This is a genomic window from Streptomyces asoensis (genome assembly GCF_013085465.1).
GTDB classification, from domain to species: domain Bacteria; phylum Actinomycetota; class Actinomycetes; order Streptomycetales; family Streptomycetaceae; genus Streptomyces; species Streptomyces cacaoi_A.
Window position 1 is genome coordinate 8,755,007 of the sequence record NZ_CP049838.1, and the last position, 56,499, is coordinate 8,811,505.

Consider the following 56,499-nt stretch of genomic DNA (forward strand, 5'->3'; position numbering starts at 1 on the left):
GCGAAGTTGCGGGCGAGATTGCGGCCCATGACCGCGAGTCCCGTGACGCCGATCTGAGCTGAAGTGCTCATACGGTTGGCTCCTCCAGGGGTGTGCCCGTGCATTCGGTCAGTGTCGTCCTGAGTCCATCTTGACGGGTTCCGTGTCCGGATTCCCGTCCGGGGCGTCCGGCGGTCGCCCGCGCGTCGGAGCGGCCGGTTGTCGCCTTGTCATGGCCTGTTCGCCGCCCTTACTTTTGCCCCTCCTGACGCATGTCGAGGGGGATCTCCCATGGCCGTACGCGGCCGGCACCGCCGGTATCAGCCGAACAGGATCAACCGGGCATCGCTCACCGTCACGGCGGGTGGTGCCGGTATGGCACTGCCGCTGATCGGCACCGGTGCAGCCCAAGCGGCCGACGTGGACACCTGGAACAAGGTCGCCGCGTGCGAGTCGACCAACGACTGGAGCATCAACACCGGCAACGGCTACTACGGCGGACTCCAGTTCACCCAGTCCACCTGGGAGGCGTACGGCGGTACGCGGTACGCGCCCCGTGCGGATCTGGCCACCGAGGACCAGCAGATCGCCGTGGCCGAGAAGGTGCTGGACGGGCAGGGGCCGGGCGCCTGGCCCGTGTGCTCGGTGCGGGCCGGACTGAGCCGGGGCGGCGACGCCCCCGACATCCACCCGAACGGCACCTCGGCGAAGTCCGCCAAGCCGTCAACGTCGTCCAAGCCGGCCACGAAGACGTCCCTGGACGACGTACGGCCGCAGAGCACACCTCAGTCCCGCGCGGGCACCGCGGAGATGTACACCGTGGTCCGCGGCGACACCCTCTCCGGCATCGCGGACACCGAGGAGGTCAAGGGCGGCTGGCAAGGGCTCTACGCCGCCAACCGGACGACCATCGGCGGCGACCCCGACCTGATCCTGCCGGGCCAGCGGCTCAGCCTGGACGGCAGGGCGAGCGCCGCGACCAAGGCCCCGAGCGCCACCAAGCCCCGGACGGAGAAGCCGAAGACCTCCTCGGGCGCCAAGGAGAGCAAGCCGGCCAAGAGCACCAAGACCAAGGACGCCGGCGGCAAGACGACGACCGGCCATTCCCTCGTGTCGCCCGTCAGCGCCTCCACCGGAACGCCGTACCACGCGACGGGTTCGTCCTGGTCGAAGGGCTACCACACCGGCGTCGACTTCCCCGTGCCCACCGGCACCTCCGTGCAGGCGGTCAAGGCGGGCGAGGTGGTGAGCGCGGGCTATGCCGGCTCCTTCGGCTACCAGGTGGTCATCCGGCACGCCGACGGCCGCTACTCGCAGTACGCCCACCTGTCGGCGATCTCCGTACGGGACGGGCAGTCGGTCAGCGGCGGACAGCGCATCGGCCGGTCCGGCTCCACCGGCAACAGCACGGGCCCGCATCTGCACTTCGAGGTGCGGACCGGGCCCGGTTTCGGAACGGACGTCGACCCGGTGGCGTATCTCCGGGCCGGCGGCGTCAGGATTTGACGCGCTCCCGATGCCGGTCCACGACCGGCATCGGGACGTACAGACCTCCGTACAGCGGGGTGTAGAACGACGGAGGCACGTCCCCGCCGGGCGGGTCCTCCTCGTAGCGGTCCTCGCCGTCGACCGTGGTCGGCGCCAGGACGAGCCGTTCCTCACGTACCTCGGCCTCCAGCGCCGCCCCGGCGAGCCGCAGGTCCTCCAGTGCCGCTTCCGCCGACCGCACGTCCTCCGGCAGCGGCGCGCCCGGCTGTTCGGGCAACCGGATCCCGCCCGTCGCGCCGCCGCTCTCCTCGACCGCCGGGGCTGTGGCCGACACCTCCGACGACACCTCCGCCGTACCGGTGTCCGTCCGGGTCCGCGCCGCCGGGAGACCGGCCGCCGCCGTCTCCGGCCGGGTGCCCTGGAGGCGCTCCGTCGTGAGCAGGATGAGGCCGCCCGCCGCCACCACACCGCAGCCCAGGGCGAGCACGGTGCCCGTGGTGCCGTAGCGGAAGGTCTCGCCGAACATCGTGATGCCGACCGCGGCCGCCACCACGGGGTTGACCACGGTCAGCGTGGCCAGCGGGGCCGCGAGGCCCGCGCCCCGGTAGGAGGCCTGCGACAGCAGCATGCCGGCCGTGGCCAGCACGCCGATCACGGCCAGGGACGGGACGTCGGCCGTCGAGACGCCGCCGGTCCAGTCGACCGCGACGGTCTTGGTGAACACCGACGACATGCCGAACGCTATGCCCGACGCGGTCGCCAGCAGCATGCTGCGGACCGCCGGGTGCCGGTGGGCGGCCCGCCCGGCCACCATCAGAGCCACGACCGCGGCCGCGGTGACCACGGCCACGCTGACCCGCTGCGGGGTGCTCAGCGACTGCGCGTCGGCCGCCCCCACCAGGGACAGCAGACCGGCGAGACCGACCGTCGCCATGATCGCGCCCCGCCAGGCCGTCGCCCCGGCCCTGCGGCCGACGAACAGCGCGGCCATGGGCAACGCGAACACGATGGTCAGCGCGCCCAGCGGCTGAACCAGACTGAGGGGACCGTAGGCGAGCGCCACCACGTGGAGGAGTCCGCCGAGACCGTTCAACGCCACTGCGGCCCACCAGCCCGGACGGCGCAGCGGGGCGTACTCCTCGTCGGGGGAGGACAGCGCGACCTGCTCCTGCACGATCGCCCCGGCCGCGTACGCGACAGCGGAGACGAGCGACAGGACCACGGACAACGCGAGGGCGCTCATGGGCTGCTCCTCTGCGTGAGGCGGGGGCACGGGGCCCGGCGCGGCGAACGGTCGGCTCTCATAACCAACACGATGCCTTGTCGATCTGTTCCCGTCGTCGTACCTAAGCACGCAATAAGTCCTACTACCGATGGAGTACTGAAGGCCCGCTGTCCTCCCTCAGGCGGGTGACGGACCAGGGATCCCCCTGAGCACGACCCCTACCACCCTTGGTACTACTGCACTTCGTGGACCTCGACCCCGATCTCGCCGCGCTCCGCCCGCTCGGCCCCTTCTTCGTCCTGCGCACCCCACCAGGCAGCCCAGGAGAGCCGGCCGCGGCGCTGCCGACCCTCGCCCGGGCCTACCGGGAGACCCCCGGGAGCGCGGCACCGGACCTGCACGGCGATCCGCTGGCCTTCCGTGTCCGAAAGGTGACCAGGGCGCTGCGCGCCCCGGAGGACCGGATCGGGGCCTCGGTGGCGCAGCAGGGCCTCGCGGCCCGGCTCTGGTCGGTGACGCTGGGCTGCGCCGTCCTGTACGGGAGCGTCCCCGACCTCGCGCCGGGGCTGCTGTGCTGGGACCCGGACGCGGCCGCCCCGGACGACCTGTGGCTGACCGAGGTGCGGGCGCGGCCGGGGGACGCGGCGACCGTGGCCGCGACGGTCCTCGACGGCCACCTCGAGCCCCTCTCCGCCGCGCTGCGCGCCCGCCATCCGGTCGCGCCCGGCCTGCTGCGGGGCAACTCCGGATCCGCGCTGGCCGGAGCCGCCGGCCGACTGGACCTGTGGGCCCGTACGCACGGTCGTCCCGACGTCGCCGCACGCGCGCGTGCTCTCACCGTGGAACTGTTCACCCACCCCCTCCTCGCGGACACCGGGACACTGACCGGCACCGCCTTCCGCCGCCGCAGCTGCTGCCTGTACTACCGGGTGCCCGGCGGGGGCGTCTGCGGCGACTGTTGCTTCACACGACCCCCGCGCTCTTCCCCACGCGCCCCGTCTGGGTGACCATGAAGGGAGCCGATCGCTGAGAGTGGGGGTTCCGGGGTGCGAGTGGGACTGCTGACCCGGGAGTATCCCCCGGACGTGTACGGCGGTGCGGGCGTCCATGTGGAGTTCCTGGCCCGTGAGTTGCGGCGGCTGGTCGACCTCGACGTGCACTGCTGGGGCGAGGGCCGCACCGAGGGGGTCCAGCGGCATCGCCCCTGGTCCGCGCTGGACGGCGCCAACGACGCGCTGCGCACCTTCTCCGTGGACCTCGCCATGGCGGCCGCCCTCGAAGGCCGCGAGCTCGTCCACTCCCACACCTGGTACGCCAACCTCGCCGGTCACCTCGCCAAGGAGCTGTACGGCGTCCCGCACGTGGTGACCGCGCACTCGCTGGAACCCCTGCGGCCCTGGAAGGCCGAGCAACTCGGCGGCGGCTACGCCCTGTCGAGCTGGGCCGAGCGGACCGCGGTGGAGGCGGCCGACGCGGTGATCGCCGTCTCCGGAGCGATGCGCGAGGACATCCTCGCCTGCTACCCGACGCTCGCCCCGGACCGGGTCCACGTCGTCCACAACGGCATCGACACCGCCCTCTACCGTCCCGACCACGGCACTGACGCCCTCACCCGGATCGGCCTGGACCCGGACCGCCCGTTCGTGCTGTTCGTCGGCCGAATCACCCGGCAGAAGGGCGTGCCCCATCTGCTGCGGGCCGTCCGGGACATCGATCCGGCGGCGCAGGTCGTGCTGTGCGCGGGAGCGCCCGACACCCCGGAGATCGACCAGGAGTTCCGCGACCTCTTCGCCGGGCTGAGCCGGGCCCGTGACGGCGTGCACTGGATCCCGAGGATGCTGCCGCGCCCCGAGGTGATCCAACTCCTCACGCACGCCGCCGTGTTCGTCTGCCCCTCGGTGTACGAACCGCTCGGCATCGTCAATCTGGAGGCGATGGCCTGCGGCACTCCCGTCGTGGCCTCCCGGGTCGGCGGCATCCCGGAGGTCGTCGAGGACGGGGTGACCGGGACGCTCGTAGCGGTGGACGACGACTTCGAGGCGGGCCTCGCGCGGGCGCTGGACGCGGTTCTCGGTGATCCGGCGGCCGGGCGCCGGATGGGCGAGGCCGGAAGGGCGCGCGCGGTGGGGGAGTTCGGCTGGGACGCGGTGGCCCGGCGGACGGTCGGGCTGTACGAGGAGATCGTCAAACAGGCTTAGTTCCCCCGGCCGGGGGCAACCATGGTTTCAACCAGGGTGAGGGGAGCGGCCATGCGTCGTGGTGGGCCTTCGGTGCTCGGAATCGTGCTGGCGGGTGGTGAGGGCAAACGCCTGATGCCTCTCACGGCCGACCGCGCTAAACCAGCGGTCACGTTCGGCGGCACGTACCGGCTCGTCGACTTCGTGCTGTCCAACCTCGTCAACGCTGACATCCTGCGCATCTGCGTGCTGACGCAGTACAAGTCGCACTCCCTGGACCGGCACATCACCACCACCTGGCGGATGTCGAGCCTGCTCGGCAACTACATCACCCCGGTCCCGGCCCAGCAGCGGCTCGGCCCGCGCTGGTACCTCGGCAGCGCCGACGCCATCCTCCAGTCGCTGAACCTCATCTACGACGAACGGCCCGAGTACGTGGCCGTGTTCGGCGCCGACCACGTCTACCGCATGGATCCGCGCCAGATGCTCACCCAGCACATCGACAGCGGCGCGGGCGTGACCGTGGCCGGGATCCGGGTCCCGCGCGGCGAGTCCTCCTCCTTCGGGGTGATCACCCCGGGCTCGGACGGGCTGACGGTCGAGCGCTTCCTGGAGAAGCCGGTCGACCCGCCGGGGCTCGCCGACGACCCGGAGTACGTGTTCGCGTCGATGGGCAACTACATCTTCACCACCAAGGCGCTCATCGAGGCGCTCCAGCGGGACGCCGAGGACGAGAGCTCCGTCCACGACATGGGCGGCTCGATCCTGCCCCAGCTGACCCAGCGCGGCGAGGCCCAGCTGTACGACTTCCACGACAACCACGTGCCCGGCGAGACCACCCGCGACCAGGGCTACTGGCGGGACGTCGGCACGCTCGACGCGTACTACGACGCACATATGGACCTGATCGCCGAGCGCCCCGCCTTCAACCTGTACAACCGCAGCTGGCCCATGTACACCCACTCGGGCCAGCTCTCCCCGGCGCGTTTCAACGCGGGCGGCATCGCCAGTGAGTCGATCATCAGTTCGGGGTGCCTGATCCGCGGACAGGTCACCCGCTCGGTGCTGTCGCCGGGTGTGGTGGTCGACCCGGGAGCGGTCGTGCAGGGCTCGATCCTGCACGACAACGTGCACATCGGACGGGGTGCGGTCGTGCGCGGGGCGGTGCTCGACAAGAACGTGGAAGTCCCTCCGGGTGCGACCATCGGCGTGAACCCGGAGCGGGACGCGGAGCTGTACACGGTGTCGAAGGGCGGCGTGATAGCCCTGGGAAAGGGCCAGCAGGTGTCCTGAACTTAATGCGCTGTTAACTGTGTGTAGCTTGATCGTACTTGACCGTAATCGCCCGGGCGCGCTTGACTGATTGCCTCCACTCTTAGCCGACGCGAGGCAAGCCCTTGACTGCTGATGATCTGCTGGCCCCCCTCGACCTGGCGTTCTGGAACCTCGAGTCGGCCGAGCACCCCATGCACCTGGGAGCGCTCGGCGTCTTCACGGCGCAGTCGTCCACCGCGGGCGCCCACGCCGCCGACCTGCTCGCGGCCCGCGCCGCCGGCGTTCCCGGACTGCGCATGCGGATCCGGGACGTGTGGCGGCCGTTCGACCGCTCCGAACCGTTCGACCTGCGCCGGTCGCTCGCCTTCGGCGGCGCGACCCGGGAGGCGGACCCCGACTTCGATCCCCTGCACCACGTCACGCTGCACGCGCCCGCCGCCGACTTCCAGGCCGAGGCCGGGCGGCTCATGGAACGCCCCCTGGAGCGCGGCCGCCCGCCCTGGGAGGCCCACGTCCTGCCCCACGAGGACGGCGCCCGCTTCGCCGTGCTCTTCAAGTTCCACCACGCCCTCGCCGACGGACTGCGCGCCCTGACCCTGGCCGCGGCCGTCCTCGACCCCATGGATCTGCCCGCCCCCCGGCCCCGCCCCGCCGAACCGGCCCGCGGGCTCCTCCCCGACGTGCGCAGCCTGCCCGGCCTGCTGCGCGGAGCCGTCTCCGACGTGGGCCGCGCCCTCGACATCGGCGCCTCCGTCGCCGTGCACACCCTGGGCATGCGCCCCACCCCCGCCCTCACCGCCGCGCCCACCGGCACCCGCCGCACCGCCGGCGTCGTCATCGACCTCGACGACGTGCACCGGATCCGCAAGGTCGCCGGCGGCACCGTCAACGACGTGCTGATCGCGGTCGTCGCCGGGGCCCTGCGCCGCTGGCTCGACGAACGCGGCGACGGCAGCGAGGGCGTCGTGCCGCGCGCGCTCATCCCCGTCTCCAAGCGCCGCCCGCGCACCGCCCACCCCCAGGGCAACCGGCTCTCCGGGTACCTGATGCGGCTTCCGGTCGACGACCCGGACCCGCTGCGCCGCCTCGACACGGTCCGCGCCGCCATGGACCGCAACAAGGACGCGGGCCCCGGCCGGGGCGCCGGCGCCGTCGCCCTGCTCGCCGACCACGTCCCGGCCCTCGGCCACCGCCTCGGCGGCCCGCTGGTCGGCCAGGCCGCCCGGCTCTGGTTCGACATCCTCGTCACCAGCGTGCCGCTGCCCAGCCTCGGCCTGAAGCTCGGCGGGAACCCGGTGACCGAGGTCTTCCCGTACGCCCCGCTCGCCCGCGGCCAGGCCCTCGCGGTCGCCGTCTCCACCTACCGCGGCCAGATCCACTACGGGCTCGTCGCCGACGCCGAGGCGGTCCCCGACCTCGACCGGTTCGCGCGCGCCCTGACCGCCGAGGTGGAGACGCTCATCACTGCCTGCGGCTCTTGACGGGAACGGGTTTGGAGGAGCGGCCGGGCGCTCCGTAAAATTCGTCCTTCGAGGGCGGACTCGGTCGGAGCGCCGCACGGGTGATCAGGGAAGCGGCAGCGCGATGACGGTGACAGAGGACGGCTCGACGGCGGTCACGGAGGAGGTCGTGGACGAGGTCGTGTACGGGCCCGGCATCGACCCGGAGCGGCTCGCCGTCTGCCTCGCCGTGCTGGACGAGCTCGACAGGCTGGACGTCGACCACCCCGACGCGATCGCCGTGCGCCGGGCCACCGCCGGCGTCTACCGCACCGTGAAGCAGCGCCGCCGCCAGGACCGCCGGGCCGCCAAGACCGCCCACGACAAGGCGGTCACCGAGGCCACCGCGACCGGCTCCGCCCAGCGCATCGACGACGAGACCGAGGGCATCCTGCCGTCCTCGGTCACCGAGGAGGGCCGGATCGCCGGGATACTCCAGCGCCCGCGCTCCTGCTACACCTGCAAGACCCGGTACGTCGAGGTCGACTACTTCTACCACCAGCTCTGTCCCGAGTGCGCCCGCCTGAACCGCGACAAGCGCGACGTGCGCGCCGACCTCACCGGCAAGCGTGCCCTGCTCACCGGCGGCCGCGCCAAGATCGGCATGTACATCGCGCTGCGGCTGCTGCGGGACGGCGCGCACACGACGATCACGACCCGCTTCCCCAAGGACGCCATCCGCCGCTTCAAGGCCATGGACGACTCGGGCGACTGGATGCACCGCCTGGAGGTCGTCGGCATCGACCTGCGCGACCCGGCGCAGGCCGTGGCCCTCGCCGACCAGGTCGCCGAGGCGGGCCCCCTCGACATCCTCGTCAACAACGCGACGCAGACCGTACGGCGACTGCCCTCCGCCTACGCCGCCCTGGTCGACGGAGAGAGCGCGCCGCTGCCGGCCGGCGAGCTGCCCGCCCACCATGTCATCGGCGCCTTCGGCTCCGGCGCGGTCGACGGGCTGGCCACCCTGCCCGCCGGAATCTCCGGGATCGACGCCCAGCAGGTCGCCGACCTCGCCCTGGTCGCGGGCAACGCCAGCATCGCCCGGCACCTCGACGGCACCGCCATCGACGCGGGCGGTCTGGTCCCCGACGTCGTCGACACCAACACCTGGGTGCAGACGATCGAGCAGATCTCCCCGGTGGAGCTCCTCGAGACCCAGCTGTGCAACTACACGGCGCCGTTCATCCTGATCAGCAAGCTCCGTCCGGCCATGGCCGACGCAGCCGGGAAGGCGACCAGCGGCCGCGCGTACGTCGTCAACGTCTCGGCGATGGAGGGCGTCTTCGGCCGTGGCTACAAGGGCGCCGGCCACCCCAACACCAACGCCGCCAAGGCCGCGATGAACATGGTGACGCGCACCAGCGGCCAGGAGATGTTCCAGGCCGACGGCATCCTCATGACCTCGGTCGACACCGGCTGGATCACCGACGAGCGCCCGCACTACGACAAGCTGCGCCTCGCCGAGGAGGGCTTCCACGCCCCGCTCGACCTGGTCGACGGCGCGGCCCGCGTCTACGACCCGATCGTGCGCGGCGAGCAGGGTGAGGATCTGTACGGGGTGTTCCTGAAGGACTACGCCCCCGGTAAGTGGTAGGGCCGTTCTACGCCGGTGGTCGGGTGGGGGTCGTGGGGGCCGGTCGCGCGGTTCCCCGCGCCCCCTGGGGGGCGATGCGTGCCCGGCGCACACTCGTGCCGCCGTCCACCAGCAGGTCCGCCCCTGTGATCCACTTCGCCTCTTCGGAGCACAGCCAGACCACCGCTCGTGCCACGTCCTCCGGTTCCCCGATCCGGCCCAGCGGCAGGGCCGCCGCTATCTCCCCCTCTCCCGGCTCCCATACGAAGCGGGCCATCTCGGTCCGTACCAGGCCGGGGGAGACGGAGTTCACCCGCACTCCCGGGCCCAGTTCGCCCGCGAGCTGCCGGGTGAGGTGGAGGAGGGCCGCCTTGCTGGTGCCGTAGGCGCCGACGTCGGGGCCTACGTGTCCCGCGCCCTCCGTGCAGATGTTGACGACCACCCCGCCGTGCTCACGCATCCAGCCCCGCCACGCGCACTGCACCAGCCGCAGCGGTGCCTCGACGTTCACCGTGAACGCCTCCCGCCAGGCGCCGGGATCGGCGTCCATGAGCGGTCCGTAGGGCTGGTTGGTCGCCGCGTTGTTGACCAGCACGTCCAGCCGGCCGAACGCGTCCAGGCACAGCTCCGTCAGCTTCCGGGGATGCCCGGGGTCCCCGACGTCGCCGGCCAGTCCGACGCCGTCCAGCTCCCCGGCCGCGCGGCGTACCCGGTCCGGATCCCGCGCGCTGACGCACACCCGCGCCCCGGCGTCGGCGAGCGCCCGTGCCACCGCCCAGCCGATCCCGCGCGTGGCCCCCGTGACGACGGCGGCCCTGCCCCGCAACCCGTACGACGACGTCATCGGCGTACGGTCTCATGACGGGGCGTCAGTCGACAGCCCCGAGGCGCGAGTTCCGTGCCGCCACCAGTTCCAGCACCGTGCGCCAGTCCTCCAGCACGCCCGCGTCGAACCCGGCCACCCGGCCGTCCTCGTCGGCCTGGCGCAGGCTGAGCAGATCGTCGTCGGCGGTGGGCTCGTGCCAGGGGTGCAGTTGGACGAGACGGGAGACGCGGGGGCCGAGCAGGGGGCGTACGGCGTCGGCGGCCCGTTCCGGCCGGCCGGTGGCGTCGCCGGGGCACAGCAGATGACCGATGGGGTGGACGAGCCCGGTGAGCTGGAGCTCCTTGTCGGCGGGGCGACCGCGGCGCAGCAGTGCCGCCGTCTGGAGCGCGTGATCGTGCAGGTCGACGCCGGGCACACCGCGGTCCGGGGCGTCCCGCACGCCCCGGCAGGCGTACAGCAGGTCCATCAGCTCCTCGACGCTGCGCAGCTCCATGCGTCAGTCCTTCCGCGAGACCGCCGTTGCCGGTCGCAAGCAGACCATGGCCTGCTTGCGACCGGACGAACGGCACTTGAACTGCGCGACGAACTCACGGGCGAATGCGCGGCCTCCCTGGTCCGCCACGCCCAGCAATATCCCCCGGACGGGTGAATTAAAAAGGTGCATCAGGGTGGAAAAAGGTTCAATTCACCTGCGGTGACATACGGGTGACTTGCCATGGTTACCCCAAATTTTCAGCCCTATCGAGCGGCCACCCGCTCATTTGGTTAATGTGTAGCGGACGGACAGCAGTACGGAGTGCCACCCACACCCACGGTCCGTCATGGGACAGGCCGCTTCACAACGGCTCGCCCTCCAAGAAGTTGCCGGCGCCACCGCGTCCTCGACCGACTTGAGCCAGCCCCGAGGGAGCGTCAGGCGCCGGACCGCAGACTGGCCGGCACGCCCCGAGGGTGACCCGACACATAAGGAGTGCGCGGTGACACCGGAGAAGACGAATCGCGAGCAACGTCCCAAGGAACGCCCGGAGCGGGCCGGCCGCCGGCCCGGCGAGATCGGCAGCCTCGACGTGTGGGCCCGCTCCGCCCCCATCCGCCTGGCGGGCTACGAGGAGGACCTCGCCGAGCCCCACATCCTGCCCAGCGTGGACTGACCGCTCGCGGTCGCCCGGCCTGGGTGTGCGCCAGGCACGCCCACGCCGGGCCCGCTCTTTTGCTCAGTCGAGCGGAGCCGTCCGACTCCACGGACGCAGGCTCTCCAACTGCTCGGCCAGCCGGAGCAGTTCGCCCTCCCGCCCCGGCAGGCCCACCAGCTGTACCGCGGTGGGAGCACCGGACGGCAGGGTGCCGAAGGGAACCGCCATGGCGGGCCAGCCGGTCAGGTTCCACGGCGGCGTCAGCGGCGAGTAGTTCGTGTTCACCAGGACGTTGCGCAGCCAGCCCCGCTCGTGCCACGGCACCGACTTCGGTGAGCGTCGCGCCAGCGCCGGAGTGAGCAGCACGTCGTACTCCGCGAAGAACGGCTCGAGACGTCGGCGCAGCGCGTCCCGCGCCGAGCCGCCCCGCACCCCGGACAGGAAGCGCCGGCCGACGGCCGCGTGCACCCGGGTGCGCCGGGTCAGCAGCCGCGGGTCGAGGCTCGCCGCGTCCACCGCCGTGCCCGCCGTCCAGTGCGCGAGCGACGTGACGCCCAGCGACAGCGGATACGGCGGTTCGGCCCGTTCCACATGGTGCCCCGCCCGGACCAGCACCCCGGCCGCGTCCCGCGCGGCGCCCGTGTACGGCTTGCTCACCGTGACTCCGGCCAGCGGGCTGCGCACGGAGACGGCGATCTTCAGCGCACCGGGCTCCCCGGCCGCCACGACGTCGGTGTCCGCGAGGACCGACAGCATCAGCCGCGCGTCCTCCACCGTCGTCGCCAGCGGACCGTTCTCCGACATCCCGAACCAGTCACCCTCGCCGATCCCGGCCGGCACCACCCCGTGCCCCGGCTTGATGGTCACCAGGCCGCAGTTGGCCGCCGGGATGCGCAGCGAGCCCATGCCGTCGTTGCCGAGGGCGATCGGCACCAGCCCCGCGGCGACCGCGGCCGCGCTGCCGCCCGACGAGCCGCCCGCCGTGCGGGAGGTGTCCCAGGGGTTGCGGGCGGTGCCGTGCACGCCCTCCGTGGTGCCGAAGACACACAGCTCCGGCACGTTGGTCAGGCCCACGACCACCGCACCGGCCGCCCGCAGCCGGGCCACCGTGACATGGTCGGCGTCGGCCGGGGTGTCCGGGGTCGCGGCCGAGCCGACCCGGGTCGACTCGCCCCGCACGCCGAGGTTGTCCTTGACCGCCACCGGCACCCCGGCCAGTGGCAGTGCGGCCAGGTCGCCCCGGGCGGCCAGCGCGTCGGCCTCGGCCAGGGCCGCTCGGGCCCGCACCGTGCGGAACGCTCCGATCCGGCCGTCCAGCCGCTCGATCCGCGCGAGATGCTCGGCCACCACCTCACAGGGCGTGACCTCCTTCGCGCGTACGGCGGCGGCGATCTCGACGGCGGTCCGGCCGACCCAGCTGGTCACAGGCAGCTCCCTCGGTGTGCATGCACTACTGGCGAGTACGTAGGAGAACTCTGCCCCGCCGGAAGTCCCGCGTCGAGAGGCGGCGGTGACTCAGGGCCCCACCTGCCCCCTGAGCCACTCCTCCACCTCGCCGACGTGCGCGGCCGCCGCCGCCCGGGCGGCCTCCGGGTCACGGGCGGCCAGCGCGCGATGGATCGCGGCGTGTTCGCGGCGGGTCCGGGCGAAGGCGCCCTCCTCCTGGTAGCCGCGCCAGACGCGGGCCCGGAAGGTGCGTGAGGAGAGGCCCTCCAGGATCGCCGCCATCGTCTCGTTGCCGGCCGCCTCCGCGATCACCCGGTGGAACTCGAGGTCGTGCGCGAGGATCTCCTCCGGGTCGTCCGTCGCGTTCATCGCCGCCAGGTGACCCTCCACGACGGCCAGCTGCTCCGGGGTGATGCGGGCCGCGGCCAGTGCGGTGGCCGTCGACTCCAGGATCCGGCGCACCTGGAGCAGTTCGACCAGACGCGGCCCCCGCGACAGATCGGCCACCACTCCGAACGTCTCCAGCAGATCCCCCGCCTTCAGCGCGGTGACGTAGATCCCGGAACCGTGCCGCGCCTCCAGCACCCCCAGCACCGTGAGCGCCCGGATCGCCTCGCGCATCGAGCTGCGGGAGATGCCCAGCTCGACCGCGAGATCGCGCTCGGTCGGCAGCCGCTGGCCGGGCTCCAGCGACCCGTCGGTGATCATCGCCTTGATCCGCTCGATGGCGCGCTGTGTCACCGTGCCCTTCGGGACGGCGGTCCCGCTGCTCGGGGTGTCTTCCACGTGGCCTCTCCTGTCGCCGGCGCCGCGATCCCCACCGATGTGGTCGGACCACTTGGGCCCGCAACTCGCCAAAAAGCTACCCGGGGGGTGTTGTGGAGCGGAAGTGGTCTGATAAATATGCGGCACGTATCCCGCCGGCGACTTCCGGGCCGCCGACCTCGCGATCCGGAAGGAGAAGGCGGCGTGAGCGACTTCGAAGGGCTGACTGCCCTGGTGACGGGGGGTGGCTCCGGCATCGGCCGGGCGACCGCGCAGCTCCTGGCCGAGCGCGGCGCCCGGGTCGCCGTCCTCGACCTGGACCCGTCGGGCGTGGACAAGCCCCTGCTCGGATATCTCGCCGACGTCACCGACGACGCCTCCGTGCGGGCGGCGGTCGCTGCCGCCGTCGCCGACCTCGGGGGGCTGGACATCCTGGTCAACAACGCGGGTGTCGGCGCCCAGGGCACCGTCGAGGACAACGAGGACGCCGAATGGCACCGGGTCCTCGACGTCAACGTCGTCGGCATGGTCCGCACGGCCCGCGCCGTGCTGCCCCACCTCAGGCGTTCCTCGCACGCGGCGATCGTCAACACGTGCTCCATCGCCGCCACCGCCGGCCTGCCGCAGCGCGCGCTCTACAGCGCGACCAAGGGCGCGGTGTACTCGCTGACCCTCGCCATGGCCGCCGACCACGTACGCGAGGGCATCCGCGTCAACTGCGTCAATCCCGGCACCGCGGACACCCCGTGGGTCGGCCGGCTGCTCGACGCGGCCGACGACCCGGCCGCCGAGCGCGCCGCCCTGGAGGCCCGCCAGCCCACCGGCCGGCTGGTCGGCGCCGACGAGGTCGCGGGCGCCATCGCCTATCTGGCGAGCCCCCTGTCCGGCGCCACCACCGGCACCTCCCTCGCCGTCGACGGCGGGATGCAGGGCCTGCGGCTGCGGCCGGTGGGCCGGTGAACACGCTCGGGCGCAGCGGCGTCCCGGTCAGTCCGCTCGCCTTCGGCGCCGCCGTCATCGGCAACCTCTTCACCGAGGTCGGCGAGGAGCAGGCGCACGAGGCGGTGGCCGCCGCCTGGCAGCAGGGCATCCGCTACTTCGACACCGCGCCGCACTACGGCCTCGGCCTGTCCGAACGCCGCCTCGGCGCGGCCCTGCGCGAGCACCCCCGCTCGCAGTACACGGTCTCGACCAAGGTGGGCCGCCGTCTCGAAGCCACGGACCGGGGCGGCGACGACCTGGCCGACGGCTTCGCCGTGCCCGCCACGCACCGCCGCGTATGGGACTTCAGCGCCGACGGCGTACGCCGCACCCTGGAGGCCAGCCTGGAACGGCTCGGCCTCGACCGCGTGGACGTCGTCTACCTCCACGACCCCGACGACCACGCCGAACAGGCCTTCCACGAGGGCTACCCGGCGCTGGAGAAGCTGCGCTCGGAGGGCGTCGTCGGGGCGATCGGCGCCGGAATGAACCAGGCGGAGATGCTCACGCGCTTCGTCCGTGACACGGACGTCGACGTGGTGCTGTGCGCGGGCCGGTACACGCTGCTCGACCAGCGGGCCCGGGCCGAGCTGCTGCCCGCCGCCGTCGAGCGGGGTGTGTCGGTGGTCGTCGGGGGCGCCTTCAACTCCGGTCTGCTGGCCGACCCCCGGCCCGGCGCCACGTTCGACTACGCGCAGGCGCCGGCCGGGTTGCTGGACCGGGCCCAGCGCATGAAGGAGATCGCCGACCGGCACGGCATCACCCTGCGCGCCGCCGCCCTGGCGTTCTGTGCCGCCCACCCGGCCGTGGCGAGCGTCCTGGTCGGCACCCGCTCGGCGGCCGAGGTGCGGGACTGCGCCGAACAGTTCGCGACCCCCGTCCCCACCGCCTTCTGGCAGGAGCTGCGGGACGCGGGTCTGCTTCCCCCCGAGGAGCCGTCATGAGGGTCGCCCTGCACACCAGGGTCCGCGCCGACCGCGTCGCCGCGTACGAGGCCGCGCACCGGGAGGTGCCGAAGGAACTGACGGACGCCATCCGCGCCGCCGGCGCCACCTCCTGGACGATCTGGCGCAGCGGGACCGATCTGTTCCATGTCCTGGAGTGCGAGGACTACCCGCGGCTCCTCGCCGAGCTGGAGAAGCTTCCGGTCAACGTCGTGTGGCAGGCACGGATGGCCGAGCTGCTCGACGTGGTGCACGACTACTCCGACGAGGGCGCCGCCGCCGGCCTGCCCGTCGTCTGGGAGCTGCCGTGACCGTCGACGCGCACCACCACGTCTGGGACCTGTCGGTACGGGACCAGGACTGGATCGCCGAAGGCAGCCCGCTCCGGCGGGACTTCACCGTCGACGACCTGGCACCGGAGGCCCGCGCGGCCGGAGTCGACCGTACGGTCCTCGTCCAGACGGTCACCGTGGCCGAGGAGACCCCCGAGTTCCTCGCCCTCGCGGCCGCGAACGACCTGATCGCGGGTGTCGTCGGCTGGACCGACCTCACCCGCGCGGACATCGCCGACGAACTGGCCCGGCTGCGGGAGCTGCCCGGCGGCCGGTACCTCAAGGGCATCCGCCACCAGGTCCAGGGCGAGCCGGACCCGCGGTGGCTGCTGCGGGCGGACGTGCACCGCGGGCTCACCGCCCTCGCCGCCGCCGGCCTCGTCCACGACCTGGTGGTGCTGCCCCACCAGCTCCCGGCCTGTGTCGAGGCGGCCGCCGCCCTGCCCGGACTCACCTTCGTCCTCGATCACCTGGGCAAGCCGCCGATCGCCTCCGCCGCGCTGGAACCCTGGGCGTCCCACGTCCGGGCCCTCGCGGCGCTGCCCAACACGGTCTGCAAGCTCTCCGGCATGGTCACCGAGGCCGACCCCGCGTCCTGGACCGCCGACGACCTGCGGCCGTACGCGGACACGGTGCTCGAGGCCTTCGGGCCGGCCCGGCTGATGTTCGGCTCGGACTGGCCGGTGTGCACGCCCACCGCCTCCTATCGTGAAGTCCTGGACGTCGCACGGCAGTTGACCGACCCGGGGGCGCACGCCGAGATCTTCGAGACCACCGCCGTCCGGGTCTACGACCTCTGAGCCGACCCCGCCAGCCGCGTCGGCGGCAGATACTCCCGCACGTACGTCCGATGCCAGTACGCGCCCGTCTCCCTCAGCTCCCGCCAGGTGGTGCAGCGGTAGCGGAAGAGGCGGGCGCGGATGTGGCGCGGGGGCTCGTCGGGCGGGAACGGGGAGCGGCGCAGCAGCTTCAGCGTGTCGCGGTCGTTCTCCAGCAGCCGTTCCACCAGGGCGGCGAACCACGCCCCGGCATAGGCGGGGGAGAGCGCCGCGAACCACATCATCCAGTCCAGGCGCAGATGGTACGGGGCGAACTGGCGCGGCCAGTGCCGGGGATCGCCGGGCTTGCCCTTGAACTCGTACTCCCGCCAGTCGGAGCCCTCGCGCGGCACGTCGTCGAGCGTGCCCTCGATCACCACCTCGTAGCGGATCCGGCTCACGCTGCCGAACGCGCCGTAGGTGTTGACCAGGTGCAGCGGATCGAAGGAGCGGTTCATCACCTGGCGGCGGGAGAGCATGTTGACCACCGGGCGGTAGCTGAGGAACAGCAGCAGCGCGGCCGCGGCGAGGACCACGATCTCGTACCAGAGCGGGGTCGCGGGGGCCGACCGGTGGCCGGCGGGCAGTTCGAGCGCGGATACGGCCAGGACGACGGTGATCCAGTTCAGCCAGGCGAAGTTGCCCGACAGCACCAGCCACAGCTGGGTCAGGATCATCAGGCACGCGGCCGCCGTCGCGATCGGCTGCGGGGCGAACAGCAGGAACGGCACGACGAGTTGGGTGAAGTGGTTGGCCGCCGCCTCCACCCGGTGCAGCGGTTTCGGCAGATGGTGGAAGAACCAGCTCAGCGGGCCGGGCATCGGCTGGGTCTCGTGGTGGTGGTAGAGACACGTCAGCTTCCGCCAGCAGGCGTCGCCCCGCATCTTGATCAGGCCCGCGCCGAACTCGACCCGGAACAGGATCCAGCGCATCAGGAAGAGCACAAGGACCGGCGGGGCCACCTCGTCGTTGCCGAGGAACACGGCGAGGAAGCCCGTCTCCAGCAGCAGGGACTCCCAGCCGAACCCGTACCAGGTCTGGCCCACGTTGACGATGGACAGATACAGCGCCCACGGCACCAGCCACAGTGACATCGCCGCCCCCAGGGGCAGCAGGCCGTCCAGACCGGCGAGCAGCGCCGCCGACACCGCGCAGCCCGTCCAGGCGCAGCCCGCGAACAGGCGGTCGGAGTAGCGCAGGTGGAACAGGCTCGGCGCCCGCCGGAAGGGCACCCGCTCGACGAAGCGGGGCACCGGCAGCATCCCCCGTTCGCCGAGCAGCGCCCGGAACTGGAGGGCGGCCGTCAGGAACGCGACCAGGTAGACACCGGCCAGGGCACGCTGGAAGACCAGGCGGCTCAGCCAGTACTCGGGTGCGGTGAACCAGTCCACGGCCGTGCGCTCCTTCTCTCCGGTCGGGTCATGTCACTGTGCGTGGTCCCGTGCTCCGGTTGCGTGACCCTGGCGGGTGAAGCAGACAATAGTGGTCGAATCACCTCCTGGTGAGGGACCGAGACGATGCGGGAGAACGTGGTGCGACTACCCACTGCCACTCTCCTCACCGCCTGCGCGCTCTCGGCGGCGCTCCTCGTCGCCGGACGCGGTGGTGCGGGGGAGAAGATCACGATGCCGGGCGCGGAGACCGTCGTCCCGGCGGCCGAGGGACGCGTCGTCTCCGGCGACCCCTTCACCGACCCCTCGGCGGCCGACCCGGACTCCGGTCCGTCCTTCGCCGACGCCGACGCGGCACTCGGCTCCGGTTCCGACGAGGGCCTCGGTCCCGACGAAGACCTCGGCTCCGACGAGGGCCTCGGATCCGACCTCGACCGCGGTCTCGACCCCGGTGAGATCGGCCCCGAGACCGTCCCGGAAGTGCCCGACCTGCCCGACGGCGGCGGGCTGATCCCCGACGGGCCCGACGAGTCCGGCGCGCAGGACCGGTCCGACAGCATTTTCGGCAGCCCCCTCGACGTCGTCATGGGCTGACCATGGTCCCGGGCGCCCGGTTCCCCGGTCGAAGAATCGGGCAAACCCTGGCAAGGTGGCTCCATGGTTGATCGGGGAGCGAGCGCCCTGTCCCTCCCGGACGACTGGCCCGCCCACCCGGATCCGATCCTGGCGCTGAACCGCATGGGCAGTTTCGACTGGGACCTGGACTCGGGGCAGTTCCACATGGACGCCCGGGCCCACGAGATCTTCGACCTGCGGCCCGACGAGTACGACGGCAACCCCGAGACCCTCGCCGTCCGGGTCCCGCCGGGCGAGGGCATCCGCCTGGACGAGCTGGTCGCCCAGGCCATCAAGGACGGCAGCGAGAACTACGGCGCCTACTTCCGCATGCGGCTGCGCGACGGCACCCTGCGCTGGACCCACACCCAGGGCTACATCCGGCGCGACGGGACCGGCCGGCCGCGCCGCATCGTGGGCATCGTGCGGGACGCGACCGACGAGCTCAGCGATCTCGCCGCCCGCCGCGACGAGGCCGCCCTCGACGACGCGCGCCGCGAGCAGACCAACGTCGTCCAGCTCACCACGGCGGCCCTGGCGCACGCCCGCACCGTGCGCGACGTCATCGACGTCCTCAAGGACACCCACGGCCTCACCCACCTCGGCGCGACCAGCCTCGTCATGGGGCTGGTCGAGGCAGGCCGGATCCGGCTGATCGCCGAGGGTCCTGAGGGCAGCTTCGTGCCCGGCACGCTGGTCACCCGCCTCGACGAGCCCTACCCGATGAGCGAGGTGGTGCGCACCCTCACCCCGCGCTTCATCGAGTCGCCGGAGGAGTTCGCCGGCGGCTACCCCGTGCTGTGGCCGCACCTCACCGACCTGAAGATCACCTCGGCGGCCTATCTGCCGCTCATCGTGCAGGCCCGCCCGATCGGCGCGATGGGCCTGCTCTACAGCGACCGGCGGGGCTTCACGCAGGAGGACCGCAACATACTCGTCGCGCTCGGCAGCAGCATCGCGCAGAGCATTCAGCGCGCGATGTTCTACGAGCAGGAGAAGGACATCGCGCAGGGTCTCCAGCAGGCCATGCTGCCGCGCACCATCCCCAGCGTGCCGGGCGCCGACGTCGCCGTCCGCTACCGCGCCGCCACCATCGGCGGCTCCCTGGGCCGGGACATCGGCGGCGACTGGTACGACCTGATCCCGTTGCCCGGAGGCCGGGTCGGCGCCGTCATCGGCGACGTCCAGGGCCACGACACGCACGCCGCCGCCGTCATGGGCCAGCTGCGCATCGTCCTGAAGGCCTACGCGGCCGAGGGCCACACCCCGGCCACCGTGATGGCCCGTGCCTCGGTCTTCCTGCACGAACTCGACACCGACCGCTTCGCCACCTGCCTGTACGCGGAGGTCGACCTCTCCACGGGGGTCGTCCAGGTGGTCCGCGCCGGGCACATCGACCCCCTGCTGCGCGGCCTCGACGGGTCCTGCCGGCGCGTGCCGGTGCCCGGGGGACTGCCGCTCGGTCTGTCCGCCGAGTTCGGCAGCCTCGAGTACCCGGTCGGCACCGTGGAGCTCGACCCCGGCCACACACTGCTGCTGTGCACCGACGGGCTGGTCGAGCAGCCCGGCACGGACCTCGACGACGGCATGCGGGCCCTCGCCGCCCTGATCGCCGCGGGCCCCGCGGACGTCCGGAAGCTGGCCGACCAGCTCATCGAGGTCGCCGAGGAGCGCGGCGGGGACGACGACGTGGCCCTGCTCCTGCTGCGCCGGCGCGGCCCCGACGGCCACCAGGCCGGGAGCCGGCTCCAGCAGCATGTGGCCCCCGGCGATCCGGAGGCGCTCAGCGAGGCCCGGCACATGATCCGCGCGGCCGTCCGCACCTGGGGCGCCCGAGACCGCTCCGACGAGATCGAACTGGTCGCCGACGAACTGATCACCAACGCGCTCATGCACACCGAGGGCGCGGCGATCGTCACCCTGCGGGTGCTCACCGGCACCGAACACCGGCTGCGCGTCGAGGTGGAGGACTCCTCCAGCGCCCTTCCGCGCCGCCGTGAGGCGGGCGAGTCGGGGGTCTCCGGGCGGGGCCTGCTGCTGGTGGAGCTGCTCACCGACGCATGGGGCGTGGAGGCGCGGGGCGGCGGCAAGTGCGTGTGGTGCGAGTTCGTGGTGCCGGAACGGACCTGAACGCTCCGGCACCTGATGGCACTCTGGACGTATGCCGGAACTCCCCGAGGTCGAAGCGCTCAAGGACTTCCTGGCCGAGCATCTCGTCGGCCACGAGATCGTCCGCGTGCTGCCCGTCGCGATCAGCGTGCTGAAGACGTACGACCCGCCCGTCACCGCCCTCGAGGGCCGGGAGGTCACCGCCGTGCACCGGCACGGCAAGTTCCTCGACCTGGTGACCGGCGACGGCCCGCACCTCGTCACGCACCTCGCCCGCGCGGGCTGGCTGCAATGGAAGGACAAGCTCCCGGACGGTCCGCCGCGCCCCGGCAAGGGACCCCTGGCCCTGCGGGTCGCCCTGGAGACGGGAGCGGGCTTCGACCTGACGGAGGCCGGCACCCAGAAGCGGCTCGCGGTGTACGTCGTCCAGGACCCGGGGCAGGTCCCCGGCGTCGCGCGTCTCGGCCCCGACCCGCTCGCCGCCGACTTCGACGAGGCCCGCCTCGCCGCGCTCCTCGCGGGTGAACGGCGCCGGTTGAAGGGCGCCTTGCGCGACCAGGGCCTGATCGCCGGCGTCGGCAACGCCTACAGCGACGAGATCCTGCACGTGGCGAGGATGTCCCCGTTCAAGCTGGCGGCCACCTTGACGCCGGAGGAGACCCGCACCCTCTACGCGGCCCTGCGCAGCACGCTCACGGAGGCGGTCGAGCGCTCACGGGGCCTGGCGGCGGGACGTCTGAAGGCCGAGAAGAAGAGCGGGCTGCGCGTCCACGGCCGCACCGGCGAACCCTGCCCGGTCTGCGGCGACACCATCAGGGAGGTCTCCTTCAGCGACTCCTCGCTCCAGTACTGCCCCACCTGCCAGACGGGCGGCAAGCCGCTGGCGGACCGGAGAATGTCGCGGCTGCTGAAGTAGCCCGCCGGCCGGACGGCACCGGCCCGAGCCGTCCCGTCCCGCCCCGCCGAGACCCGCGTCGACATCGAAGTGACCTGAACTCACTCCGTGTCGGCGTCACTGGGTCTCGAGCGTCACCAGGTGCTCCCCGGCGGACGTGCGCAGCTCGTAGCGGGCGATCTCGTCGGGGTGCCAGGCCGCGGCGCCCTGCATGGTGTTGGGGCGGGCGTCGTGCTTGGGGACGTTCCAGCTGGTGACCGTCTGCTCGGAGCCGTCGAGGCCGACGGCGATCAGCCGGCAGGAGCGGGGGCCCGCCCCGTCCTTGACCTCGAGCTCCACATGGCTGCCCCACGCCTCGTTCTCGGTGGTGACCTGTGCCCACACCCCGGACTTCTCGTCCGTCGCGGTGACCCGTACGGCGCTCTCGCCCTCGCCGCTGCCGCCGCCCGCCATCATCGCGATCACGGGGCCGGCCAGGGCGACCACCACCGAGGCGGCGACGGCGTACAGCACCCGCCGCCGTACGGCCCGGTGCCGGACCGCCACCTCGGCGAGCAGCCGGTCCAGCAGCTGCGGGCCAGGCCCGGCGAAGGGGTGCACGGCGCGCGGGGTGGCGCGCCGGTAGAGCATCATCTGCCGTGCGGTGGGACCGAACTCGGTGACCTGTGCCGCACACTGAGGACACTCCATGAGGTGGTCCTCGAAGCGGAAGGCTTCCGCTTCGTCCAGCACGCCGAGCGCGTACGCGCCGACGTCGCGATGCCTTTCCAGGGACCTCATGCCGAAACCTCGTGCCTTTGAGTGCCAGTGGGGTTACTCCTTGCTCCCACCGGTACGCACCCGGCCGACGAATCACTCAAGCCACGTACCGAATCGTGACCCAGATGTTCGGAGCGGCCCGGCCCGCGGATTGGTGCGAATCTAAAAAAGATGAATCGCCAGGTGGCCGAGGGGCAGCCCGAGCTGCCAGGCGGGTGTCCAGACCTTGGGTCCCTCGTCCTCGCCGACCACCGGCGCACCGCCGGGAACCGCGTTGAGATCGGGAGCGAGCAGCTCCGTCTCCTCCAGCCAGCGCCAGGCCGCGGCCGCCAGGTCGAGATCGGGAGCCGGTCCGTCCGACTTGGCGGCCTCGGCCTTCAGTTGAGACATACGTTCCTCGACCCAGTCCTGCCACGGCTGGTCGTACGCCGTGAGCGAAAGCCAGGTCTCCAACTGAGTCACCACCCGGATGCCGGGCAGTTCGCCGTCGGTGTCGGACAGGAAGATGGTGAGCGCCAGGGCGTCGCGCCCGGCGCGGAACTCGAAGGACGTCGGCGGCATCAGATCGCCGGTCCGCAGCAGTTCGTCGGCGATGTACTCGGCGTACAACCAGGCCATGGGGACGGTGAGTTCACCGCCGCCGGTGCCGTCCGTGCTCTGGTGACCTCTGTGCAGCATCCCTTCCTGCCTTCCTCCGGTGCTTGCGCTCGCCCGTTGCCGGGACGCTGGGGACCCGGTCACCGGGCCCCATCCGGAACACGGATAAGGACACCCGATTACTCAAAGGGGGTCCTCGGCAAGGCGCTTTACGGAGGCTTGACCCAGTCGTGGGTTTCAGCGCAGGTCGGCCGCGTATCCCGGAAGCACCCGGCGCAGGGCGCGCAGCGCGTAGTACGCGCGGGACTTCACGGTACCGGGCGGAATTCCGAGGGCTTCGGCGGCCTCCGCCACACTGGCCCCCTGGAAATACACCAGCACCAGGACTTCACGGTGCTCCGGAGTGAGTGTCTTCACAGCCTCGCGCACATCGAGGGTGGCGGCCGCCCGCTCGGCGTGGTCGGCGCAGACGGGCGACGCGTTCTCCAGCACCGCGTCCCCGACCTCCGCGGGTCGCGCCTGCCGGGCCCGCCGTGCGTCGATCGCGAGCCGTCGGCCGACGGTGAGCAGCCAGGGTCGTACGGAGTCGAAGGCGTCGGCGCGCAGGGCCTCGGGATGCTGCCAGGCCCGTACCAGGGTCTCCTGGACGAGGTCCTCGGCGCGCTGGCGGTCGCCGTCGCACAGCCTCAGCAGCAGCGCGAAGAGCGGTCGGCCGTGCTCGCGCTGGAGTGCGGCGAGCTCGTGCTCGGCGGTCGTCGTCCGGGCGGTGAGGGTGGTTCCGGCGGTCATGGGCGTATGGCACCGCAGTGCGCCGGTTCGGGACAGGGCACGCACACGGATCTGCGGCGGACGGTCGATCGCGTCGACGAACGGTTCGACGAACGGTCCGGGCTACGCCGATCGCGGGCATCGGCCCTGGACGAAGGGAGTGCCGGGGCGGACCGCCGCCTCTCATGGATTAGTACTGATCCATGCGTAAATATGACAATTCATGGGAAGCGGGGTGAACCGGTGATCGCCCGCAGACACCAGGTGGCCCTGGCCCTGACGGCCCTTCTCACCTCGGCCGCCGCCTGCCAGGCCCGGGACCACGGGCCGACCGAGCGGCCCGGCCGCCCGGCGCCGTCCGCCGCCCGCGGCTTCACGCTCGTCGCCTCCGGCGACATCCTCCCGCACACCACCGTCATCGACCGCGCCGGCTTCGACGCCGGGGGCACCGGCTACGACTTCCGCCCGATGCTCGCGGGCATCAAACCCGTCGTCTCCGGCGCCGATCTGGCGCTGTGTCACATGGAGACCGTGTACGGCGCGAACGGCGCCTACACCGGCTACCCGGACTTCAAGTCCCCGCCGGAGATCGCCGAAGCCCTCGCCGCCACCGGCTACGACGGCTGCTCCACCGCCTCCAACCACAGCCTCGACGACGGCGCCGCCGGCGTACAGCGCACCCTCGACGCGCTCGACGCCGCCGGCGTACGGCACGCGGGCACCGCCCGCACCGAGGCCGAGGGCAACTCGGTCACGCTGCTGCGCGCGGGCGCGGCGAAAGTCGCCCATCTCGCCTACACCTACGACACCAACGGTCACCCCGTCCCGCCGGGACAGCCCTGGACCGTCAACCTCCTCGACGAGAACCGGATCCTCGCCGACGCCAAAGCCGCCCGGAAGGCGGGCGCGGACGTGGTCGTCGTCTCCGTGCACTGGGGCACCGAATGGCAGGACGCGCCGGACGACCGCCAGCTCACGCTGGCCCGCACCCTCACCGCCTCCCGCACGGGCGGCCGCCCCGACATCGACCTGATCCTCGGGACGCACGCCCACGTCCCGCAGGCCTACGAGAAGGTCAACGGCACCTGGGTCGTCTACGGCATGGGCGACCAGATCGCGGGCGAGATGTTCAACCACCAGGGCGTCCAGGACGCGCGCGGCAACCAGTCCACCGTCGCCCGTTTCACCTTCGCCCCGCCCGCCCGGCCCGGCGGCCGCTGGGAGGTGCGCAAGGCCGAGTTCGTGCCGCAGCTGTTCGACATCGACGCCGGCCGGGTGGTCGACATCGACAAGGCCCTCGCCCAGGGCGCGGGCGTCGAGGGGGTGCGCGACCGGATCAGAGAGGTCGTCCTCGGCCGGGGTGCGGCGAAGGACGGGCTGGTGATGGGGAAGTGAGCCGGAAGTAGGCGCTCGCGGGGTGGCCGGGGGCTACGGCACCACCGTCACCGGCCACCGCCCCGCCTTCACCAGCCGCACCGCGACGGACCCCACGATCCGGTGGCCGGCCTGTTCGGAGGCGCCCACCACCACCGCGTCCGCCTTGAGCCGGTCCGCCGCCTTCACCAGGCCGCCGTAGGGGTCGCCACGGAAGGTGTGGAACTCCCAGCGCACGTCGAATATCCCCCGGGTGCGCTCGGTGGCCTCCCGGATCTGCGCGACCAGGTCCTCGGCGATCTCGTCGGTCGCCTCCGCGACCGGCACCCCGAGCGCCGCGCCCGCCGCCAGTACCGGCTGCACGTACACCACGGCGAGCAGCGCGTGCTGGCGACGGGCCAGGCCGCCGGCGTAGGCCGCGGCCCGTAGGGAGGAGTCGGAGCCGTCCACCCCGACGAGGATGACCTTGGGTCCGTCCGTGCCCCGCTCGAACTGGTGCGCGGGCTGCTGCGAGTGCTGTTCCGTCACGGCCAGAGGCTATCGGAAGCCGCAGGTCCGGCCGGTGTGCGGGCCGCTCGACGGGCGGTGCGGGCCGGGTGTTCCTAGAGTCGGAACATGAGTGCCACCGTGCGGACCGCCACGGCCGAGGACACCCCGGGCCCGGCGCGGCGGCCCGCCGGCCGCTTCCTCGGCAGGGTGCCCGAAGGCTTCGCGACCTTCTTCGGCGCCCTCGGCCTGCTCTGCGTCCTGCTGGCCCTGGTCCCGCCGCTGCGCCGCCTGCTGCGCCCGGTCGTCCGCTTCCTGGACCTGCTGATCGTCCCGGTCAGCGCCAACCTCGCCTACGCCGTCTTCCTCTTCCTGCTGGCCGCCGCCACCGCCGCCCGCAAGAAGGTCGCCTGGTGGCTGGTCGTCGTCTACCTGGGCCTGCTCGTCCTCACCGACATCCTCGGCGTGGCCGTCGGCCTGTACCGGGAGTCCGTCCCGTCCCTGGTGGTGTGCGCGCTCGCGCTCGTCCTCCTGGTGGTCGCCCGCGGCGAGTTCTACGCCGCCTCCCGCCGCGCGGCGGTCCGGCGGGCCCTCGCCGTGCTGCTCGTCGGGCTGGGCCTGGCGATCCTCGTGGGCTGGGGCCTGGTGGAACTGTTCCCGGGCACCCTGCCGGAGAGCCAGCGCTTCGGATGGGCCGCCAACCGGGTCCTGGGCGGCCTGGTCTCCACCCGCTCCTTCGACGGCCGCCCGCCCCGCCCCCTCTTCTTCCTCCTCGGCCTCTTCGGCGCCTTCGCCCTGCTGAACGCCGCCGCCGCCCTCTTCCGCTCCCAGCGGATGGAAGCGGCCCTGCACGGCGACGAGGAGGCCCGGATCCGGGCCCTGCTCAAGGCATACGGCGACCAGGACTCCCTCGGCTACTTCGCCACCCGGCGCGACAAGGCCGTCGTCTTCTCACCCAGCGGCAAGGCCGCCGTCACCTACCGCGTCGAGGCCGGTGTCTGTCTCGCCAGCGGCGACCCCGTCGGCGACCGCGAGGCCTGGCCGCACGCCATCGCCGCCTGGCTGGACGCCGCCCGCCTGCACGCCTGGGCGCCCGCGGTCATGGGCGCCTCCGAGGACGGCGCGAAGGCCTTCGCCCGCGCCGGACTCGGCGCCCTCCAGCTCGGCGACGAGGCGATCCTGCCGGTCGCCTCCTTCGACCTCGGCGGCCGGGAGATGCGGGTCACCCGGCAGGCCGTGAACCGGGTGCGCCGCACCGGCGCCTCCTGCCGGGTCCGCCGCCACTCCACCCTCACCGACCAGGAGATGGAGGAGGTCCTCGGCCGTGCCGACGCCTGGCGCGACACCGAGACCGAACGCGGCTTCTCCATGGCCCTGGACCGTCTCGGCGACCCCGCCGACGGCGACTGCCTCCTCGTGGAGGCCCTGGACGACGACGGCCGGCTCCTGGCCCTGCTCTCCTTCGTCCCCTGGGGCCGGGACGGCATCTCCCTGGACCTCATGCGCCGCGACCGCTCCGCCCCCAACGGCGTCATGGAGTTCATGGTCGCCGACCTGTGCGCCGCCGCCCCGAAGCTCGGCGTACGCCGGATCTCCCTCAACTTCGCCGTCTTCCGCTCGGCCTTCGAGGAGGGCGCCCGCATCGGCGCCGGACCGGTCCTGCGGCTGTGGCGCCGACTGCTGCTGTTCTTCTCCAAGTGGTGGCAACTGGAGGCCCTCTACCGCTCCAACGCCAAGTACCACCCCGAGTGGTATCCCCGCTTCCTCTGCTACGCCGACGCCGGCTCCCTCGCCCGGGTGGGCCTGGCCTCCGGTATCGCCGAGGGCTTCGTCTCCGTGCCCTCGCTGCGCAAGCTCTGGGGCAACCGGAACGCGAGGGGCGGGCCGCGCCCCGCCACCACCGAGGGCCTGCCGCCACTGGCGGCGCTCGGCCTCGACGGAGGGGACGAGGCCGGGGACGCCGGTCCGGACGCGGGCCTGCCCGAGCAGGTCCGCGTCCGGCACCGCAAGCTCGACCGGCTGCGCGCCGAGGGCGTCGACCCCTACCCGGTCGGCGTCCCGCTCCGCACCCACACCCTCGCCCGGATCCGTACGGGGGAGACGGTCACCGTCGCGGGCCGGATCATGCGGGTACGCGACTTCGGCGGCATCGTCTTCGTGACGCTGCGCGACTGGTCGGGCGACCACCAACTCGCCCTCACCCGCGAAGCCCTCGGCTCCTTCAGGTCCGACACCGACCTCGGCGACCACATCGTCGTCACGGGCACGGCCGGGACGAGCGACAAGGGCGAGCCCACCGTCTTCGTCACCTCCTGGCAGCTCACCGCCAAGTGTCTGCGCCCCCTGCCCGACAAGCGCCGCGGCCTCACCGACCCCGAGGCCAAGGTCCGCATGCGCTACCTCGACCTGGTCGCGAGCCCCGCCGCCCGCGATGTCGTCCGGGCCCGCTCCCACGCCGTACAGGCGCTGCGCCAGGGCCTGTTGGAGCGCGGCTACCTCGAGGTCGAGACCCCGATGCTCCAGCAGATCCACGGCGGCGCCAACGCCCGCCCCTTCACCACCCACATCAACGCCTACGACCTCGACCTCTATCTGCGCATCGCCCCCGAGCTGTACCTCAAGCGGCTGTGCGTCGGCGGCCTGGAGAAGGTTTTCGAGATGGGCCGCACCTTCCGCAACGAGGGCGTCTCCTACAAGCACAACCCCGAGTTCACGATGCTGGAGGCCTACCAGGCGTACGCCGACTACGACGTGATGCTCGACCTGGTCCGCGAGCTGATCCAGGGCGCGGCCACGGCCGCCTTCGGCTCGCCGGTCGCCCGCAAGGACGGACGGGAGTACGACATCTCGGGGGCGTGGCCGGTCCGGACGGTCCACGGCGCGATCTCCGAGGCGCTCGGCGAGCAGATCGACGCCGACACCCCGCTGTCCGTCCTGCACCGGCACTGCGACCGGGCCGAAGTCCCGTACAGACCGGACGACGGCCGGGGCGACGTCGTGCTGGAGATGTACGAACGCCTGGTCGAGGAGAGGACCCAACTCCCGACCTTCTACAAGGACTTCCCCACCGACGTCTCCCCGCTCACCCGGCAGCACCGCACCGACCCACGGCTCGCCGAACGCTGGGACCTCGTCGCCTTCGGCACCGAACTCGGCACCGCCTACTCCGAGTTGACCGATCCGGTCGAGCAACGCCGCCGCCTCACCGAGCAGTCACTGCTCGCCGCCGGCGGAGACCCCGAGGCGATGGAACTCGACGAGGACTTCCTCGACGCCCTCGAGTACGCGATGCCCCCGACCGGTGGTCTCGGTATCGGCGTCGACCGCCTGGTCATGTTCCTCACCGGCCTCACGATCCGCGAGACCCTGCCGTTCCCGCTGGTACGACACCGCTGACCCGGCCCCCTTCAACTGTTCGGACCGACCGTGACTGCGCCGGGCGGGTGGAATCGTGCCGCCGGTCCGGTGTCGGTGTGGTGGGTCGGCGGCCGACCGGGCGACTGATGACTGCATGAAGAAGGATCAGTTGTTCACGCGGCGCCGGGCGTTGCTCGCCGGCGCCGCCGCCGTCGGAGCGGTCGGCACGGCCGGAGTGTTCCTGTGGGGCGAGGACGCGAAGCCGGTCCGGGCCGCCGCCCCCGCCGCGGGTGCCCCGGCGCACAGCCTGCCGCTGAAGCCCTCCGCCTACCGCCTCCAGCCGCTGACCGGCTACGGCCCCCCGCGCACCGTCCCCGGCCGCACCCCGGTGCGCCACGAACCGCTGCTGAAGCTGACCGGCCGCGGCCGCACCATGGTGCTGACCTTCGACGACGGACCCGACCCCCGCTACACCCCCGGCATCCTCGACACGCTGGCCCACTACGACGTGCGCGCGATGTTCTTCGTGTGCGGGGAGATGGCCGCCGACCACCAGGATCTGCTGGGACGGATGGCCGACGAGGGCCATGTCGTCGGCAACCACACCTGGACCCACCCCCTGCTGACCGGCCTCACCCGCCGTCAGATCCACTCCGAGATGTCCCGTACCAGCGACGTCATCGAGGAGGGCTGTGGTGAGCCGCCCCGCTGGTTCCGCGCCCCCTACGGCGCCTGGAACCGAGCCGCCTTCCAACTCGGCGCCGAACTGGGCATGGAGCCGCTCGGCTGGACGGTCGACACCCTCGACTGGACCGCCCCCGGCACCGGGACCATCGTCGACCGGGTCGAGAAGGGCGCAGCCCCCGGCGTCGTGCTGCTCTCGCACGATGCCGGGGGCGACCGCTCGCAGAGCGTGCGGGCACTGCGCAGCTATCTGCCGCAGCTGCTGGACTCCGGCTACCACATCACCGTCCCGCACCGGCGGTACACCTGACGCGAGCCCCCCGCCCGCCCGGTCGGGAACCGTTCAGCGGACCTCGGCCAGGCGGGCGAAGGCGACGACGTTCCCGTCGTATCCGTTCGCCTTGGAGAAACCGCCGCCACAGGTGATGACCCGCAATTCGGGGGAGCCCTTGGAGGCGTAGACACGGTCGCCGGGGAAGTTGTTCTTCTCGAACACCTCGATGCCGTAGATCTCGAAGACCGCGGTCTTTCCGTCCCCTCGTGACACCTCGACGCGATTTCCCTTCTTCAGGGCTCCGAGACCGTAGAAGACGGCGGGGCCCAGTTTGTTGTCGACATGACCGACGACGACCGCGGTTCCCTTTTCGCCGGGCGAGACGCCACCGGTGAACCAGCCGGCCAGATTCGGGTCCTCCGGCGGCGGCGCGCCGACCCAGCCGTCCGCGTCCAGGCCGACCGACGTGACCGGCGCGTCCACCCGGATGGCGGGGATCCGGACCCGGTCCGGCACGGCGTACGGCAGCGGTGCCGGGGTCCGGCCGAAGGCACCTGCGGTGCGACCGTCCGCGGCCGCCGCCGAGGCGGGCTGCGGCGGGCCGATGTCGAACTCTCCCGACCCGTTCCGGATGAGCGCGAGGCCGGTCAGCAGAACAAGCGCTATCACTCCCCATGGCGCGCGCTTCCGCCGCCGCTCCTCTTCTTCCGCCACCTCGGACAGCTCGTACGCAGGCATTCGCCATCCCCTTTCGACGCGGCCGTCACCGCGTCCCTTCGCGCATACGAGAACGCTAAGTCCCCGGGCGGGAACCGGCGACGGGGCAGCAGCGAACGGGTGGCCCCGATGCCTTTCGGTGCGCCATCCGAGTTGCCGACGGAAGGAATTTTCTGACGGTCCGTGACCTGCGGCAATATCCGATTGTGTGCATTTCGCTCGGCGTGTCCTCTCACCAGGACGGACCATTCCCGAAATGCGGGCGCGTGCACGGCATCTGAGGGTCTTTTCGGGAGGTGCTTTCTCGCCGACATGCCGGGGACGGGCCCCCGGGGCGCCTTCCGCGGAGGATCACATGCGCATCACTCGTTTCCTGGCGGCCTCGGCGGTCTCGGCCGCCGCGGTCGCCTCTCTCGGCGTCACCGCCCCGGCCGCCGTCGCGCGCGACGGCATGGGCGCCAATCCGAGCAACATCGTGGCCCTGCCCGCCGTCATCGCCCGCGGGGGCCAGATGACGGTCACCGTCGACGGCTGCCCCGGCGGCGGCACCATGACCTCGGCGGCGTTCCCGCAGGCCAACCTGACGCCGATCAACGGCGCCAACCAGACGGCCAAGGGGACGGCGACCATCAACGACAACGCCCGGCCCGGCACCTACGACATCACCGTCAACTGCTCCGGGCGGACCCTGACCCGCCCGGCCGCCTTCACCGTCATCGGCGGTGTCCGCGGCGGTCTCGGCGGCAGCACCACCACGGGCGCCACCCCGACCGACATGGCCATCGGCGGCGGTCTCGTCGCAGCGGCCGTGGTCGGGGGTGGTCTGTTCTGGATGCGCCGCCGCGCCGAGCGCCGCGCCTGAGGTCCGCCCCGAAGGGGACCGCACGTCGCACGTGACGCGGGCCTTCGCCCCGGTCCCGCTGGGATCCGGGGCGAAGGCCCGCGCACGGCGGAGCCGTCGGCGGTGAGCCGTCAGCCGCCGTCCTCGGCGGCGCGGCGCCGCGAGAAGTAGTACGCGGTGCCGACCGAGCCCACGATGAGCGCGGCGCCCAGCCCGATCTCCTCGAGGTCGAACCCGGCGACGGTGCCGCCCTCACCGGCGTGCACGCCCCGCGGGACCGGATAGGGCGCCGTGGGATCGCCCGGACGGCCGCCGGAGATCGTCAACTCCTTGACGGCGCTGATGCCGCCGCAGGCGAACGTCACCCGGTACGAGGCGCCCGCCCTGGCGTCCCAGTCGACCGTGACCACCGCGGACGAGGACCCTCGGGGGATGACGACCGCGTCGAACACGCCCGAGGAGACCGTCACGGAGCTTCGGCAGCCACTGGCGTTGCGGTCCACCTGGAGGGTGACCTGTCCGCCCGCCGTGATCGTCGAGGGCAGCACGCTGTAGCCGTTGGACATGACGTAGTGGTTGTCGTCGTCGCTCGCGACGGCGGCCGGTGCGGAGAAGGTCAGGGCGGTGACGCCCAACAGTGCGGCCGAAGCGACGCGTATCGCGCGCATGGTGGATCCTCCGGTCCCCGAGGAGCAGCTGCGGACCTTTTTGCCGCTTGCGTCATCAATGCACCTCGATGACCGAAACGCTAGGAACAAGTGTGCGCTCCCGCGATCGCAGTCGCGCGAATGGGGCAAGCGTGTGGGCCGCCCAGGGGACGCCGTTCCCGCAACCGGGGGACGGCGACGGCGTGGCGGCCGTCTTCTGTCGCCGTCCCCCCGCCCCCCGTCCCCGTCGCGGGAGCGTGAGGTGAGCGGATGTCAGCCCTTGACGCCGGGGAACAGATGGAGGAACGGTTCCGCCGACGCGGTGATGCCCCGGCTGTAGGGCGCGTCGAAGTCCCAGATGAGGAAGAGCAGAAAGGCGATCAGCGCGGAGAACAGCCCCGCCAGCACCAGTTCGCGGGTGGTACGCCGGATCTGTAGCGCGAAGACCATGCCGATGGTGATGGCGGCCCCGGCCAGCAGCCCGAACCACACCACGCCCGGCATGGTCGCCCCGGTCGACTCGGCGCGGGCGTTGCGGGCCTGGTCCGCGGCGGCCATCTGGTCGAGGAGCGGCTGGTAGGCCTGCGCCTGGAAGTCGGACGTCGGCTCGTAGTCGGTGACGTCCACCCGGACCTGCCGGAGGAGTTCGTCGCCGCGCTTCGTCACCTCACCGTCGTCGGCCATCGACTTCCACTCGGTGGTGACGACGTGTCCGACATAGGCGTTGACATCCTCCCGAATACGGTCACGGGCGTCGGCCGGGTAGACGCGGACCCGCTCCGAGATCTCGTGCAGCGCCTGCGCCTCCGCCTGGACGTGGTCCTGGGCGACACTGCGCGCCTCCCAGACGCCGGCGATGGCCAGGCCCAGGACGATGGCGTACACCACGCCGATCCACATCGTCATGTACTCGATGACGTCCGGGGTCTCGGAGGGGTCCTCGTCCTCGGGCGCCCTGCGGTGCCGTAGGAGGGTGATGACGACCACCACCGCGCAGGCGGCGAGCATCGCGAGGGTGAGAACAAGCCATTCCGGCAAGAGATGCCTCCAGGGTCGGCGCTAACGCGGTCGCAGCGCGGCGACGGCGATCACCGCGGGCACGGTGATGAGCAGGACGTAGGTGACCGGCGACTGGCCGCGGCGGACGGGCCGCTGCTGCGGCGAGGAGTGGTACGCCGGGTAGCTCACCGGGGTCGCGGACGGGCGGGGCGTGGGCTTCGGCGGGGGGGTCGGCGTCGGCTCGGGGGCGGGAGCCGGTGGGGGCTCAGGTGTGGGGGCCGGCCGCGGGAGCGGCGCCGCGGGGCGGGGCGGCGTGGGCGCCGGTGGCGGTTTCGGGCGCGGCTTCGGCGCCGGAGGCCTGGGCTCGGGAGGCGGTGGCGGCGGGGGCGTCGGCTTCGGGGTGGGGGTCGGTGTGGCTGTGGGTGTCGGGCTCGGCGTCGGCTTGGGCGGGGGCTTCGGCTTCGGCGGTGTGGGGGTCGGGGTGGGCGTCGGCGTCGGTTCCGGGCACACCGGGGGAGTCGGCCATGAGTGACTCCCCGCGACCGCCACCGCCTCGGTGCCGTCCGGGCCGGTCGAGGCGTACGCGCACGCGTCGGCCGCGGCCACCCCGGCCGGGGCGGCCGCGAGGATCCAGGCCGCGGTCACCAGGGCCAGGGTCCTGGTGACGAGGGCGGATCGGGTCGGTTCGGGTCCATGCACGACGGAGATCATGCGGCGTCTCGTACCGGCCCACGCCCACGCCCGGTGGGGATTGCCCCGAACGGGGGAAGTTCACGTCCACAGGTTTGCCGGGCGGTGCGTCCGCGCATCCGGCGCACCGTGCGCCTGTGCGATGCGGAGGGACCGCCGGGGCCGGTGTCACAGGTCGCGGAAAGATTTTTGTGCCGTGTTTGAACACAACGACCGTCACCATGCGTACTCAGTGCCGTGCGGCGGCGCAGCAGGGCGCAGCAGCACCTTGTGACGATCGGGGAGTTGTTGACGATGAAGACCACCTGGCGGAGCGCCTCACTTGCGGCGAGTGCTGTGGCCGTGCTGGCGCTGACGACGGCGTGCGGTTCTGAGAGCGGCACGTCGTCGAGCCAGAACGTCGGGGCCACGGCTCCGGCCGGTGGCATCGCGGGCGTCGGCGTGGGCAGCGGCGTCGGCAGTGGGGTCGGCTCCAGTGCGAGCGCGAGTGCGACCGGAGGGGCCGCCGCGCAGGGCAGCGCGGGCGAACTGGCGGTCTCCGCGAACGGCGGACTCGGCAAGATCCTCACCGACGGCACCGGCAAGACTCTCTACCGCTTCGACGCGGACACCGCGGAACCCCCGAAGTCGAACTGTGACGGTGACTGCGCGACCGCCTGGCCGCCGGTCTCCGCCGATGACATCTCCGCCGGCGACGGCATCGACAAGTCGCTGCTCGGCGAGGTCACCCGCACCGACGGCACCAAGCAGCTGACCGTTGCCGGCTGGCCCGCCTACTACTACGCCAAGGACGCCAAGGCCGGTGACACCACCGGTCAGGGCGTGGGCAACAAGTGGTTCGCGCTCACCCCCGAAGGCAAGAAGGCCAAGTCCGGCTCGTCCGCCGAGTCCGGCACCGAGCTGGCCGGGCTGTCCGTCCGCAAGGACGCCAACCTCGGTGAGATCGTCGTCGACAAGAACGGCATGACGGTCTACCGCTTCCTGAAGGACAAGGCCTGGCCCGAGCCGGTTTCGAACTGCAACGGTGCCTGCCTCGAGAAGTGGCCGGCCGTCGCGCCCGTCGCGTTCAACGAGACCGAGGGCATCCAGGAGAAGGGCTACATGAACTTCACCCGGTCCGACGGCACCAAGCAGCAGACGATCAACTGCTCGCCGATCTACACCTTCTCCGGTGACAAGGCGCCCGGCGACATCAACGGCCAGGGCGTGGGCGGCACGTGGTACGCCGTCGCGCCGAACGGAAAGCTGGTCGGAGCGCCGGCGCAGTAGAGGTCACCTCCCCAGGGCTGATCCCGCAGCTGCCCCTTCGCGCACGACCGTTGGTCCGCCCCCTCCGCGCCGCACGGAGGGGGCGGACCGTTGTGCTTGTCCGTTCCACTGGTCCCTCGTGCTTGTCCGGCGGCCGCTTCCTGTGCGTAGACTTTCGCCGCCCCGCGGACCGCTCCGCAACCCTCCGGAACTCTCCGGAACGACCCGGGCACCTCAAGCAGCCCCTCGGGGGGCGTCGATTCGGCACGTGCCGCAGGCAGTGACCGGGAACGGACGGTCAATTTCCGTTTCTACTCGCCCCTTTGGCGGGCGATCAGTAGCCTCAGCTCGAACACCGGATCGCCTACGCCTTGGAGAGATAGATGGAGCGACCCGCCTGGGCCCCTCGGAGCATCGACATCTCGGTGCCCAGCGTCTCGCGGATCTACGACCACTACCTGGGCGGCTCGCACAACTTCGAGGTCGACCGGGAAGCAGCCCGCAAGGCCATGGAGTTCCTGCCGGGACTTCCGAAGATCAGCCAGGCGAACCGGGCGTTCATGCGCCGGGCCGTGCGGTACGCGGTCGACGAGGGCGTCACCCAGTTCCTCGACATCGGCTCCGGCATCCCCACCTTCGGCAATGTGCACGAGGTCGCCCAGGCGGTGAGTCCCGGGGCGCGGGTGGTCTACGTCGACCACGACCCGGTGGCCGTCGCGCACAGCCAGGCGGTGCTGGCCGGCAACGCCGACGCCGATGTCGTGGCCGCCGATCTGCGCAAGCCGCAGGAGATCCTGGGCAGCCCGCAGGTGGCCCAACTGATCGACCTGGAGCGGCCGGTGGCGTTGCTGCTCGTCGCCGTACTGCATTTCGTGGAGGACGCGGACGACCCGTTCGCGGCGGTGGCCGAACTCACCGCCGCGCTCGCGCCCGGCAGTCTGCTCCTGCTCACCCATGCCTCGTACGAGGGAATCCCGCTGCCACCGGAGCGGGCCGGTGGCGCGGTGGACGTGTACAAGGACATCCGCAACCCGCTGATCATGCGCTCGCGTGACGAGATCGCGCGGTTCTTCGAGGGGTACGACATGGTGGAACCCGGACTGGTGCCGATGCCGCACTGGCGGCCGGACACGGCGCCGGAGGACGAGGACCCATGGGCCCTCTCCGGTTTCGCGGGCGTGGGGCGTACGGCGTGACCGCCGAGCCGGACGGGCCGGAGGACAGACTGCGGCGGTTCGCGACGATCTGGAGCCGGGCCGTGTTCCCGGTGACCTCGACGTCGCTGACCCGGCCCGAACTGGAGGAGCAATTCCTGCCGCTGGCCCGGCGGTTGCGTGAGGCGCTGCTCGAGCGAGCCTTCGACGCCGACACGGGCAAGGCGGTCGGCGCCGCCCTCGTCGACGCGCACTGCACCGACCCCGAGGCACTCAGCCGCTCCCTCGACTGCGTCGACGCCTATCTGGTGCTCTACTGCGGCGAGGACGGCCCCCAGGAGGATCTGCGGGCCCGCGCCTCCAGGCTCCAGCACGCCATGGCGGGCGGCTACGCCCAGGCGCTGCGCGAGCGCACGCTCGCCGAGCAGGAGGCCATCGCCCAGGCCGCGTTGCGGGCCCAGGGCGTGGTCGCCCAGGCGCTGCACGCGAGCGAGGCCCGCTTCCGCGCGGTCTTCGAGGGTGCCGCGATAGGAATCGGCATCGCCGACCTGGAAGGCAACGTCCTCCAGGTCAACGGGGCGCTGCTGCGCATGTTCGGCGGCTCGGAGCAGAGCCTGCGCGGCCGCAAGGTCCAGGACCTGACCCATCCCGAGGACGCGCCCCAGACCTGGAAGCTGTACGACGAGCTGGTCCGCGGCGAACGGGAGCACTATCACACGGAGAAGGCGTTCAGCCGCCCCGACGGAACGGTCCTGTGGACCAACCTGACGGTCTCCCTGCTGCGTGACGCGGACGGCGCCCCGCAGTACTCGCTGGCCCTGATGGAGGACACCACCGAGCGTCGGCTGCTCAACCTCCGGCTGCGCTACGAGGCCACCCACGACGCGCTCACCGGCCTGCCCAACCGCACCCTGTTCTTCGAACGCCTGGAGAAGGCGCTCGGCGCCGGCAAGGGGCAGCGCTTCGGGCTGTGCTACCTCGACCTGGACGGCTTCAAGACCATCAACGACAGTCTCGGGCACGCCGCCGGCGACCGGCTGCTCGTCGAGGTCGCCGACCGGCTCCAGTCCTGCGCGACCGCCCCCGGCGAGATGGTCGCGCGCCTCGGCGGCGACGAGTTCGTGGCGCTGACCACCGGCCCCGACACCCGCCGCGAGGTCGACGAACTGGCCGCGCGCATCATGAACGCCCTGATCGCGCCGGTGAGCATCGACGGCCGGGAGCTGACCGTGCGCGGCAGCATCGGCATCGTCGAGGGCCCGGCGGGGGAGCGCAGCGCGGCGGAGGTGCTGCGCAGCGCGGACATCACCATGTACCGGGCCAAGTCGGCGGGCGGCAATCGCTTCGAGCTCGCCGACCCGGAGGCCGACGCCCGCGCGATCACCCGCCACGGTCTGACCACCGCGCTCCCGGCGGCCCTCGACCGCGGCGAGTTCTTCATCGAGTACCAGCCGCTCGTCCACCTCGGCGACGGCAGTGTGCGCGGCGCGGAGGCCCTGGTGCGCTGGCTGCACCCGCAGCACGGGGTGCTCGGACCCGACCGGTTCATCCCGCTCGCCGAGCACACCGGGCTGATCGTGCCGCTGGGCCGCTGGGTCCTGGAGGAGTCGGTCCGCCAGGCCGGCGAGTGGCGGGAGCGGGGCGGCGACACGGACCCCCTCCGGATCAACGTCAATCTCTCCCCGTGCCAGCTCACCCATCCCGGTCTGGTGCAGGACACCGTAGACATCCTGGAACGCGCGGGTGTCGCACCGGAGGCCCTGTGCCTGGAGGTGACGGAGTCGGCGTTGATCGGCGCCGACGACGACCTGCTCAAGCCGCTGCGCCGGCTCGCCGAGATGGGCGTCGATATCGCCCTGGACGACTTCGGCACCGGCTACTCCAACCTGGCCAACCTGCGGCGCCTCCCGGTGAGCGTGCTCAAGCTGGACCGTTCCTTCACCCAGGGCATGCAGCAGTTCCCGGCGGACCCCGTCGACCTCAAGATCGTCGAGGGGATCGTCTCGCTGGCCCACAGCCTGAACCTCGCGGTCACGGTGGAGGGCGTGGAGACCGGAGCGCAGGCCGAGCAACTGCGGATACTGGGCTGCGACACGGCCCAGGGCTGGTACTACGCCCGCCCGGGCCCGCCGGACCGGCTCCACGAGTTGGCCCTGGTGGACGCGACGGGGTGATCGGACAACTCGGTTGCGGGGGCGCGGGGGTCACCCACGAAGATGGGTGGGTGACCCACGAGAACGACGACGAGAACGACGACGCGCACGACGGCGTGGCCGAGGCGATCGCCGGTGAGCTGGCCCTGATGGACCCCGCCGTGCGCGCCTCCCGAGCCCTCTTCGAGCGGCTGCTCGACCCCGAGTTCGTCGAGGTCGGCTCCTCGGGCCGCCGGTACACGTACGAGGACATGCTGGCCTGGCTGCCCGACCACCCGGGCAGCTCGCAGGGTGGCTCCCGCTACCGGCCGTCGGCGATCAAGGGCGTCTTCCTGGCGCCCGGCCTGGTCCACCTCACCTATGAGACGGACTTCGACGGCCGGCACGCCCGGCGCAGCTCACTCTGGCGCAAGCGGAGCGAGGAGACGGGCTGGCGGATGTACTACCACCAGGGGACACCGGTCCCGCCCGAGGCCGCGTAGCGTCAGCCCGCCCCGAGGCCGGGGGGATTCAGCCCGCCTGCCGTTCACGGGCGTCCTCGGCCACCGCCACGGCCGCCCGGACGAGCGCCGCCGTCGCCGTCGAGCGGGACTGCTGGGGCCACGCGACGGCCAGGACGGCAGGGGGCGCGTCCAGGACCGGGCGGTAGACGACGCCCGGCCGGGGATAGCGGTCGGCGACGGACGCGGGCAGCAGGGCGACGACCTCGCCCAGGCCCACCATCGTCAGGAGCTGGGCGAGGTCCTGGCCCCTGCCGCGTACCTCGTCGATGTAGCGGTGCGCCTCGTCCGGGCGCAGCCCCAGGTCGGCGAGGCACAACGTGGCCCGGGCGGCGAGCGGATGACGCACGGCGAGGGCGGCGACGCGCGGTTCGGCGGCCAGGTCCTCCGTGTCCAGGCCGGTGCGGTCGTAAGGCTCGTAGACCAGGGCCACATCGGCCTCGCCCCGGCACAGCAGCCGGGACTGCTCGTGCCAGGCGCACAGCCGGACGGCGACCGGCACCGCCGCGGGGTCGGACGCGTACCGGGCGAGGATCGCCTCCAGCAGCCCGGCGTCCCCGTCGGCCTTCACCGCCAGCGCCAGCTTCGGCTCGGGGGCGGCGGCCCGCCGGGCCCGTCGGCCCGCGGCCTCCAGCGCGGCGAGCGCGAACCGGGCCTCCACCAGCAGGACTTCGCCCGCCGGGGTCAGCGCCACGCTGTGCGTGGTCCGCTCGAACAGAACGGCCCCCAGCTCCGTCTCCAACTGGCGGATCGCCCGCGACAGCGGCGGCGACGAGATGCCCAGCCGCTCGGCGGCGCGGGCGAAGTTGAGCTCCTCGGCGACGGCGACGAAGTAGCGCAGCGGGCGGGACTCCACGGGCGGCCCTCCGATCGGTATTGCCCTGAGGGTAACAACCGCGAGCCGATCGATCCTTCAGTTCCGACGCGCGGGGCAGCAGGCTCGACGCATACCGACCACCGCCATTTCAGGAGCAGTTCATGATCGTCATCACCACTCCGACCGGACAGATCGGCCGCGAGGTCCTGGCCCGTCTGCTCGACGCCGGCCACGGCGCGACACCGGTCCGGGTGATCGTCCGCGACCCCGCCCGGCTCTCCCCGCAGACCCGCGAACGCGTCGAGGTCGTCCAGGGGTCCCACGCCGACCCGGCCGTCCTGAAGGAGGCGTGCGAGGGCGCCGACCGGGTCTTCTGGCTGGTGCCTCCGACGCCCGGGGCGGACAGCGTCGAGGGCCACTTCCGTGCCTTCACCGATCCGCTGTGCGAGGTGATCGGGGGCCAGGGCGTCGAACGGGTCGTGGCCGTCTCGACCCTGGGCCGGGGCATCGCCGAGAACGCCGGGCCGATCTCGGCGTCGCTGGCCATGGACGAGGCGATCGCCGCCACGGGCGTGCACTACCGGGCGCTGTGTCCGCCGTTGCTGATGGAGAACCTGCTCCGCCAGACGGCCTCGATCCGCGCCGAGGGTGTGTGGTCGGAGGCGCTCGCGCAGGATCGCGTGGTGCGCACCTGCGCCGTCCGGGACGTCGCCGCCGAGGCGGCCCGGCTGCTCCTGGACGACTCCTGGACCGGATACGCGGACGTTCCGCTGGTGGGTCCCGACGACCTGACCCCCGAGGGCATGGCCCGGGTCGTCTCCGAGGTGCTGGACCGGCCCGTGCGGGTACGGCAGATCACCGTCGCCGAGCAGAAGGCGAGGCTGACGGGCTTCGGCGCCACGGAGGCCTGGGCGCAGGGCGTGGCCGACATGATGGACGCCCAGAACACCCAGGGCTTCTACGGCGCCGCACAGCCCACCACCCCCGACACCGCGCCCACGAGCTTCCGCCGGTGGTGCGAGGAGGTGCTGAAGCCGGCCGTACACGGCTGACACCGCCCGGCAGTCGCTGCCTCGCCGCCTCGCAGGTGCGGGGCCGGCCGTGGGTGCCGCTCAGCGTTCCAGCAGCATCCGCTGGAGTTCGCGGGCCGCCCGGGGCGGGGCCACATCGCTGCGGTGTGCGAGGGCGATCGCGCGGTGCAGGCCGGGCCGGGCGAGGGGGGTGACCCGCAGTCCCCGGCCGGACCGGGCGGCCACCATCCGGGGGACGACGGCCACCCCCAGCCCGGCCCGCACGAACCCGAGCACCGCGTCCATCTCCCCGCCCTCCACCGCGAAGTCCGGCTCGAACCCCTCCGCCCGGCACGCGGCCACGGTCAGTTCCCGCAGGTCGTAGCCGTGCCGGAACATCACCAGGCGCTCGCCCTCCAGGTCGGCGATCCGCACGGTCCGCCGCCCGTTCCCCGGCCGGGAGGCCTCCGGGGAGGACACCACCACCAGGTCCTCACGGAGCAGCTCCACCGTCGTCAGGGCCGGGGACGGAGTCGGCAGGGGCAGTACGACCAGGGCGAGGTCGAGGGCGCCGCGGGCCAGCTCCCGGACGAGGTCGTGCGAGCCGCCCTCCTCGATCAGCAGCCGGATGCCCGGATAGCGGTCGTGGAAGGCGCGCAGCACGTCCGGCAGCAGACCCGTGCACAGACTCGGCGTCGCCCCGAGCCGCACCCGCCCGCTGCGCAGCTGCACCAGCTCCTGCACCTCGTACCGCGCGGTCTCCGTGTCCGCGAGGATGCGCCGCGCCAGCGGCAGCAGCGCCTCGCCGGCGTCGGTGAGCGTGATGTTGCCGCGCGCCCGCAGGAACAGATCCGCCCCCAACTCCCGCTCGAGCGACTTGATCTGCTGCGACAGCGAAGGCTGCGCGACATGCACGAGCTCGGCGGCCCGGGTGAAGTGCCGCGTCTCGGCGACCGCCACGAAGTACTGGAGCTGCTGGAACTGCATGCCCCCAGCCTACGTCGGCGATAGCCAGAGGCTATGGAATCGAGGCGGACCATGTCTTGGACCGATGAGGTGGTCCGGCCCTAGCGTCTTGACCCATGGCTCTGGCAACGCGGACGGACCGACGGCCGTCCATGGCGCGCACCGTGTGGGACTCCTCCGTCGGCAAGAAGACGGTGATGGCGGTCAGCGGCATGATCATGCTGCTGTACCTGGTCGTCCACGTCATCGGCAATCTGAAGATCTTCTTCGGCGCGGAGGAGTTCAACCACTACGCCCACTGGCTGCGCACCGTCGGCGAACCGTTCATGCACTACGAGTGGACACTCTGGCTCGTGCGTGTCGTGCTGGTCGTCGCGGTGGTCGCCCACGCCGTCTCCGCGTACCAGCTCAGCCGCCGCGACATCAAGGCGCGGCCCAGCAAGTACGTGCACAAGAAGCCGCGGGCGAGCTACGCCACCCGCACCATGCGCTGGGGCGGCATCATCCTGGCCCTGTTCATCGTGTGGCACATCCTCGACCTGACCACCGGCACCGTGCACAGCGGCGGCTTCCAGGAGGGCCACCCGTACCAGAACGTCGTGGACACCTTCTCCACCTGGTACGGCAACGTCATCTACATCGTGGCGATGCTCGCCGTCGGCCTGCACGTCCGGCACGGCTTCTGGAGCGCCGCCCAGACCCTCGGCGTCGGCAGCCGCACCCGCGACCGCGCCCTCAAGACCGTCGCCGATGTCCTCGCGCTGCTGCTCACGGCCGGCTTCCTCGCCGTACCCGTGGGCGTCATGACCGGAGTGGTGAGCTGAACATGACTGCCTTCTCCGCCTATGCGGACTACCGGACCGGTGAGCCGGTCGTCGACACCAAGGCCCCTTCCGGCCCCGTCGCCGAGCGCTGGGACAAGCGCCGCTTCGAGGCCAAGCTGGTCAACCCGGCCAACCGGCGCAAGCACACGGTCATCGTCGTGGGCACCGGCCTCGCGGGTGGCTCGGCGGGCGCCACCCTCGCCGAACAGGGCTACCACGTCGTCCAGTTCTGCTACCAGGACTCCCCGCGCCGCGCCCACTCCATCGCCGCGCAGGGCGGCATCAACGCGGCGAAGAACTACCGCAACGACGGCGACTCCATCCACCGCCTCTTCTACGACACCGTCAAGGGCGGCGACTTCCGGGCCCGGGAGTCCAACGTGCACCGGCTCGCGCAGATCTCGGTCGAGATCATCGACCAGTGCGTGGCCCAGGGCGTGCCCTTCGCGCGGGAGTACGGCGGGCTGCTCGACACGCGTTCGTTCGGCGGCGTGCAGGTCTCGCGGACCTTCTACGCCCGCGGCCAGACGGGCCAGCAGCTCCTGCTGGGCGCGTACCAGGCGCTGTCCCGGCAGATCGCGGCGGGCAACATCGAGATGCACCCGCGCACCGAGATGCTGGACCTGATCGTCGTGGACGGCAGGGCCCGCGGGATCGTGGCGCGCGACCTGATCACCGGCAGGATCGACACCTACTTCGCGGACGCCGTCGTTCTGGCGAGCGGCGGTTACGGAAACGTCTTCTACCTGTCGACCAACGCCATGAACTCCAACGCCACCGCGATCTGGCGGGCGCACCGGCGTGGCGCGTACTTCGCCAACCCCTGTTTCACGCAGATCCACCCGACCTGCATCCCGCGCACCGGCGACCACCAGTCGAAGCTGACGCTGATGAGCGAGTCACTGCGCAACGACGGCCGGATCTGGGTGCCGAAGGCCAAGGGCGACGACCGTCCGCCGAACCGGATTCCCGAGGAGGAGCGCGACTACTACCTGGAGCGCATCTACCCCTCCTTCGGCAACCTGGTCCCGCGGGACATCGCCTCCCGCGCCGCCAAGAACGTCTGCGACGAGGGCAGGGGGGTCGGCCCCGGCGGACAGGGTGTGTACCTCGACTTCGCCGACGCCATCGCGCGGATGGGCCGCAAGGCCGTCGAGGCCAAGTACGGCAACCTCTTCGACATGTACCAGCGGATCACCGACGAGGATCCGTACCAGGTCCCGATGCGGATCTACCCGGCGGTGCACTACACGATGGGCGGCCTGTGGGTCGACTACGACCTCCAGACCACCGTCCCCGGCCTGTTCGCGATCGGCGAGGCCAACTTCTCCGACCACGGCGCCAACCGCCTCGGCGCCTCCGCGCTGATGCAGGGGCTGGCCGACGGCTACTTCGTGCTGCCGGCCACCATCAACGACTATCTCGCCCGCAACCCGCACCAGGGCGAGGTGACCCTCGAACACCCCGTCGTCCAGGAGGTGTTGGCGGAGACCCAGGACCGCCTCAACCTGCTGCTCTCGGTCGACGGCGACCGCACCCCGGACTCCTTCCACCGCGAGGTCGGCGAACTCATGTGGGAGTTCTGCGGCATGGCCCGCACCGACGCCGGTCTGCGCAAGGCCCTCGAGCGCATCCCGCAGATCCGTGAGGAGTTCTGGCGGCGCATCAAGGTGCCCGGCACCGGCGAGGAGTTCAACCAGTCCCTGGAGAAGGCCAACCGCGTCGTCGACTACCTGGAGCTCGCCGAGCTGATGTGTCTCGACGCGCTGCACCGCGCCGAGTCCTGCGGCGGCCACTTCCGCGAGGAGTCGCAGACTCCGGACGGTGAGGCGGCCCGGCGCGACGACGCGTTCGCCTACGCGGCCGCCTGGGAGTTCACCGGGACGGGCGAGGCCCCGGCCCTGCACCGGGAAGACCTGGTCTTCGAGTACGTCCACCCCACCCAGCGGAGCTACGCATGAGGCTCAACCTGCGCGTCTGGCGGCAGAAGAACGCGGACGCCGACGGCGCCATGTCCACGTACGAGGTGGACGGCATCTCACCCGACATGTCCTTCCTGGAGATGCTCGACACCCTCAACGAAGAGCTCATCCTGCGCGGCGACGACCCGGTCGCCTTCGACCACGACTGCCGCGAGGGCATCTGCGGCGCGTGCTCGCTCGTCATCAACGGCGACGCGCACGGGCCGGAGCGGACCACCACCTGCCAGCTGCACATGCGGTCCTTCCGGGACGGCGACACGATCGACGTCGAGCCGTGGCGGGCCGCCGCCTTCCCGGTGGTCAAGGACCTGGTGGTCGACCGGAGCGCCTTCGACCGGATCATCCAGGCCGGCGGGTACGTCACCGCCCCGACCGGCGCGGCTCCCGAGGCCCACGCGACGCCCGTGCCCAAGCCCGACGCCGACTTCGCCTTCGAGCACGCCGAGTGCATCGGCTGCGGGGCGTGCGTGGCCGCCTGTCCGAACGGCGCGGCGATGCTGTTCACCTCCGCCAAGGTCAACCACCTGAACGTGCTGCCGCAGGGCGCGCCCGAGCGGGAGACCCGGGTGCTGGACATGGTGGCGCAGATGGACGAGGAGGGGTTCGGCGGGTGCACGCTGGCGGGCGAGTGCGCGACCGCCTGCCCGAAGGGCATCCCGCTGATGTCCATCACCGGTATGAACAAGGAGTGGTTGCGGGCCACTCGGAAGGTCTCGAAGCGGTAGGAGACGTTCGCCGGCAAGGTGCGGACGGGCGGGGCCGGGAGTGGTGCTCATCCCCGGCCCCGCCAGGCATCCGCGGCGCGGCGCGGGCGGTGACTTCCGGGATTCAGCAGCCGCACATTTACGGGCCCCGTGCCGGTCACGCCGAGGCCAGCCGGGCGCGGAAGAAAGCAGGTGCGGATTCCCCGTGCACCGTCCCCATGCTTCTTCCGCTCGGCGCAGGAGACCTCCATGACCGCCATGCCCGTCGCACCCCCCGCTCTCGCCGTCCCGCCCGGCGGTTCCGGCTATCTCGTCTCGCTCGCCCGTGACCAGGACGACGTCCGGGCCGCGCAGCGGCTGCGCCACCAGGTGTTCGCCGGGGAGCTGGGCGCCCGGCTCGACGGTCCGGAACCGGGCCTGGACACGGACGCCTTCGACGCGTACTGCGATCACCTGCTCATCCGGGACAACGCCACCGGCGAAGTGGTCGGCACCTACCGGCTGCTGCCGCCCGAGCGGGCCGCGGTCGCCGGACGGCTCTACTCCGAGGGCGAGTTCGACCTCGGCCCGCTCGACGCGATCCGCCCCGGCCTGGTCGAGGTCGGCCGCTCGTGCGTGCACCCCGATCACCGCGACGGCGCCGTCATCGGGCTCATCTGGGCCGGGATAGCCCGCTACATGGTGGACCGCGGCCACGAGTGGCTGGCCGGCTGCTGCTCGGTCCCGCTGGCCGACGGCGGCACCCTGGCGACGGCGACCTGGGACCGGGTGCGCGAGAAGCACCTCGCCCCGCCGGAGTACCGGGTACGGCCGCTGCGGCCCTGGACCCCGAACGGCACCGGCCCGGCCGCCCGCACCGAACTCCCGGCCCTGCTGCGCGGCTATCTCCGCCTCGGCGCCTGGGTGTGCGGGGAGCCCGCCCACGACCCCGACTTCGGCGTCGCCGACCTGTATGTGCTGCTGCCGATGAGCCGGGTCAACCCGCGCTACCTGCGGCACTTCCTCTCCCTCGTCCCGGCCTGATGAGCGTCTGGCTGCCCGGCGCGCCCTGCACCCCGCGGGCGTGCGTGGAGGCGACGGCGACCCTCACGGCCGTACCGCGGGCCGTGCTGCGGCTCACGGCGGTGGTCGTGCTGGTCCTGGTCGGGGTGGTGCTGGCGCCGGTCGGCGGGCGGTTCCCGTCCCGGGTGGTGCGGTGGTGGAGCCGGACCGTGGTGCGGGCGGCGGGGGTGCGGGTCCGGGTGACCGGCGTGACCGCGCCCACCGGCACCGGACTGCTGCTGGTCGCGAACCACATCTCCTGGCTGGACATCCCGCTGCTGGCCGCCGTCCGCCCGTCCCGGATGCTCGCCAAGGACGAGATCCGCAGGTGGCCGGTGGCGGGCACACTGGTCGCACGCGGCGGTGTCCTGTTCATCGACCGCGACCGGCTGCGAGCGCTGCCCGCCACGGTCGCCACGATCGCCGACGCGCTGCGCGCCGGGCGGGCGGTGGCGGTGTTCCCGGAGGGGAGCACCTGGTGCGGCCGCGCCCAGGGGCACTTCCGGCGGGCGGTCTTCCAGGCCGCCCTGGACGCCCGGGTGCCGGTGCAGCCCGTACGCATCCGCTACCGGGACCGTGCGGGATCGGCCAGCACCGTGGCCGCGTTCGTCGGCGACGACCCGCTGCTCGCCTCGCTGTGGCGGGTGGTGTCGGCGCGGGGCCTGGTGGCGGAGGTCGAGGTGCTGCCCGCGCTCGCGCCGGGCAGCCACCCCGACCGCAGGACGCTGGCCGCGGCCGCCGGCGCCCAGGTGCTGGGCGGCCCGCCCGAGCGGCAGGTCATTGCCCGGCCCGGCCGTCCCGGAGCCCTGCCCGGCCCGGCGTGCCACCGCCCCGACCCCCGCGAACCGCGCCCGTCGCACCGCCGCCTCCGCGGTCCCCGCGAGGTGCTCCGGGGAGCCGAGGAGCGCGCCGGAGTTCCGGTCCGGCAACCGGTCCGGCTCCCGGGGTGGGTACGTGCCGTGGGGGCGGGGCCTGCGGTCGACGGCGAAGGGCGGGTCGCCGAGTTCGCCGACCGGGGCCGGCGGGGCCGGCCGTCGGACGAATTCCGTTCAAGTCAGGGGTCGTCGGCCGACCTTGATGGGATCATGACGCATCCCGACCTCTGAGGGGAGCGCGCGTGAGCGGAAGCCCGGCCGGCCGGACGGTACTCGTGACGGGGGGCAGCGGCTTCGTGGCCGCCCATCTCGTACAGCAGCTCCTGGAGCGCGGCTACCACGTGCACACCACCGTGCGCGCCACGGCGGACGCGGCCAAGCGCCGGCCGCTGCGCGCCCTGGGGGACGCCCATCCCGGCCGCCTCGACCTCTTCGAGGCGGACCTGCTGACGGAGGGCTCCTTCGACGAGGCCATGAAGGGCTGCGCGGTGGTCTTCCACGTGGCCTCGCCCTTCCTGATGCCGGAGAAGATCAAGGACGGCCGGCGGGACGTGGTGGAACCGGCCCTGACGGGCACGCGCAACGTCGTGGCCTCGATCGAGCGCACCGAGACCGTCGAGCGCCTCGTCCTCACGTCCACGGTGGGGGCGATCTTCGGCGACTACGCCGACGTACGGGAGATGGACGACCGGACCCTGTCGGAGAAGTACTTCAACACCACCAGCACCGTGGAGAACAACCCGTACCACTACGCCAAGACGGTGGCCGAGCGGGCCGCCTGGGAGGCGGAGGCCGCCCAGAGCCGCTGGCGCATGGTCTCCGTCAACCCCGGCCTGATCCTGGGCCCCTCCCTCACCCCCGGCTCGGACTCGGGCAGCCTGTTCCTCCTGGACGAGCTCTTCAAGGGCTACTTCTTCTACGGCGCCCCGGACTTCAGCTTCACCACGGCCGACGTACGCGATGTCGCGGCGGCCCACATAGCGGCGGCGGAACGCCCCGAGGCGCACGGCCGCTACATCGTCGCGGCGCAGGAGATGACCTCCTTCCACCAGATGTCGAGAGCCCTGCTGAAGCACCACCCGGGAAACCGGCGCCTGCCCCGGACCGCTCTCCCGCACTGGCCGGTGCGGATCCTCGGCCCCGCCTTCGGCCTCTCCCAGGAGTACATCCGCAACCACCTCGGCATCCGCTTCCGCGTCGACAACCGCAGAAGCACCGAGGAACTGGGCCTCACCTATCGTCCGATCGAGGAGACCCTGGTGGACCACCACCGCGCCTGGCGGGAGCAGCGGAGCTAGCGGCGCGTGCCCAGCTCCCGGCGCAGGTAGGGCGCCGTCGTGCTCTTCTCGACCCCCGCCACCTCCTCCGGCGTTCCCTTCGCCACGATCCGTCCGCCCGCGTCGCCGCCGCCGGGCCCGAGGTCGATCACCCGGTCGGCGCCCGCCACCACGGACATGTCGTGCTCGACGACGATCACGGTGTGCCCGGCGTCGACCAGGCCGTGCAGCTGCCGCATGAGGACCTCGACGTCGGCCGGGTGCAGGCCGGCCGTCGGTTCGTCGAGGAGGTAAAGCGTGTGGCCGCGGCGGCCGCGCTGCAACTCGGCGGCCAGTTTGATGCGTTGGGCCTCGCCGCCGGAGAGTTCCGTCGCCGGCTGGCCGAGTCGCAGATAGCCGAGGCCGACGTCGAGGAGGGTGGCCAGACTGCGCGAGACGGCCGGGACGTCGGCGAAGAAGTCCGCCGCCGACTCCACCGTCAGGTCCAGCACCTGCGCGATGTTCCGGTCCCGGTAGGTCACTTCGAGTGTTCCGGCGTTGTAGCGGGCCCCGCCGCAGTCCGGACAGGGCGCGTACGTGCTGGGCAGGAAGAGGAGTTCGACGCTCACGAAACCCTCGCCCTGACAGGTCTCGCAGCGTCCTCCGGCCACGTTGAAGGAGAACCGGCCGACGCCGTACTTCCTGGCCCGTGCCGCGTCCGTCGCCGCGAAGACCTTGCGGACCACGTCGAACAGGCCCGTGTATGTCGCCAGGTTCGAGCGCGGGGTGCGGCCGATCGGCTTCTGGTCGACCGCGACCAGCCGGTCCACGCCGGGCAGGTCCTCCGTGATCGCCCCGACGAGCGTCGACTTCCCCGAGCCCGAGACGCCGGTCACCGCCGTGAACACACCCAGTCCGAACTCCGCGGTCACCCCGCGCAGGTTGTGCCGGGTCACCGGACCGACCGTCAACCGGCCCCGGGCGGAGCGGACTTCACGTACGGGCGCCGGAGAACGGCCGAACAGGAAGCGTGCCGTCGCCGACTCCGCGACCGACGCCAGGTCCGCCACCGGGCCGCTGTGCAGCACCCGTCCGCCGTGCTCGCCCGCCCGGGGGCCCACGTCCACCAGCCAGTCGGCGGCGCGCATCACGTCCAGCCGGTGTTCCACCACGAACACCGAGTTTCCCGCCGCCTTCAGCCGTTCCAGCACCGTGAGCAGGGCCTCCGTGTCCGCCGGGTGCAGTCCCGCCGACGGCTCGTCGAGCACGTACACCACGCCGAACAGCCCGGACCGCAGCTGGGTCGCGATCCGCAGCCGCTGGAGCTCGCCCGCCGACAGGGTGGGGGTGGCGCGGTCCAGACCGAGATAGCCGAGTCCGAGTTCGAGGACGGGAGCGATGCGGGTCCTGAGGTCGTCGGTGAGGACGCGGGCCGTCTCGGACGTCCCCTCGAGGAGCTGGGCCAGTTCCGCCAGCGGCAGCGCGGCCAGTTCCGCGATCGTCCGGCCCGCGAAGGTCACCGCGAGGGACTCCGGCCGCAGTCGGCCGCCACCGCACGCCGGGCAGGGGGCGGCCGTCAGGAAGCGTTCCGCCCTGGCCCGCAGGGTCTGGCTCCTGGAGTCCGCGAAGGTCTTCATCACATAGCGGTGGGCGCTCATGTAGGTGCCCTGGTAAGGGCGTTGGATGCGGTCCGCGTCCCGCACCGGATGGACCGTCACCACCGGCTGCTCGTCCGTGAACAGGATCCACGCCCGCTGCTCGGCGGGCAGTTCGCGCCACGGGACGTCGACGTCGTGGCCGAGCGTGTCGAGGATGTCCCGCAGGTTCTTGCCCTGCCAGGCGCCCGGCCAGGCGGCGATCGCGCCCTCGCGGATGGACAGTGCCGGGTCCGGTACCAGCGACTCCTCGGTGGCCCGGTGGACCTCGCCCAGGCCGTGGCACTCGGGGCAGGCCCCGGCCGCCGTGTTGGGGGAGAAGGCGTCCGAGTCGAGGCGCTCCGCGCCCGGCGGATAGTCGCCCGCCCGGGAGAAGAGCATCCGCAGCGAGTTCGACAGGTTGGTGACCGTGCCCACCGACGAGCGCGAGGTGGGCGCCGAGCGGCGCTGCTGGAGCGAGACCGCCGGGGGCAGCCCGGTGATCTCACCGACCTTCGGTGCGCCGACCTGGTGGATCAGCCGGCGCGCGTACGGCGCGACCGACTCGAAGTAGCGGCGCTGGGCCTCCGCATAGATCGTCCCGAACGCCAGCGACGACTTCCCGGAGCCGGACACCCCCGTGAACACGGCCACCACGTCACGCGGGACGTCGACGTCCACGCCCCGGAGATTGTGCTCGCGGGCTCCCCGGACCCGGACGTACCCGTCCTTCGTGGACGGCTCGTCGCCGTGCGGGGCGGGTGGGCTCGGCATGGGAGAACTCCGTACGGGTCTTCGGCTGTGCGGCCGGCGCGGGGCGGGACAAACCCCGCAATCCTATGCGCGCGGGGTGTGCGACGCCCGGTGACCGGCGCGGGGGCCGGCGGTCAGCCGCCGCTCCGTTCCGCGTGCACGATCCCGGCGAGCCGCCGGTAGGAGTCCAGCAGCGCGGCACGGTCGTAGGTGCTGGTGGTGACCAGGACCTCCTGCGCCCCCGTCTCCTTCAGCACCGTCTCCAGCTCGTCCGTGACCTGCTCCTCGGTGCCCGCGAGGTGGCCGGTGAGCCCGGACTCGTAGAAACCGCGCTCCTTCGCGGTCATCGCGCGGACCTCGGCCTCTTCGGCGGGCGGCAGCGGCGGGAAGGTGCCGTGGGTGCGGGAGTACGCCATCGACCAGGCCTCCGGGACCAGGAGCCGCCGTGCCGCCTCGGGAGTCCCTGCCACCGCGATCGTGCCGGAGATGACCACATAGGGCTCCGACGCCCAGGGGGAGGGCCGGAAGAGGGCCCGGTAGCGGTCGATGCCGCGCCGCATCTTCTCGCGGCCGCGGAGGTCGCCGATGACCAGCGGCAGCCCCGCGCGGGCGGCGATCTCGGCGCCCTCGCCCATGGCGAGCACGAACGGCGGCACGGTCAGTCCTTCCGGGGGCCGTGCGTGCACCCCCGTGGGCGAGGTGCCGAGGAACCAGCCGAGCAGTTCCTGGAGCTGCCCCGCGAAGTCGTCCGCGTCGTCCTTGTCCCGCCCCAGTGCCTTGCGCACGCCGTCGGTGAAGCCCACCGAGCGTCCCAGGCCCATGTCGACGCGGCCCGGGAAGAGGGACTCCAGGACGCCGAACTGCTCGGCCACGACCAGGGGCCGGTGGTTGGGCAACATCACCCCGCCGGTGCCGACCCGGATCCGGTCCGTCGCGCCGGCCACGGCCGCGGCCAGCACGGTGGGCGCCGATCCGGCGACCCCGGGCACCCCGTGGTGCTCCGACACCCAGAACCGGTGGTAGCCCAGCGCCTCCGCCTCCCGCGCCAGCCGCACGGTGTCCCGGAGCGCCGCGGCGGCGGTGTGGCCCTCGCGCGTGCGCGAGCGGTCGAGGACGGAGAAGCGGGCCGAGGCGATCACGGAGCTCATACGGGGTTCAACACCGCGGGGCCCGCTGGATTCCCCGCACGGCGCGTGCCGTGCGGGGAATCACCCGCTGTGTCGACGCGCGCTCGCCGGCAATTGCCGACTGGCTAGGGTGATGGTGTGACCGACAGCAGCAAGCGGCCCGTCGCCGTCTTCGACCTGGACAACACCCTCGCCGACACGGCCCACCGGCAGCGGTTCCTGGAGCGCAGTCCGCGGGACTGGGACGCGTTCTTCGCGGCCGCGCCGCAGGACCCGCCGATCCCGGAGGGCGTCGCGATGGTGCTGGCCCGCGCCGAGGAGTGCGAGGTCGTCTACCTCACCGGCCGGCCCGAGCGCTGCCGACGCGACACGCTGGAGTGGCTCGCCGCGCAGGGGCTGCCGGAGGGCCGCGTCCACATGCGGCGCAACGACGACCGCAGGCCCGCCCGGCGCACCAAGTTGGAGACTCTTCGCCGACTGGCCCGCGACCGGGAGGTGCGCGTCCTGGTGGACGACGACGAGCTGGTGTGCGGCGACGCCCGACGGGCCGGCTTCACGGTCGTCCTGGCGCGCTGGACGGCCCCCTCGGGCACGCTGAAGCAGGCGCAGGAGCGCGAGGGACGTACCTGAGGGTCGGCCGGGCCCGAGGGCCGGCCGTACAAGAGGGCGCGGCCCTGTGTGGAGGGTGTCGGAGTTCGACCGTCAGTTCGACTCGTCCAGGCGGAAGCCGACCTTCAGGCCCACCTGCCAGTGCGCGATGTCGCCGTTCTCGATCTGGCCGCGCACCTGCGTCACCTCGAACCAGTCCAGGTTGCGCAGGGTCTGCGAGGCGCGGGTGATGCCGTTGCGGATGGCGTCGTCGACGCCGTCCGGCGAGGTGCCGACGATCTCCGTGACCCGGTAGGTGTGCTTCGACATCAGGGTGCTCCTCTCGACCGTGACGGCCTCGTCACGTGTGTCACGCGTCACTCCACCGTGCCCCAAGCTGCGGCGGAGCGCGAGGCGTCGGACCGGACGGGTTCCTTCCGCCCGGCCCCTCTTGACCCCTCGTATTGGTCCATACCAAAATCCGGGGCACCCGTACGAGCGCCGCGCTCGTCCCCCACGTCGGGCCCCTCGCCCCGTCCGCCGGGCAGAACAGGACCCCCGTGAGACGTCGCCTCCTCGCCCTCCTCTGCGTGTCCGCCTGCCTCCTGACCGCCTGTGGCGTGCTGCCGGGGACCGGGGGACCCGACCGCCGGACGGTCACGGTGTGGCTGATGAAGGACAGCGCGTCGCAGGAGTTCCTGGACCGGTTCACCGAGGACTTCGAACACGACCACCCGGACCTCGACCTCGACATCCGTATCCAGGAGTGGACCGGGATCGGCGGCAAGGTGGAGGCCGCGCTGGAGGCCGACGACGGGAACGGGCCGGACGTCATCGAGGTCGGCAACACCCAGGTCCCGCAGTACGTCGACGGCCACGGACTGCTCGACCTGACCCTGGAGTCCGCCGCGAAGTGGGGCCGGGACGACTGGCTGCCCGGCCTCGCCGAACCCGGACAGCAGCGCTTCCACCAGTACGGCATCCCCTGGTACGCCGCGAACCGGGTCGTGATCTACCGCAAGGACCTCTTCGAGCAGGCCGGCGTCACCGCCCCGCCCGCCACCCGCGCCGAGTGGCTGGCCGCCACCGAGAAGCTGAACTCGGGCGGGAACCAGGGCATCTACCTGGCCGGGCAGGACTGGTACACGCTCGCCGGGTTCATCTGGGACGAGGGCGGCGACCTCGCCACCGAGGACGGCGGCCGCTGGGAGGGCGCCCTCGACACCCGGGCCGCCCTGCGCGGTATGGACTTCTACCGGCGGCTCCAGTCCCTCGGCGGCGGTCCCGTGGCGGCGGACGAGGAACATCCGCCCCAGGCAGGGGTGTTCGCCACGGGCAAGGTGGCGCAGATCGTGGCCGTGCCCGGACTGGCCCGCGCGGTGGTGCAGCAGAATCCCGCCCTGGAGGGCGAGTTGGGCTTCTTTCCCGTTCCCGGCAAGCGCGCGGGCCGGCCCGGCGCGGTCTTCACCGGCGGCTCCGACCTCGTCGTCCCGGTCGACACCGACGCCCGGGAGGGTGCCATCGCGGTGGTCGCCGCGCTGACCGGCGCAGAGTGGGACACCGAACTGGCCCGCACCATGAACTACGTGCCGAACAAGGCGAAGCTGGCGAAGTCCGTCGCCGGTGAGGAGGGGGTCGCGGCCATGGCGGCGGGGGCCGCGCAGGGCCGCGCGACCCCCAGCACACCCGAGTGGGCCGCCGTCGAGGCGGACAACCCGATCAAGGACTACATGACGAAGGTGCTCACCGGTGCCGACCCGGCGACCGAGGCCCGCCGCGCCGCCCGCCGGATCACGGAGGCGCTGACGGTGGCCTTCTGACGGCCTCGGCCGCGCTGTGGTCGGCGCTCAGTGGGCGCGCTGCTCAGCGGACGGTGCTCAGCGGACGGTGCTCAGTGACAGCGCGAAGCGGCCCGCGCCGTCCGTCCACCAGTGGCTCAACTCCAGGCCGACGGCGGCCAGTTCCGTGCGCACTCCGTCCTCCCGGAACTTCGCCGACACCTCGGTGCGCAGTTCCTCGCCGGCCGCGAAGTCGACGGCGAGATCGAGTGCGGGAACCTTCACGGTCTGCGCCGTACGGGAGCGCAGCCGCATCTCGATCCACTCGTTCCCCGCGTCCCAGAGAGCGACGTGGTCGAAGGCTCCGGGGTCGAAGTCGGCGCCCAGCTCACGGTTGACCACGGCCAGCACGTTCTTGTTGAACTCGGCCGTCACCCCGGCCGCGTCGTCGTACGCCCGCACCAGCACCCGCTCGTCCTTGACGAGGTCGGTGCCCAGCAGCAGCGTGTCGCCCGGCGCGAGCAGCGCGCGCACCGAGGCGAGGAACAGCGCGCGCTCGGCCGGCAGCAGGTTGCCGATCGTGCCGCCGAGGAACGCCACGAGGCGCGGCCCCGGGGTGTCGGGCAGTGCCAGTGCCGCCGTGAAGTCGGCGATCAGGGCGTGCACGTCCATCCCCGGCCGCTCGGCGATCAGGGCCTGCCCGGCCTGGGTGAGGGCGCTCTCGCTGACGTCGACGGGCACATAGGTGTCCAGGTCGGTCAGCGCGTCGATCAGATAGCGGGTCTTCTCCGAGGAGCCCGAGCCGAGTTCGACGAGCGTGCGGGCACGGGCCGCCGCGGCGATCTCGCCGGCCCGGTCCACGAGGATCTCGCGCTCGGCGCGTGTCGGGTAGTACTCGGGCAGTTCGGTGATCCGCTCGAACAGCTCACTGCCGTGCGCGTCGTAGAACCACTTCGGCGGCAGGGTCTTCGGGGTGTCGGTGAGGCCGCGCTGGACGTCGGCGCGCAGGGCGGCGTCCGTGGCGTCCTCGGGGAGGGTGCGGGTGATGCGGAACGGGCTCACGTGCCGGTCTCCTCGGTTGGTGCGGATGCCGTGTCGGTGCTCGGTTCCTTGAGCGGGGTGAGCAGGACGTCGGCGCGGCTCGCCGCGAGCAGGGTGCGGTCGGGGACCTCCTGCCAGCGCGGATCGTCGTCGTACGGTTCGGAGGCCACGACCGTGCCCCGGCCGGGCTCCGCCAGATACCAGAGGGTGTCGCCCCAGGCGGTGGCGGTGATGGACTCCCCGTCGGTGAGAAGCAGGTTGAGGCGCGAGCCGGGAGCCGCCGCGGCGACCTCGAGCACGGTGTCCGCCAGTGCCTGGCTCCCCGTGTCGCCGGCGCGCAGCCGGGCGAGGATCAGCGCCCAGACGAACGCGGAGTCGTTGCGCGCCTCCATCGACAGCAGGTCCGCGGCGGGCAGCGAACCGGTCAGCGACTCCAGTGAGCGCGGCCAGCCCGCGACCGCCCCGTTGTGGCTGAACAGCCAGGTCCCGGCCGCGTACGGCGCCGCCGCGGCCTCCGCGTCGGCACCCGCCAGCGTCGCGTCCCGTACGGCGGCCAGCAGCGCCCGGCTGCGTACGACCCGGGCCAGGTCGGCGAAGGACAGGTCCGACCAGATGGGGCCGGCCCGGCGGTAGCGGGCCGGCACCGGGTCCCCTTCGGCGTACCAACCGACCCCGAAACCATCGGCGTTGACCGTCCCGTGCCGCTGCCGCCGGGGCGCCCACGATTGCCGGTACAGACTGTGCGGGGGCTCCAGGAGGAGCCGCCCGAGCGGCTCCCCGTGCCCCAGATACGCGAGGTGACGGCACATCAGACGGCCCCTGAGCGGGCCGTGCGGAACCCGGAGAAGATCTGCCGCCGGATCGGGTAGTCCCAGTTGCGGAACGTGCCCCGGCAGGCCACCGGGTCCACCGCGAAGGAGCCGCCGCGCAGCACCTTGTACTCGGGGCCGAAGAACACCTCCGAGTACTCCTTGTACGGGAACATGCGGAAACCGGGGTAGGGAAGGAAGTCGCTGGACGTCCACTCCCACACGTCACCGATCAACTGCCGTACCCCGAGCGGGGATTCCCCCGCCGGGTAGCTGCCCGCCGGGGCCGGCCGCAGGTGGCGCTGGCCCAGGTTGGCATGTTCGGGGGCGGGGTCGGCGTCGCCCCACGGGTAGCGCATCGAGCCCCCGGTCGCCGGGTCGAAGCGGGCCGCCTTCTCCCACTCCGCCTCGGTGGGCAGCCGGCGTCCGGCCCAGCGGGCGTAGGCGTCGGCCTCGTACCAGCACACGTGCAGCACCGGCTCGTCGGGCGGTACGACCTCGGTGACTCCGAAGCGGCGGCGCAGCCACTGCCCGCCGTCCCGGTGCCAGAACAGCGGCGCGTGGACGCCGTTGCG

General features: G+C 72.4%; 55 protein-coding genes (2 of these 55 only partly in view). 31 read left to right on the forward strand and 24 right to left on the reverse strand.

Going from position 1 to position 56,499, the window contains the following annotated elements:
* Window positions 1–71 carry the start of an NADP-dependent phosphogluconate dehydrogenase gene (gndA, locus tag G9272_RS38915; protein WP_171400915.1) on the reverse strand. Its footprint begins 1,369 nt before the window's first position, so the window shows 71 of its 1,440 coding nt (coding positions 1–71); the start codon lies at window positions 69–71; its stop codon lies beyond the left edge, outside the window.
* Between the two features lie 199 nt (window positions 72–270).
* Here gndA and G9272_RS38920 point away from each other — a divergent pair, with 199 nt between their 5' ends.
* A complete protein-coding gene (locus G9272_RS38920) occupies window positions 271–1,485 on the forward strand; it encodes a transglycosylase family protein (RefSeq protein ID WP_171400916.1) in 1,215 nt (404 codons plus the stop codon).
* Here G9272_RS38920 and G9272_RS38925 read toward each other — a convergent pair.
* Complete coding sequence (locus G9272_RS38925) at window positions 1,475–2,710, reverse strand: DMT family transporter (RefSeq protein ID WP_171400917.1); 1,236 nt, start codon at window positions 2,708–2,710, stop codon at window positions 1,475–1,477. The two genes, G9272_RS38920 and G9272_RS38925, sit on opposite strands and share 11 nt — an antisense overlap.
* Window positions 2,711–2,919: 209 nt before the next feature.
* Here G9272_RS38925 and G9272_RS38930 point away from each other — a divergent pair, with 209 nt between their 5' ends.
* The 5 genes from G9272_RS38930 to G9272_RS38950 all read left to right on the forward strand — a co-directional run bounded on the left by G9272_RS38930 (window position 2,920) and on the right by G9272_RS38950 (window position 9,237).
* Complete coding sequence (locus G9272_RS38930; protein WP_253268075.1) at window positions 2,920–3,699, forward strand: (2Fe-2S)-binding protein; 780 nt, start codon at window positions 2,920–2,922, stop codon at window positions 3,697–3,699.
* Window positions 3,700–3,738: 39 nt separating this feature from the next.
* Window positions 3,739–4,890: a glycogen synthase gene (gene glgA / locus G9272_RS38935; protein ID WP_171400919.1), complete on the forward strand. Its 1,152-nt coding sequence runs from the start codon at window positions 3,739–3,741 to the stop codon at window positions 4,888–4,890.
* A 51-nt stretch (window positions 4,891–4,941) separates the two neighbouring features.
* The gene (gene glgC / locus G9272_RS38940) at window positions 4,942–6,162 is read left to right on the forward strand and encodes a glucose-1-phosphate adenylyltransferase (RefSeq protein WP_171400920.1); all 1,221 of its coding nucleotides are present in this window, start codon (window positions 4,942–4,944) and stop codon (window positions 6,160–6,162) included.
* A gap of 104 nt (window positions 6,163–6,266) precedes the next feature.
* Window positions 6,267–7,625, forward strand: a complete 1,359-nt coding sequence (locus G9272_RS38945; protein WP_171400921.1) for a wax ester/triacylglycerol synthase family O-acyltransferase — start codon at window positions 6,267–6,269, stop codon at window positions 7,623–7,625.
* Window positions 7,626–7,728: 103 nt separating this feature from the next.
* Window positions 7,729–9,237: an SDR family NAD(P)-dependent oxidoreductase gene (locus tag G9272_RS38950; RefSeq protein WP_171400922.1), complete on the forward strand. Its 1,509-nt coding sequence runs from the start codon at window positions 7,729–7,731 to the stop codon at window positions 9,235–9,237.
* 7 nt (window positions 9,238–9,244) lie between these two features.
* Here the strand turns inward: G9272_RS38950 and G9272_RS38955 are convergent, their stop codons facing one another.
* Window positions 9,245–10,060, reverse strand: a complete 816-nt coding sequence (locus G9272_RS38955; RefSeq protein WP_171400923.1) for an SDR family oxidoreductase — start codon at window positions 10,058–10,060, stop codon at window positions 9,245–9,247.
* 25 nt (window positions 10,061–10,085) lie between these two features.
* On the reverse strand, window positions 10,086–10,535 hold the full coding sequence (locus tag G9272_RS38960; protein ID WP_171400924.1) for an inositol oxygenase family protein: 450 nt from the start codon (window positions 10,533–10,535) through the stop codon (window positions 10,086–10,088).
* Window positions 10,536–11,019: 484 nt separating this feature from the next.
* Here G9272_RS38960 and G9272_RS38965 point away from each other — a divergent pair, with 484 nt between their 5' ends.
* Complete coding sequence (locus G9272_RS38965) at window positions 11,020–11,193, forward strand: hypothetical protein (protein WP_020127513.1); 174 nt, start codon at window positions 11,020–11,022, stop codon at window positions 11,191–11,193.
* A gap of 63 nt (window positions 11,194–11,256) precedes the next feature.
* On the opposite strand, the gene G9272_RS38970 is transcribed toward G9272_RS38965, so the two are convergent.
* Both G9272_RS38970 and G9272_RS38975 read right to left on the reverse strand, forming a co-directional pair.
* On the reverse strand, window positions 11,257–12,600 hold the full coding sequence (locus G9272_RS38970) for an amidase (RefSeq protein ID WP_171400925.1): 1,344 nt from the start codon (window positions 12,598–12,600) through the stop codon (window positions 11,257–11,259).
* A 90-nt stretch (window positions 12,601–12,690) separates the two neighbouring features.
* Complete coding sequence (locus G9272_RS38975) at window positions 12,691–13,407, reverse strand: FadR/GntR family transcriptional regulator (RefSeq protein ID WP_171400926.1); 717 nt, start codon at window positions 13,405–13,407, stop codon at window positions 12,691–12,693.
* A gap of 183 nt (window positions 13,408–13,590) precedes the next feature.
* Here G9272_RS38975 and G9272_RS38980 point away from each other — a divergent pair, with 183 nt between their 5' ends.
* Genes G9272_RS38980 through G9272_RS38995 form a run of 4 tightly spaced genes read left to right on the forward strand, consistent with a single transcriptional unit; the run spans window position 13,591 to window position 16,443 of the window.
* Window positions 13,591–14,346, forward strand: coding sequence for an SDR family NAD(P)-dependent oxidoreductase (locus tag G9272_RS38980; protein WP_171400927.1), 756 nt, complete (start codon window positions 13,591–13,593; stop codon window positions 14,344–14,346).
* Entirely contained in the window at window positions 14,343–15,311 is a 969-nt protein-coding gene (locus G9272_RS38985) for an aldo/keto reductase (RefSeq protein ID WP_171400928.1), read from the forward strand. The genes G9272_RS38980 and G9272_RS38985 overlap by 4 nt, the downstream gene beginning before the upstream one ends.
* Entirely contained in the window at window positions 15,308–15,622 is a 315-nt protein-coding gene (locus G9272_RS38990; RefSeq protein ID WP_171400929.1) for an L-rhamnose mutarotase, read from the forward strand. Before G9272_RS38985 ends, G9272_RS38990 begins: the two co-directional genes overlap by 4 nt.
* Window positions 15,619–16,443: an amidohydrolase family protein gene (locus tag G9272_RS38995; protein WP_171400930.1), complete on the forward strand. Its 825-nt coding sequence runs from the start codon at window positions 15,619–15,621 to the stop codon at window positions 16,441–16,443. The genes G9272_RS38990 and G9272_RS38995 overlap by 4 nt, the downstream gene beginning before the upstream one ends.
* Here the strand turns inward: G9272_RS38995 and G9272_RS39000 are convergent.
* Window positions 16,431–17,852 (reverse strand): lipase maturation factor family protein, encoded by a 1,422-nt coding sequence (locus G9272_RS39000; protein ID WP_171400931.1) that lies wholly within the window; start codon window positions 17,850–17,852, stop codon window positions 16,431–16,433. The genes G9272_RS38995 and G9272_RS39000 overlap by 13 nt on opposite strands.
* Window positions 17,853–17,993: 141 nt before the next feature.
* Between G9272_RS39000 and G9272_RS39005 the strand changes: the two genes are divergently transcribed.
* The 3 genes from G9272_RS39005 (at window position 17,994) to G9272_RS39015 (ending at window position 21,492) form a co-directional block, all read left to right on the forward strand.
* Window positions 17,994–18,446 (forward strand): hypothetical protein, encoded by a 453-nt coding sequence (locus G9272_RS39005; RefSeq protein ID WP_171394576.1) that lies wholly within the window; start codon window positions 17,994–17,996, stop codon window positions 18,444–18,446.
* 63 nt (window positions 18,447–18,509) lie between these two features.
* A complete protein-coding gene (locus G9272_RS39010; RefSeq protein ID WP_171400932.1) occupies window positions 18,510–20,597 on the forward strand; it encodes a SpoIIE family protein phosphatase in 2,088 nt (695 codons plus the stop codon).
* 31 nt (window positions 20,598–20,628) lie between these two features.
* A complete protein-coding gene (locus tag G9272_RS39015) occupies window positions 20,629–21,492 on the forward strand; it encodes an Fpg/Nei family DNA glycosylase (RefSeq protein WP_171400933.1) in 864 nt (287 codons plus the stop codon).
* Window positions 21,493–21,588: 96 nt separating this feature from the next.
* Here G9272_RS39015 and G9272_RS39020 read toward each other — a convergent pair whose 3' ends face one another.
* The 3 genes from G9272_RS39020 to G9272_RS39030 form a co-directional block, all read right to left on the reverse strand.
* A complete protein-coding gene (locus G9272_RS39020; RefSeq protein ID WP_171400934.1) occupies window positions 21,589–22,251 on the reverse strand; it encodes a zf-HC2 domain-containing protein in 663 nt (220 codons plus the stop codon).
* 141 nt (window positions 22,252–22,392) lie between these two features.
* Entirely contained in the window at window positions 22,393–22,908 is a 516-nt protein-coding gene (locus G9272_RS39025; protein WP_171400935.1) for a hypothetical protein, read from the reverse strand.
* A 156-nt stretch (window positions 22,909–23,064) separates the two neighbouring features.
* Window positions 23,065–23,616: a sigma-70 family RNA polymerase sigma factor gene (locus G9272_RS39030; RefSeq protein ID WP_054241199.1), complete on the reverse strand. Its 552-nt coding sequence runs from the start codon at window positions 23,614–23,616 to the stop codon at window positions 23,065–23,067.
* Window positions 23,617–23,838: 222 nt separating this feature from the next.
* Between G9272_RS39030 and G9272_RS39035 the strand changes: the two genes are divergently transcribed.
* Entirely contained in the window at window positions 23,839–24,990 is a 1,152-nt protein-coding gene (locus tag G9272_RS39035) for a CapA family protein (RefSeq protein WP_171400936.1), read from the forward strand.
* A 33-nt stretch (window positions 24,991–25,023) separates the two neighbouring features.
* Here G9272_RS39035 and G9272_RS39040 read toward each other — a convergent pair whose 3' ends face one another.
* Window positions 25,024–25,497 (reverse strand): universal stress protein, encoded by a 474-nt coding sequence (locus G9272_RS39040; RefSeq protein WP_171400937.1) that lies wholly within the window; start codon window positions 25,495–25,497, stop codon window positions 25,024–25,026.
* Window positions 25,498–25,584: 87 nt separating this feature from the next.
* Between G9272_RS39040 and lysX the strand changes: the two genes are divergently transcribed.
* The gene (lysX, locus tag G9272_RS39045) at window positions 25,585–28,851 is read left to right on the forward strand and encodes a bifunctional lysylphosphatidylglycerol synthetase/lysine--tRNA ligase LysX (RefSeq protein WP_171400938.1); all 3,267 of its coding nucleotides are present in this window, start codon (window positions 25,585–25,587) and stop codon (window positions 28,849–28,851) included.
* 115 nt (window positions 28,852–28,966) lie between these two features.
* Window positions 28,967–29,806, forward strand: coding sequence for a polysaccharide deacetylase family protein (locus tag G9272_RS39050; protein WP_171400939.1), 840 nt, complete (start codon window positions 28,967–28,969; stop codon window positions 29,804–29,806).
* A 33-nt stretch (window positions 29,807–29,839) separates the two neighbouring features.
* Here G9272_RS39050 and G9272_RS39055 read toward each other — a convergent pair whose 3' ends face one another.
* Window positions 29,840–30,508: a class F sortase gene (locus tag G9272_RS39055; protein ID WP_171400940.1), complete on the reverse strand. Its 669-nt coding sequence runs from the start codon at window positions 30,506–30,508 to the stop codon at window positions 29,840–29,842.
* Window positions 30,509–30,842: 334 nt separating this feature from the next.
* On the opposite strand from G9272_RS39055, the gene G9272_RS39060 reads away from it, so the two are divergent.
* Complete coding sequence (locus tag G9272_RS39060; RefSeq protein WP_171400941.1) at window positions 30,843–31,349, forward strand: hypothetical protein; 507 nt, start codon at window positions 30,843–30,845, stop codon at window positions 31,347–31,349.
* Between the two features lie 110 nt (window positions 31,350–31,459).
* Here the strand turns inward: G9272_RS39060 and G9272_RS39065 are convergent, their stop codons facing one another.
* The 4 genes from G9272_RS39065 to G9272_RS44825 form a co-directional block, all read right to left on the reverse strand.
* Complete coding sequence (locus G9272_RS39065; protein ID WP_171400942.1) at window positions 31,460–31,996, reverse strand: hypothetical protein; 537 nt, start codon at window positions 31,994–31,996, stop codon at window positions 31,460–31,462.
* 252 nt (window positions 31,997–32,248) lie between these two features.
* Window positions 32,249–33,013 carry a DUF4239 domain-containing protein gene (locus tag G9272_RS39070; protein ID WP_171400943.1) on the reverse strand — a complete coding sequence of 255 codons (765 nt, stop codon included), beginning with the start codon at window positions 33,011–33,013 and terminating at the stop codon, window positions 32,249–32,251.
* Between the two features lie 21 nt (window positions 33,014–33,034).
* Window positions 33,035–33,163, reverse strand: coding sequence for a hypothetical protein (locus G9272_RS45990; protein WP_301272159.1), 129 nt, complete (start codon window positions 33,161–33,163; stop codon window positions 33,035–33,037).
* Between the two features lie 76 nt (window positions 33,164–33,239).
* Entirely contained in the window at window positions 33,240–33,500 is a 261-nt protein-coding gene (locus G9272_RS44825; protein ID WP_216377855.1) for a hypothetical protein, read from the reverse strand.
* Between the two features lie 458 nt (window positions 33,501–33,958).
* Between G9272_RS44825 and G9272_RS39080 the strand changes: the two genes are divergently transcribed.
* The 4 genes from G9272_RS39080 (at window position 33,959) to G9272_RS39095 (ending at window position 38,701) form a co-directional block, all read left to right on the forward strand.
* Window positions 33,959–34,933 carry an SCO0930 family lipoprotein gene (locus G9272_RS39080; RefSeq protein ID WP_171400945.1) on the forward strand — a complete coding sequence of 325 codons (975 nt, stop codon included), beginning with the start codon at window positions 33,959–33,961 and terminating at the stop codon, window positions 34,931–34,933.
* 362 nt (window positions 34,934–35,295) lie between these two features.
* Window positions 35,296–36,108 (forward strand): SAM-dependent methyltransferase, encoded by an 813-nt coding sequence (locus G9272_RS39085; protein WP_171400946.1) that lies wholly within the window; start codon window positions 35,296–35,298, stop codon window positions 36,106–36,108.
* The gene (locus G9272_RS39090; RefSeq protein WP_171400947.1) at window positions 36,105–38,240 is read left to right on the forward strand and encodes a putative bifunctional diguanylate cyclase/phosphodiesterase; all 2,136 of its coding nucleotides are present in this window, start codon (window positions 36,105–36,107) and stop codon (window positions 38,238–38,240) included. The genes G9272_RS39085 and G9272_RS39090 overlap by 4 nt, the downstream gene beginning before the upstream one ends.
* Window positions 38,241–38,368: 128 nt before the next feature.
* The gene (locus G9272_RS39095; RefSeq protein ID WP_171402359.1) at window positions 38,369–38,701 is read left to right on the forward strand and encodes a DUF4440 domain-containing protein; all 333 of its coding nucleotides are present in this window, start codon (window positions 38,369–38,371) and stop codon (window positions 38,699–38,701) included.
* A 28-nt stretch (window positions 38,702–38,729) separates the two neighbouring features.
* Here the strand turns inward: G9272_RS39095 and G9272_RS39100 are convergent, their stop codons facing one another.
* Window positions 38,730–39,575, reverse strand: a complete 846-nt coding sequence (locus G9272_RS39100; RefSeq protein WP_171400948.1) for a LysR family transcriptional regulator — start codon at window positions 39,573–39,575, stop codon at window positions 38,730–38,732.
* Between the two features lie 122 nt (window positions 39,576–39,697).
* Between G9272_RS39100 and G9272_RS39105 the strand changes: the two genes are divergently transcribed.
* Entirely contained in the window at window positions 39,698–40,588 is an 891-nt protein-coding gene (locus G9272_RS39105) for an NAD(P)H-binding protein (protein WP_171400949.1), read from the forward strand.
* A 60-nt stretch (window positions 40,589–40,648) separates the two neighbouring features.
* On the opposite strand, the gene G9272_RS39110 is transcribed toward G9272_RS39105, so the two are convergent.
* Complete coding sequence (locus tag G9272_RS39110) at window positions 40,649–41,533, reverse strand: LysR family transcriptional regulator (protein WP_020127543.1); 885 nt, start codon at window positions 41,531–41,533, stop codon at window positions 40,649–40,651.
* A 131-nt stretch (window positions 41,534–41,664) separates the two neighbouring features.
* On the opposite strand from G9272_RS39110, the gene G9272_RS39115 reads away from it, so the two are divergent.
* From G9272_RS39115 to G9272_RS39140, 6 genes are all read left to right on the forward strand, one after another.
* Window positions 41,665–42,336: a succinate dehydrogenase gene (locus G9272_RS39115; protein ID WP_171402360.1), complete on the forward strand. Its 672-nt coding sequence runs from the start codon at window positions 41,665–41,667 to the stop codon at window positions 42,334–42,336.
* A 2-nt stretch (window positions 42,337–42,338) separates the two neighbouring features.
* Window positions 42,339–44,297 carry a fumarate reductase/succinate dehydrogenase flavoprotein subunit gene (locus G9272_RS39120; RefSeq protein WP_171400950.1) on the forward strand — a complete coding sequence of 653 codons (1,959 nt, stop codon included), beginning with the start codon at window positions 42,339–42,341 and terminating at the stop codon, window positions 44,295–44,297.
* Window positions 44,294–45,043 (forward strand): succinate dehydrogenase/fumarate reductase iron-sulfur subunit, encoded by a 750-nt coding sequence (locus G9272_RS39125; protein WP_020127546.1) that lies wholly within the window; start codon window positions 44,294–44,296, stop codon window positions 45,041–45,043. The genes G9272_RS39120 and G9272_RS39125 overlap by 4 nt, the downstream gene beginning before the upstream one ends.
* Before the next feature lie 237 nt (window positions 45,044–45,280).
* Entirely contained in the window at window positions 45,281–46,045 is a 765-nt protein-coding gene (locus tag G9272_RS39130) for a GNAT family N-acetyltransferase (protein WP_171402361.1), read from the forward strand.
* Window positions 46,045–47,169 (forward strand): lysophospholipid acyltransferase family protein, encoded by a 1,125-nt coding sequence (locus G9272_RS39135; RefSeq protein ID WP_216377856.1) that lies wholly within the window; start codon window positions 46,045–46,047, stop codon window positions 47,167–47,169. The genes G9272_RS39130 and G9272_RS39135 overlap by 1 nt, the downstream gene beginning before the upstream one ends.
* 11 nt (window positions 47,170–47,180) lie before the next feature.
* Complete coding sequence (locus G9272_RS39140; RefSeq protein WP_171400951.1) at window positions 47,181–48,236, forward strand: NAD-dependent epimerase/dehydratase family protein; 1,056 nt, start codon at window positions 47,181–47,183, stop codon at window positions 48,234–48,236.
* Here the strand turns inward: G9272_RS39140 and G9272_RS39145 are convergent.
* Both G9272_RS39145 and G9272_RS39150 read right to left on the reverse strand, forming a co-directional pair.
* Window positions 48,233–50,602, reverse strand: a complete 2,370-nt coding sequence (locus G9272_RS39145) for an ATP-binding cassette domain-containing protein (RefSeq protein WP_171400952.1) — start codon at window positions 50,600–50,602, stop codon at window positions 48,233–48,235. The two genes, G9272_RS39140 and G9272_RS39145, sit on opposite strands and share 4 nt — an antisense overlap.
* A gap of 113 nt (window positions 50,603–50,715) precedes the next feature.
* Complete coding sequence (locus tag G9272_RS39150) at window positions 50,716–51,729, reverse strand: LLM class flavin-dependent oxidoreductase (RefSeq protein ID WP_171400953.1); 1,014 nt, start codon at window positions 51,727–51,729, stop codon at window positions 50,716–50,718.
* 117 nt (window positions 51,730–51,846) lie between these two features.
* Between G9272_RS39150 and G9272_RS39155 the strand changes: the two genes are divergently transcribed.
* Window positions 51,847–52,338 (forward strand): LNS2 domain-containing protein, encoded by a 492-nt coding sequence (locus G9272_RS39155; protein ID WP_171400954.1) that lies wholly within the window; start codon window positions 51,847–51,849, stop codon window positions 52,336–52,338.
* A gap of 72 nt (window positions 52,339–52,410) precedes the next feature.
* Here the strand turns inward: G9272_RS39155 and G9272_RS39160 are convergent, their stop codons facing one another.
* The gene (locus G9272_RS39160) at window positions 52,411–52,626 is read right to left on the reverse strand and encodes a dodecin (RefSeq protein ID WP_171400955.1); all 216 of its coding nucleotides are present in this window, start codon (window positions 52,624–52,626) and stop codon (window positions 52,411–52,413) included.
* A gap of 230 nt (window positions 52,627–52,856) precedes the next feature.
* On the opposite strand from G9272_RS39160, the gene G9272_RS39165 reads away from it, so the two are divergent.
* Window positions 52,857–54,116 carry an extracellular solute-binding protein gene (locus tag G9272_RS39165; protein ID WP_171400956.1) on the forward strand — a complete coding sequence of 420 codons (1,260 nt, stop codon included), beginning with the start codon at window positions 52,857–52,859 and terminating at the stop codon, window positions 54,114–54,116.
* A gap of 57 nt (window positions 54,117–54,173) precedes the next feature.
* On the opposite strand, the gene egtD is transcribed toward G9272_RS39165, so the two are convergent.
* The 3 genes in view from egtD to egtB are tightly spaced (each overlapping or abutting the next) and all read right to left on the reverse strand, a layout consistent with a single transcriptional unit that may run on beyond the window.
* Window positions 54,174–55,136: an L-histidine N(alpha)-methyltransferase gene (gene egtD / locus G9272_RS39170; protein ID WP_171400957.1), complete on the reverse strand. Its 963-nt coding sequence runs from the start codon at window positions 55,134–55,136 to the stop codon at window positions 54,174–54,176.
* Entirely contained in the window at window positions 55,133–55,924 is a 792-nt protein-coding gene (egtC, locus tag G9272_RS39175) for an ergothioneine biosynthesis protein EgtC (protein WP_171400958.1), read from the reverse strand. Before egtC ends, egtD begins: the two co-directional genes overlap by 4 nt.
* Window positions 55,924–56,499, reverse strand: partial view of an ergothioneine biosynthesis protein EgtB gene (gene egtB, locus G9272_RS39180; protein WP_171400959.1) — the 3' end only. Its footprint extends 795 nt past the window's final position; the window shows 576 of its 1,371 coding nt (coding positions 796–1,371); its start codon lies beyond the right edge, outside the window — the gene reads right to left on this strand; its stop codon occupies window positions 55,924–55,926. Before egtB ends, egtC begins: the two co-directional genes overlap by 1 nt.

Coding starts and splice junctions, on each gene's coding strand:
- G9272_RS38920 (WP_171400916.1), top strand. CDS start 271: ATGGCCGTACGCGGCCGGCACCGCCGGTATCAGCCGAACAGGATCAAC.
- G9272_RS38925 (WP_171400917.1), bottom strand. CDS start 2,710: ATGAGCGCCCTCGCGTTGTCCGTGGTCCTGTCGCTCGTCTCCGCTGTC.
- glgC (WP_171400920.1), top strand. CDS start 4,942: ATGCGTCGTGGTGGGCCTTCGGTGCTCGGAATCGTGCTGGCGGGTGGT.
- G9272_RS38950 (WP_171400922.1), top strand. CDS start 7,729: ATGACGGTGACAGAGGACGGCTCGACGGCGGTCACGGAGGAGGTCGTG.
- G9272_RS38955 (WP_171400923.1), bottom strand. CDS start 10,060: ATGACGTCGTCGTACGGGTTGCGGGGCAGGGCCGCCGTCGTCACGGGG.
- G9272_RS38960 (WP_171400924.1), bottom strand. CDS start 10,535: ATGGAGCTGCGCAGCGTCGAGGAGCTGATGGACCTGCTGTACGCCTGC.
- G9272_RS38990 (WP_171400929.1), top strand. CDS start 15,308: ATGAGGGTCGCCCTGCACACCAGGGTCCGCGCCGACCGCGTCGCCGCG.
- G9272_RS39010 (WP_171400932.1), top strand. CDS start 18,510: ATGGTTGATCGGGGAGCGAGCGCCCTGTCCCTCCCGGACGACTGGCCC.
- G9272_RS39015 (WP_171400933.1), top strand. CDS start 20,629: ATGCCGGAACTCCCCGAGGTCGAAGCGCTCAAGGACTTCCTGGCCGAG.
- G9272_RS39020 (WP_171400934.1), bottom strand. CDS start 22,251: ATGAGGTCCCTGGAAAGGCATCGCGACGTCGGCGCGTACGCGCTCGGC.
- G9272_RS39025 (WP_171400935.1), bottom strand. CDS start 22,908: ATGCTGCACAGAGGTCACCAGAGCACGGACGGCACCGGCGGCGGTGAA.
- G9272_RS39030 (WP_054241199.1), bottom strand. CDS start 23,616: ATGACCGCCGGAACCACCCTCACCGCCCGGACGACGACCGCCGAGCAC.
- lysX (WP_171400938.1), top strand. CDS start 25,585: ATGAGTGCCACCGTGCGGACCGCCACGGCCGAGGACACCCCGGGCCCG.
- G9272_RS39050 (WP_171400939.1), top strand. CDS start 28,967: ATGAAGAAGGATCAGTTGTTCACGCGGCGCCGGGCGTTGCTCGCCGGC.
- G9272_RS39055 (WP_171400940.1), bottom strand. CDS start 30,508: ATGCCTGCGTACGAGCTGTCCGAGGTGGCGGAAGAAGAGGAGCGGCGG.
- G9272_RS39060 (WP_171400941.1), top strand. CDS start 30,843: ATGCGCATCACTCGTTTCCTGGCGGCCTCGGCGGTCTCGGCCGCCGCG.
- G9272_RS39065 (WP_171400942.1), bottom strand. CDS start 31,996: ATGCGCGCGATACGCGTCGCTTCGGCCGCACTGTTGGGCGTCACCGCC.
- G9272_RS44825 (WP_216377855.1), bottom strand. CDS start 33,500: ATGGCCGACTCCCCCGGTGTGCCCGGAACCGACGCCGACGCCCACCCC.
- G9272_RS39080 (WP_171400945.1), top strand. CDS start 33,959: ATGAAGACCACCTGGCGGAGCGCCTCACTTGCGGCGAGTGCTGTGGCC.
- G9272_RS39085 (WP_171400946.1), top strand. CDS start 35,296: ATGGAGCGACCCGCCTGGGCCCCTCGGAGCATCGACATCTCGGTGCCC.
- G9272_RS39095 (WP_171402359.1), top strand. CDS start 38,369: ATGGACCCCGCCGTGCGCGCCTCCCGAGCCCTCTTCGAGCGGCTGCTC.
- G9272_RS39105 (WP_171400949.1), top strand. CDS start 39,698: ATGATCGTCATCACCACTCCGACCGGACAGATCGGCCGCGAGGTCCTG.
- G9272_RS39110 (WP_020127543.1), bottom strand. CDS start 41,533: ATGCAGTTCCAGCAGCTCCAGTACTTCGTGGCGGTCGCCGAGACGCGG.
- G9272_RS39115 (WP_171402360.1), top strand. CDS start 41,665: ATGGCGCGCACCGTGTGGGACTCCTCCGTCGGCAAGAAGACGGTGATG.
- G9272_RS39120 (WP_171400950.1), top strand. CDS start 42,339: ATGACTGCCTTCTCCGCCTATGCGGACTACCGGACCGGTGAGCCGGTC.
- G9272_RS39125 (WP_020127546.1), top strand. CDS start 44,294: ATGAGGCTCAACCTGCGCGTCTGGCGGCAGAAGAACGCGGACGCCGAC.
- G9272_RS39130 (WP_171402361.1), top strand. CDS start 45,281: ATGCCCGTCGCACCCCCCGCTCTCGCCGTCCCGCCCGGCGGTTCCGGC.
- G9272_RS39135 (WP_216377856.1), top strand. CDS start 46,045: ATGAGCGTCTGGCTGCCCGGCGCGCCCTGCACCCCGCGGGCGTGCGTG.
- G9272_RS39145 (WP_171400952.1), bottom strand. CDS start 50,602: ATGCCGAGCCCACCCGCCCCGCACGGCGACGAGCCGTCCACGAAGGAC.
- G9272_RS39150 (WP_171400953.1), bottom strand. CDS start 51,729: ATGAGCTCCGTGATCGCCTCGGCCCGCTTCTCCGTCCTCGACCGCTCG.
- G9272_RS39160 (WP_171400955.1), bottom strand. CDS start 52,626: ATGTCGAAGCACACCTACCGGGTCACGGAGATCGTCGGCACCTCGCCG.
- egtC (WP_171400958.1), bottom strand. CDS start 55,924: ATGTGCCGTCACCTCGCGTATCTGGGGCACGGGGAGCCGCTCGGGCGG.